Annotated in this window: 46 protein-coding genes (2 of these 46 running past the window's edge); 31 read left to right on the top strand and 15 right to left on the bottom strand. The window is 37.0% G+C overall.

Annotated elements, in window-relative coordinates; genetic code table 11:
- The 3 genes from ACFO3O_RS15990 to ACFO3O_RS15980 all read left to right on the top strand — a co-directional run.
- Positions 1-455: the 3' portion of a Crp/Fnr family transcriptional regulator gene (locus ACFO3O_RS15990; RefSeq protein ID WP_379980608.1), read on the top strand. The gene continues 139 nt to the left of window position 1, outside the view; only the last 455 of its 594 coding nucleotides appear in the window; its start codon lies beyond the left edge, outside the window; it ends in the stop codon at positions 453-455.
- Between the two features lie 70 nt (positions 456-525).
- Positions 526-1,818 carry an aminopeptidase P family protein gene (locus tag ACFO3O_RS15985; protein WP_379980606.1) on the top strand — a complete coding sequence of 431 codons (1,293 nt, stop codon included), beginning with the start codon at positions 526-528 and terminating at the stop codon, positions 1,816-1,818.
- A gap of 170 nt (positions 1,819-1,988) precedes the next feature.
- Complete coding sequence (locus ACFO3O_RS15980; protein WP_379980604.1) at positions 1,989-2,189, top strand: hypothetical protein; 201 nt, start codon at positions 1,989-1,991, stop codon at positions 2,187-2,189.
- 179 nt (positions 2,190-2,368) lie between these two features.
- Here the strand turns inward: ACFO3O_RS15980 and ACFO3O_RS15975 are convergent, their stop codons facing one another.
- Both ACFO3O_RS15975 and ACFO3O_RS15970 read right to left on the bottom strand, forming a co-directional pair.
- Positions 2,369-3,715: a cytochrome-c peroxidase gene (locus ACFO3O_RS15975; RefSeq protein WP_379980602.1), complete on the bottom strand. Its 1,347-nt coding sequence runs from the start codon at positions 3,713-3,715 to the stop codon at positions 2,369-2,371.
- Between the two features lie 417 nt (positions 3,716-4,132).
- Positions 4,133-5,455, bottom strand: a complete 1,323-nt coding sequence (locus ACFO3O_RS15970) for an aspartate kinase (RefSeq protein ID WP_379980600.1) — start codon at positions 5,453-5,455, stop codon at positions 4,133-4,135.
- Positions 5,456-5,558: 103 nt separating this feature from the next.
- On the opposite strand from ACFO3O_RS15970, the gene ACFO3O_RS15965 reads away from it, so the two are divergent.
- Positions 5,559-6,227, top strand: coding sequence for a hypothetical protein (locus tag ACFO3O_RS15965; protein ID WP_379980598.1), 669 nt, complete (start codon positions 5,559-5,561; stop codon positions 6,225-6,227).
- On the opposite strand, the gene brnQ is transcribed toward ACFO3O_RS15965, so the two are convergent.
- Positions 6,224-7,507: a branched-chain amino acid transport system II carrier protein gene (brnQ, locus tag ACFO3O_RS15960; RefSeq protein ID WP_379980596.1), complete on the bottom strand. Its 1,284-nt coding sequence runs from the start codon at positions 7,505-7,507 to the stop codon at positions 6,224-6,226. The two genes, ACFO3O_RS15965 and brnQ, sit on opposite strands and share 4 nt — an antisense overlap.
- Positions 7,508-7,543: 36 nt before the next feature.
- Here brnQ and ACFO3O_RS15955 point away from each other — a divergent pair, with 36 nt between their 5' ends.
- Both ACFO3O_RS15955 and ACFO3O_RS15950 read left to right on the top strand, forming a co-directional pair.
- The gene (locus tag ACFO3O_RS15955) at positions 7,544-8,317 is read left to right on the top strand and encodes an alpha/beta fold hydrolase (RefSeq protein WP_379980594.1); all 774 of its coding nucleotides are present in this window, start codon (positions 7,544-7,546) and stop codon (positions 8,315-8,317) included.
- A 190-nt stretch (positions 8,318-8,507) separates the two neighbouring features.
- On the top strand, positions 8,508-8,756 hold the full coding sequence (locus ACFO3O_RS15950) for a hypothetical protein (RefSeq protein ID WP_379980592.1): 249 nt from the start codon (positions 8,508-8,510) through the stop codon (positions 8,754-8,756).
- A 5-nt stretch (positions 8,757-8,761) separates the two neighbouring features.
- Here the strand turns inward: ACFO3O_RS15950 and thiL are convergent, their stop codons facing one another.
- Complete coding sequence (gene thiL, locus ACFO3O_RS15945; RefSeq protein ID WP_379980590.1) at positions 8,762-9,811, bottom strand: thiamine-phosphate kinase; 1,050 nt, start codon at positions 9,809-9,811, stop codon at positions 8,762-8,764.
- A 273-nt stretch (positions 9,812-10,084) separates the two neighbouring features.
- Between thiL and ACFO3O_RS15940 the strand changes: the two genes are divergently transcribed.
- Genes ACFO3O_RS15940 through ACFO3O_RS15920 form a run of 5 tightly spaced genes read left to right on the top strand, consistent with a single transcriptional unit; the run spans position 10,085 to position 16,056 of the window.
- On the top strand, positions 10,085-11,509 hold the full coding sequence (locus ACFO3O_RS15940; RefSeq protein WP_379980588.1) for a choice-of-anchor B family protein: 1,425 nt from the start codon (positions 10,085-10,087) through the stop codon (positions 11,507-11,509).
- A complete protein-coding gene (locus tag ACFO3O_RS15935; protein ID WP_379980586.1) occupies positions 11,506-12,765 on the top strand; it encodes a choice-of-anchor B family protein in 1,260 nt (419 codons plus the stop codon). The genes ACFO3O_RS15940 and ACFO3O_RS15935 overlap by 4 nt, the downstream gene beginning before the upstream one ends.
- Before the next feature lie 19 nt (positions 12,766-12,784).
- Positions 12,785-14,215, top strand: coding sequence for a hypothetical protein (locus ACFO3O_RS15930; protein WP_379980584.1), 1,431 nt, complete (start codon positions 12,785-12,787; stop codon positions 14,213-14,215).
- 9 nt (positions 14,216-14,224) lie between these two features.
- Positions 14,225-14,983 (top strand): MbnP family protein, encoded by a 759-nt coding sequence (locus ACFO3O_RS15925; RefSeq protein WP_379980579.1) that lies wholly within the window; start codon positions 14,225-14,227, stop codon positions 14,981-14,983.
- Positions 14,983-16,056 carry a cytochrome-c peroxidase gene (locus ACFO3O_RS15920; protein ID WP_379980577.1) on the top strand — a complete coding sequence of 358 codons (1,074 nt, stop codon included), beginning with the start codon at positions 14,983-14,985 and terminating at the stop codon, positions 16,054-16,056. Before ACFO3O_RS15925 ends, ACFO3O_RS15920 begins: the two co-directional genes overlap by 1 nt.
- Before the next feature lie 49 nt (positions 16,057-16,105).
- On the opposite strand, the gene ACFO3O_RS15915 is transcribed toward ACFO3O_RS15920, so the two are convergent.
- The 6 genes from ACFO3O_RS15915 to ACFO3O_RS15890 form a co-directional block, all read right to left on the bottom strand.
- Complete coding sequence (locus ACFO3O_RS15915; RefSeq protein WP_379980575.1) at positions 16,106-17,569, bottom strand: GldM family protein; 1,464 nt, start codon at positions 17,567-17,569, stop codon at positions 16,106-16,108.
- A gap of 220 nt (positions 17,570-17,789) precedes the next feature.
- A complete protein-coding gene (locus ACFO3O_RS15910; protein WP_379980573.1) occupies positions 17,790-18,467 on the bottom strand; it encodes a class I SAM-dependent methyltransferase in 678 nt (225 codons plus the stop codon).
- Between the two features lie 17 nt (positions 18,468-18,484).
- A complete protein-coding gene (locus ACFO3O_RS15905; protein ID WP_379980571.1) occupies positions 18,485-19,243 on the bottom strand; it encodes a sulfite exporter TauE/SafE family protein in 759 nt (252 codons plus the stop codon).
- A gap of 140 nt (positions 19,244-19,383) precedes the next feature.
- Positions 19,384-20,328 carry a hypothetical protein gene (locus tag ACFO3O_RS15900; RefSeq protein WP_379980569.1) on the bottom strand — a complete coding sequence of 315 codons (945 nt, stop codon included), beginning with the start codon at positions 20,326-20,328 and terminating at the stop codon, positions 19,384-19,386.
- 187 nt (positions 20,329-20,515) lie between these two features.
- Positions 20,516-22,288: a tetratricopeptide repeat protein gene (locus ACFO3O_RS15895; RefSeq protein WP_379980567.1), complete on the bottom strand. Its 1,773-nt coding sequence runs from the start codon at positions 22,286-22,288 to the stop codon at positions 20,516-20,518.
- Between the two features lie 33 nt (positions 22,289-22,321).
- Positions 22,322-24,379: a TonB-dependent receptor family protein gene (locus tag ACFO3O_RS15890; RefSeq protein WP_379980565.1), complete on the bottom strand. Its 2,058-nt coding sequence runs from the start codon at positions 24,377-24,379 to the stop codon at positions 22,322-22,324.
- A gap of 363 nt (positions 24,380-24,742) precedes the next feature.
- Between ACFO3O_RS15890 and ACFO3O_RS15885 the strand changes: the two genes are divergently transcribed.
- The 16 genes from ACFO3O_RS15885 to ACFO3O_RS15810 all read left to right on the top strand — a co-directional run bounded on the left by ACFO3O_RS15885 (position 24,743) and on the right by ACFO3O_RS15810 (position 39,941).
- Positions 24,743-27,103 (top strand): poly(ethylene terephthalate) hydrolase family protein, encoded by a 2,361-nt coding sequence (locus tag ACFO3O_RS15885; RefSeq protein WP_379980564.1) that lies wholly within the window; start codon positions 24,743-24,745, stop codon positions 27,101-27,103.
- Positions 27,104-27,343: 240 nt separating this feature from the next.
- Positions 27,344-27,673 (top strand): HesB/IscA family protein, encoded by a 330-nt coding sequence (locus ACFO3O_RS15880; RefSeq protein WP_379980562.1) that lies wholly within the window; start codon positions 27,344-27,346, stop codon positions 27,671-27,673.
- Positions 27,674-27,810: 137 nt separating this feature from the next.
- Positions 27,811-29,256 carry a Fe-S cluster assembly protein SufB gene (gene sufB / locus ACFO3O_RS15875; protein ID WP_379980560.1) on the top strand — a complete coding sequence of 482 codons (1,446 nt, stop codon included), beginning with the start codon at positions 27,811-27,813 and terminating at the stop codon, positions 29,254-29,256.
- Between the two features lie 26 nt (positions 29,257-29,282).
- Positions 29,283-30,158 carry an N-acyl homoserine lactonase family protein gene (locus ACFO3O_RS15870; protein ID WP_379980558.1) on the top strand — a complete coding sequence of 292 codons (876 nt, stop codon included), beginning with the start codon at positions 29,283-29,285 and terminating at the stop codon, positions 30,156-30,158.
- A gap of 7 nt (positions 30,159-30,165) precedes the next feature.
- Positions 30,166-30,573, top strand: a complete 408-nt coding sequence (locus tag ACFO3O_RS15865) for a hypothetical protein (RefSeq protein ID WP_379980556.1) — start codon at positions 30,166-30,168, stop codon at positions 30,571-30,573.
- A gap of 30 nt (positions 30,574-30,603) precedes the next feature.
- Positions 30,604-31,353: a Fe-S cluster assembly ATPase SufC gene (gene sufC, locus ACFO3O_RS15860; RefSeq protein WP_379980554.1), complete on the top strand. Its 750-nt coding sequence runs from the start codon at positions 30,604-30,606 to the stop codon at positions 31,351-31,353.
- Between the two features lie 99 nt (positions 31,354-31,452).
- A complete protein-coding gene (gene sufD / locus ACFO3O_RS15855; protein ID WP_379980795.1) occupies positions 31,453-32,766 on the top strand; it encodes a Fe-S cluster assembly protein SufD in 1,314 nt (437 codons plus the stop codon).
- Positions 32,767-32,837: 71 nt separating this feature from the next.
- Positions 32,838-34,076 (top strand): aminotransferase class V-fold PLP-dependent enzyme, encoded by a 1,239-nt coding sequence (locus tag ACFO3O_RS15850; protein WP_379980552.1) that lies wholly within the window; start codon positions 32,838-32,840, stop codon positions 34,074-34,076.
- A 5-nt stretch (positions 34,077-34,081) separates the two neighbouring features.
- The gene (locus ACFO3O_RS15845; protein ID WP_379980550.1) at positions 34,082-34,669 is read left to right on the top strand and encodes a GNAT family N-acetyltransferase; all 588 of its coding nucleotides are present in this window, start codon (positions 34,082-34,084) and stop codon (positions 34,667-34,669) included.
- Between the two features lie 63 nt (positions 34,670-34,732).
- Positions 34,733-35,155 (top strand): META domain-containing protein, encoded by a 423-nt coding sequence (locus ACFO3O_RS15840; RefSeq protein WP_379980548.1) that lies wholly within the window; start codon positions 34,733-34,735, stop codon positions 35,153-35,155.
- A 98-nt stretch (positions 35,156-35,253) separates the two neighbouring features.
- Positions 35,254-35,916 carry a DUF4377 domain-containing protein gene (locus ACFO3O_RS15835; protein WP_379980546.1) on the top strand — a complete coding sequence of 221 codons (663 nt, stop codon included), beginning with the start codon at positions 35,254-35,256 and terminating at the stop codon, positions 35,914-35,916.
- Positions 35,917-35,921: 5 nt separating this feature from the next.
- Entirely contained in the window at positions 35,922-36,347 is a 426-nt protein-coding gene (locus tag ACFO3O_RS15830) for a SufE family protein (RefSeq protein WP_379980544.1), read from the top strand.
- Positions 36,348-36,493: 146 nt separating this feature from the next.
- Entirely contained in the window at positions 36,494-36,826 is a 333-nt protein-coding gene (locus tag ACFO3O_RS15825) for an SUF system Fe-S cluster assembly protein (RefSeq protein ID WP_379980542.1), read from the top strand.
- Between the two features lie 457 nt (positions 36,827-37,283).
- Positions 37,284-37,790 carry a DUF2480 family protein gene (locus tag ACFO3O_RS15820; RefSeq protein WP_379980540.1) on the top strand — a complete coding sequence of 169 codons (507 nt, stop codon included), beginning with the start codon at positions 37,284-37,286 and terminating at the stop codon, positions 37,788-37,790.
- Between the two features lie 62 nt (positions 37,791-37,852).
- Positions 37,853-38,830: a DUF3078 domain-containing protein gene (locus tag ACFO3O_RS15815; protein ID WP_379980538.1), complete on the top strand. Its 978-nt coding sequence runs from the start codon at positions 37,853-37,855 to the stop codon at positions 38,828-38,830.
- A gap of 172 nt (positions 38,831-39,002) precedes the next feature.
- Entirely contained in the window at positions 39,003-39,941 is a 939-nt protein-coding gene (locus tag ACFO3O_RS15810) for a DUF3078 domain-containing protein (RefSeq protein WP_379980536.1), read from the top strand.
- A 95-nt stretch (positions 39,942-40,036) separates the two neighbouring features.
- Here ACFO3O_RS15810 and ACFO3O_RS15805 read toward each other — a convergent pair whose 3' ends face one another.
- Both ACFO3O_RS15805 and hflX read right to left on the bottom strand, forming a co-directional pair.
- Entirely contained in the window at positions 40,037-41,377 is a 1,341-nt protein-coding gene (locus ACFO3O_RS15805) for a hypothetical protein (RefSeq protein ID WP_379980534.1), read from the bottom strand.
- Between the two features lie 110 nt (positions 41,378-41,487).
- Positions 41,488-42,699 carry a GTPase HflX gene (gene hflX / locus ACFO3O_RS15800; protein ID WP_379980532.1) on the bottom strand — a complete coding sequence of 404 codons (1,212 nt, stop codon included), beginning with the start codon at positions 42,697-42,699 and terminating at the stop codon, positions 41,488-41,490.
- Positions 42,700-42,763: 64 nt separating this feature from the next.
- Here hflX and ACFO3O_RS15795 point away from each other — a divergent pair, with 64 nt between their 5' ends.
- The gene (locus tag ACFO3O_RS15795) at positions 42,764-43,744 is read left to right on the top strand and encodes an endonuclease/exonuclease/phosphatase family protein (RefSeq protein ID WP_379980530.1); all 981 of its coding nucleotides are present in this window, start codon (positions 42,764-42,766) and stop codon (positions 43,742-43,744) included.
- A 225-nt stretch (positions 43,745-43,969) separates the two neighbouring features.
- Here the strand turns inward: ACFO3O_RS15795 and ACFO3O_RS15790 are convergent, their stop codons facing one another.
- Positions 43,970-46,579 carry a T9SS type A sorting domain-containing protein gene (locus tag ACFO3O_RS15790; protein ID WP_379980528.1) on the bottom strand — a complete coding sequence of 870 codons (2,610 nt, stop codon included), beginning with the start codon at positions 46,577-46,579 and terminating at the stop codon, positions 43,970-43,972.
- A gap of 471 nt (positions 46,580-47,050) precedes the next feature.
- Between ACFO3O_RS15790 and ACFO3O_RS15785 the strand changes: the two genes are divergently transcribed.
- From ACFO3O_RS15785 to ACFO3O_RS15775, 3 genes are all read left to right on the top strand, one after another.
- Entirely contained in the window at positions 47,051-50,746 is a 3,696-nt protein-coding gene (locus ACFO3O_RS15785) for a choice-of-anchor L domain-containing protein (protein WP_379980526.1), read from the top strand.
- 71 nt (positions 50,747-50,817) lie between these two features.
- Positions 50,818-51,732 (top strand): PorP/SprF family type IX secretion system membrane protein, encoded by a 915-nt coding sequence (locus ACFO3O_RS15780; protein ID WP_379980525.1) that lies wholly within the window; start codon positions 50,818-50,820, stop codon positions 51,730-51,732.
- Positions 51,733-51,750: 18 nt separating this feature from the next.
- Complete coding sequence (locus ACFO3O_RS15775) at positions 51,751-53,631, top strand: OmpA family protein (protein ID WP_379980523.1); 1,881 nt, start codon at positions 51,751-51,753, stop codon at positions 53,629-53,631.
- Positions 53,632-53,863: 232 nt separating this feature from the next.
- On the opposite strand, the gene ACFO3O_RS15770 is transcribed toward ACFO3O_RS15775, so the two are convergent.
- Positions 53,864-55,207 carry a DUF5689 domain-containing protein gene (locus tag ACFO3O_RS15770; protein ID WP_379980521.1) on the bottom strand — a complete coding sequence of 448 codons (1,344 nt, stop codon included), beginning with the start codon at positions 55,205-55,207 and terminating at the stop codon, positions 53,864-53,866.
- 81 nt (positions 55,208-55,288) lie between these two features.
- A protein-coding gene (locus ACFO3O_RS15765) for a carboxypeptidase-like regulatory domain-containing protein (RefSeq protein ID WP_379980519.1) crosses the window boundary here: on the bottom strand, positions 55,289-57,671 show its 3' portion. 482 nt of this gene lie beyond the right edge of the window; the window shows 2,383 of its 2,865 coding nt (coding positions 483-2,865); its start codon lies beyond the right edge, outside the window; the stop codon is at positions 55,289-55,291.

Genomic DNA, 57,671 nt, shown 5'->3' with positions numbered 1-57,671 from the left:
CTATAGAAGGGGATATCTGCAAACATTTTTGTTATATAGAAACTGGAATCTTACAACATTCTTTGGAAATATCAGGAGAAGAAAAAACAACCTATTTAGCACTAAAAAACTCTTGTACAACTGCATTAAATAGTTTTAAAAATAAAATTCCTTCCCGAAAAAATATCAAAGCGATTACAGATTGCAGGTTACACGTTATCACAATTCAAGACTTTGAATATTTAATGCAAAAAAATAAAGCGTTTCATACTTTTTATTATAAGCTTATTGAAAATCAGATTTATAAAATTGATGATTATCGTATTGATTTATTGACCTTAACTCCCGAAGATCGCTATCAAAAATTGTTGCAAAATGAGCCTATCCTACTTCAAAAAGTACCATTACACTATTTATCTTCTTTTTTAGGTATTTCATTAAGACATATGAGCAGAATCAGAAAAAATATAAAATAATGCCATTTGGCGTATTTATTAAAAACTGCAATCCTTATTTTTGGATATATAATCTTGAAACGCTGCTATTATGAAATACCACCTTATAGACAACAAACTATTTATTAAAAATCGTAAAAACTTCATGGCGCAGATGAAGCCAAATAGCCTTGCTGTTTTTAATAGTAATGATATCTATCCCATCAGTGCAGATAGTACTATGCCTTTTGAGCAACACAGAGATCTTTTTTATTTAAGTGGCGTAGATCAGGAGGAGTCTATTTTGGTTTTATTTCCTGGGTGTCCTAAAGAAAAATACCGTGAGATATTATTTTTAAAAGAAACTAATGATCACATTGCCGTTTGGGAAGGGGAGAAACTCACCAAAGAGAAGGCATTAGAAACCTCAGGGGTCAAAACCGTATTTTGGCTTCAAGACCTAGAAAAAATCTTTGGAGAATTGATGACCTATGCAGATACGGTCTATGTCAACACCAATGAGCATTACCGTGCTGCTGTAGAAACGGAAACCCGTGAGGATCGTTTTACAAAATGGTGGAAAGCAAAATATCCTGCACACAGTGTAGCAAAGAGCAATCCTATCTTACAACGTCTACGATCTGTAAAAGATCCTATCGAAATTGATTTGATTCAAAAAGCCTGTGATATTACCAATAAAGGATTTCGTCGCGTACTAGGATTTGTAAAACCTGGAGTTTGGGAGTATGAAATCGAAGCAGAGTATATCCATGAGTTTATACGCAACCGCTCTAGAAAGTTTGCCTACACGCCCATCATAGCATCGGGCAATAATGCCAATGTATTGCATTATATCGAAAACAACCAACAATGTAAAGACGGCGATTTAATCTTGATGGATGTAGGTGCTGAATACGCCAATTATGCCAGTGACATGACCCGTACAATTCCTGTAAATGGTCGTTTTACAGAGCGTCAAAAAGCGGTGTATAACGCGGTACTAAATGTAAAAAATGAAGCCACCAAAATGTTAGTCCCTGGTGCTTATTGGGAATCGTATCATGTAGAAGTCGGAAAATTAATGACGTCTGAATTGTTAGGCTTAGGACTTATAGACAAGGCCGATGTACAGAACGAAAATCCTGACTGGCCTGCTTATAAAAAATACTTTATGCACGGAACCAGTCATCATATGGGACTAGACACCCATGATTACGGATTATTACATGAGCCTATGCAAGCGGGTAATGTCTTTACGGTAGAGCCTGGCATTTATATCCCTGAAGAAGGCTTTGGCGTCCGACTAGAGGATGATGTGGTGATCAATCAAAGTGGTGCTCCTTTTAATTTAATGCGTGATATCCCAATTACCGTTGAGGAGATTGAGGATTTGATGAATTCTTAATCTACTTTTTAAAGAATAAAATAATATCTCTTAGTGCGCTTTCGCGAAAGCGTACCAAGAGACATCACACACTAATCAAACACCAGATATGCTAAGAACATCCTTTGTAGACGTCTCTCCTGAAGCAGGAAAAGCATATTTTTTCCAATCCACCCAAAGGAGAAATCGTGATGCTTAATCTTTTAAAATTTAAAGACACCGCCGATTATTCTCAAACACCGTCTATGGCTCCAAAACAAGCGATTTCTGGAAAAGAAGCCTATCAATTATATATGGACCTTACACTTCCGTTTTTAAAAGAAGCGGGAAGTGATGTGTTATTTTCTGGAAAAAGCAATGCATTTCTTATCGGTCCTTTCCAAGAAGATTAGGATCTTGTTTTATTAGTAAAACATAAAGATGCTGCTGCATTTTTAGCATTTGCACAAAACAAAAAATACCTTGCTGTCACAGGACATCGTACGGCGGCTCTTGAAGATTCTAGATTGCTTCCTATGGAAGCGGCGACCACATTAGAATAAGCTAATTACTTATGTATAGAGGTTCTTTTTTAATCACACCCTAGATCTATTCTCGCCTGATCATCATTGGCTGGAAAGCAAAGTCCGCTATTTGTTGTTTCAGGAATGTATCTTGTTAAGTCTCGATCTCTAAGCGCATCTGACAAGAATGCGGTAAGATCATTTATTTGTGTTTCTGTGAGTCCAAGCCCTCCAAATTCATCTGCAAGTTGTTCTGAAGGCACTGTTGTGTTTTGAGGAATCCCTTCATTTTTATACACCACTACATCGCGTATGGATGTAAAGGTGCTTCCATGACCAAAAAATCCAGCATCTGTTAAATTATACAGTGTAGGGGTTTTGAATTTATAATCATCTTCAGTATTTCCCGTAAAGTTCCCTCTACCTCTAGCAACAGCATTGATATCCACTCCAGGTTTGATCACTGCGTCAGGATCGCCATTAAAATCTCCGAAGCCAAACGCATGAAATGCTTTGTCCTTTAAGGCAGGCCCTGTATGACATTGTATACACTTTCCTTGATCAAAAAAGACGACTGCGCCTCGTTTTTGCTGGTTAGTTAAAGCATTTAAATCCCCTTTTAGATATTCTTGCCAAGGGGCTTTATTAGAAAGTAAGGTTCTATTGAAGGCTGCAATCGCAAGTCCTGCAGTTCTTCTAGAGTATCGATCGGGTGAGGGGATGTCTGGAAAAGCAGCATCAAACAACTCTCTATATCCGTACGCATCTACAAAAGCTTCATTGACTAGCAGTCTATGTTCATCTTGCCCTTGCATTGCTTGCACTTCAATTCCTTGAAATCCTTCAAAGTTTTCAGGAATCAAATCCCATCCGGCTTCGGTGCCTGCATTGGTGCCTGTACCTCCAAATCGGCCATCCCATAAGGCGACATCTTGGTAGGCTAAATTTAATAAGGTAGGAACTCGTATCGGTTGTACATCGACAGAGTCAATAGGCATCAACGGATCAATAAAGCGTCCTTCGCCTTTAAAACCAAAACCAATACCACCTTCGCCAATCCCTTGTCTTCTTCCTGCATGAAAAGCAGATGCCACTGGATGGCACGTAGCACACGCATATTGGAATTCCCGATCCTCAATCTTGGGATCACCACCCATGGCAGTATCATGCAATAATAATTGTCCTAACGCAACTTTTGCAGAGGTAATAGGGTTTAAAGGATCCTGAGGAATCAATCCATAGTCATTACTATCAGGTAAAATAAAGAATGAATTCCCTTCGCCTTCTGAAGCTTCTAACAGTAATTCACTTAATGTATCGTCTATTAATGATTGATTTATCTCTTGGTAATCATCATCATTTTGACACGATACAACTATTGTCAATATTGCTGCGCAAAAAATAATGCCTTTCATACTATTCATTTTAATAAGTACCCCCGTTTTATGTGTTAGTATCTCAAGTAATACATACATATTCACTACTCAAACATAAACTTTATTTTTGAAAATATAGCATTATTTAAGGAGGATTGATCCATATAATGAGGAGTTGGGGACATCGACCCTTACTCTGTAAAAGTATTTTAGTAATTACTTAAACACTTTGAAGAATAAAAGCACTTTTCATTTAAGTCTTACAATAACTTTTTTGTTATAAATACCAATTTTACACTTTTAAACTGGATGTATGAGGAACTAATTATAATTTCATAATGAGTATTAAAGCATAAGAGTTCGCTTTCGCGAAAGCATAAAAAAGAGGCTACCCAATTGAGTAACCTCTAACAACAACTAACTAACGTAATTAATAAACTTCCTTTTTCAATTATTTTACACGGTGACGGTATCAAAAAGATACGTATGTAACCGTTGTAGGGTTGTTACTTTATGATCTGAATGGACCAATAAAGAGATATTATGGTGACTGCCCCCATAAGAAATCATCCGGATGGAAACGTCTTGTAGAATTTGAAATAACTTATGGGTTTGATTATGATATATAATGGCATTTCCTACCATACAAACAATTGCTTGTTGATGGTCTACTTCGACAAAAGAAAATCGCTCTAATTCTTCTACAATAGATGCTAGATACGTGGCGTCATCTATAGTTAATGACACAGCAATTTCTGAGGTGGTAATCATATCTATGGAGGTCTCATAGCGTTCAAAGATTTCAAAAACTTTCTTTAGAAAACCGTGAGCGAGCAACATTCTGCCTGATTTTATTTTGATGGCCGTAATACCATCTTTTGCCGCAATCGCCTTTATGCCTTCGCCATGTACCTTATTGGTGATTAACGTGCCATGGGCATGTGGTGCCATGGTATTTTTTAATCGTACGGGAATATCGAGTTCACGAACCGGCATCACCGTTTGCGGATGCAAAATTTTTGCCCCAAAATATGCGAGTTCTGCCGCTTCATCAAAAGACAGGTGAGAAATAGGGGTTGTCTTCTCTACATAACGAGGATCATTATTATGAAAACCATCAATATCTGTCCATATTTGAACTTCTTCGGCGCGAATAGCTGCACCTATAATCGTAGCAGTGTAATCACTCCCACCTCGTTGCAAATTGGACACATTTCCATCTACATCAAGACAAATAAATCCTTGTGTGATGTATATGTCGGCAGCAGGTAAGTCATCAAGACTACGATGTATATTTTGACGAATATAAAACGTATCAGGTTCGTTATTTCTATCGATTCTCATGAAATCCAACGCAGGCAATAATTGAACTTTTATTCCTTCCTGACGCAAATAAGTGCTAAAAATATAAGTAGATAACAACTCCCCATAGGAAACAATAGTGTTATATAGGTATTGCGTATGCGTCTTATCTATCGCAGTTCTTAACTCATAAAAGATATCTTGCACATACTCTTGAACTTGATACAGGATCTCTACATCAACAAATAATGATTGAATGGTTGCATTATAAGAAATTTCCAAAGCATCTATATCTTTAGAAGCCTTCCTTTTATTTCCATCTTTGATAGCATCAGAAATAGCAACCAATACATTGGTGGTGCCCGACATGGCAGACAAGACTACTATTTTTTTCTCTTGGTCGTTAATGATTTCTTTCACCTGAATCATGTTTTCTACAGACCCTACCGAAGTTCCTCCAAATTTAAGTACGCGCATTACACTCTGTTTTATGAGGTCAAAAATATTCTTATGAACGATCTAAACCTCATAAATGAAAAAATTACTCTATTTTTGCACAATATGTTATATAATTAACAAAATGAAAACAATTGCCTCTTGCGTTGAAGAAATTATTAAGAACCAACCTTTTATTGAAGAAGGGTTATCTAGGAATATTATCAACTATTCTGCGCTAGCAGAACACGTACAGCCGATGATAGAAAAACGGTTACACAAATCTGTAAAAACAGGCGCCATTATGATGGCGCTACGTAGATACAATCCGCCTATTCATGCAAGTGCAACGACAAAAATGCAACGAATTCTGAAAAATCTAGGCGATATTACTGTACGTTCTAATCTTACAGATTTTACCTTTCAAAACTCCCCGACCTTAATACGCAGTCACGCAAAGATTTTGGAACAGATCACTACAGATCGGCGTATTTTTTACGCGTTTACTCGTGGGATTTTAGAGAGTAACATTATTATCTCTTCTTCTGAAAAGGACAAAGTCATCACTAGTTTCACACAAGAAACGCAACTGGATCTACAAGAAAACCTATCGGCTATCAGTATTAATTTACCGCACGACAACTCCAAAGTACCGGGATTATACTACCAAATATTTAAACGCCTTGCTTGGGAGGGGATTGCCTTACATGAAGTCGTCTCTACGACTAATGAGTTTACTATTTTAGTAAAAGATGTCATGGTGGATCGTGCATTTTCTGTGATGAAGAATCTTAAGAATGAGACGTATTTTTAAGACTCCTTTCTCTTATACTGAATCAAGTTTACCAATACAAATGCAAAAAGCGCTGGCAATAACCAACCCAGCGTCACCGTGCCAAATGGCAAAAATTCTTGTATCGGTTGTACTGCGTCAGCAAATCCTATGGTAGAAAAGAAGTCTGGAATACTACATACAATAGTGACCACAACCACCGCTTTAAATACAAGGGCAGAGGCATATTTTTCTGGAATCGCATTGAGTAAGATAAGCGCAATCGTAATGGGATAAATGAGCATAAGTGCAGGAAAAGCAACGACGATAATAGCATTTACATCTAGTTGTCCCATCACAACGCCTAACACAGAACTAATTACCGCTGTAATGATATATGCTTTACGGGAATCATTAAATAATCCTTTAAAGAAATCTGCAGTTCCTGTCACAATTCCGACTGCCGTTGTAAAACAAGCAAGTGCCACCAAAACACCCAAAGCAGTTCTTCCAATACTCCCAAGGGTATTATAACTTAATAGATTTAAAAGCTCTGTTCGATTATTGATATCTAACGTACCACTGTTATAAGCTCCAAGAGCAATCATACCCACATACATGAATACAAATCCTAGACCAGCTAATAGTCCAGCTTTAGCAATCACACTTTTGCTTTCTTCTTTAGAAACCCCTTTTAAACTCAATGAGATCACAAGCACCCCTCCTACCAAGACTCCTCCTATGGCATCAAAGGTTTGGTACCCTTCTAGAATTCCACTTGTTAAATTACTTACATATATAGAAGCACGTAAAGGCTCATACTCTCCAAAAAAACCAATACATACAATAGAACCCAAAATAATCAAAATACCGGGCGTTAAAAATTTTCCTATAATATCCATGACTTTAGAACGATTGAGTGCAAATACCAATACCAGTAAAAAATAAACAGTACTAAATTGCCATGAAGACATTTCAAAAGTCGGCTTTAAGTAAGGTTCTATGGCCAACTCATAGGTTACTGAAGCGGTACGCGGACTCGGAAACGAAACCGAAATCACATACACCACAAGACTATAAATAAAAGCAAAAGTAGGGGATACTTTCTTCCCAAAGTCCATCATCGTCCCTTGCAGTTTTGCATGTCCATAAATGGCTAGAATAGGAATTACTACCGCCGATAGCACAAAACCAATCGACACCATCAACCATCCATCACCTGCATTATATCCCAAAAAAGCAGGGAAAATAAGATTCCCTGCGCCAAAAAATAGCGAAAACAATGCAAAAGCAGTCACAAAAGTTTGTTTGGAGAATCTCATAGGTTCATTGATATTTGCGCCTCAAGATAAGTCAAAATGGAGATTACACATAAAGGGAGTCGTATTTTTTATACAGACCAAGGAGAAGGAGAACCTATTGTCATGTTACATGGGTTTTTGGAGAATAGTACGATGTGGGATAGCGTACTGCCTTCACTGCTCAACAAAAACAGAGTAATTTGTATTGATTTATTAGGGCATGGCACATCAGAATGTCTTGGATACATTCATACGATGCAAGATTTTTCTGAGGCGGTGCATGCGGTTGTAAACTTCCTACAACTCAATACCATTATTATTATAGGCCACTCTATGGGAGGATATGTTGGGATCGCTTTCGCGAAAGCGTACCCAGAAAAAGTAAAAGCGGTATGCCTCCTTAATGCTACCCCAGAAGCAGATCCAGAAGAACGAAAACAACTCCGTCTACGCGCCAATAAAATGGCAAAAACACAATTTGAACAACTTATCCGCATGTCTTTTGTCAATCTTTTTGACCCTCCATCTAAAGAATTACATAAAGATGCTATCACAGAAGCCTTGGCACATGCATTACAAACCCCTGTACAAGGATACATAGCCGCCAATGATGGAATGCGATTAAGAGAAGACTCCTCCATTTTTTGGAAAAATGCCTCTTTTAAAAAAGGTATGATCTTAGGAGAAAATGACTGGATTGTAGATGCGCAAAAACACAAAGAAACTTTTGCTACTCATACTGACTACTTCTCTATTATTAATGGAGGACATATGAGTCATATCTCAAATAGTGATGTAATGGTGAAAGAGCTTTTACACTTTTTGGGATAAAAACCTCAGATCTCATGCTAGGTTCAAAAAACCTTTTCCTTAGTAAATTACAGTGAAACAGACGACTTCACATGTGAAAACATTGGCAAAATATTTTTATATGTTAAAATTTTGAGTATTTCATCGATATTTTTGTGTCGTTTGTGGAATTTATATATATTAGTACTCAAGTTAAAAACCCCAAACCCCCATGAATACAACTAAAACTAAAACCGAAACAACCTACAGCCCATTCTCAAACCTACAATGTAAAGTATTTGGTCATAAGTATCGTATTACCAAGAGATACGAATCAAATATCAAAGAATTTGAATGTGCAAATTGTAAAAAGCAATTTACATTAGACGGATACGGACATTATACACCACTTACTCCAAAATTACGTCGTATTAATGAAGTGTATGAAAATTTTTATACTAGAAAATTAGCCGCTCGTTAATAAAATTAATCAGAATTTAAAGCATTCCAACCTCTTGCTACCAAAGGAATTTTGGTATTTGCTCTTGTAATAAGATGAGCCCCTTCACCTTGGTCTGTAATATGACCTACAATGGTAAAATTTGGATTTGCTTTAATCTTGGGATAATCGGTTTGAGCTATGGTAAACAATAGCTCATAATCCTCTCCACCGCTTAAAGCAATTGTTGTACTGTCAAGACCAAACTCTTCGCACGTACTAATTACCTGAGGATCTAAGGGGATTTTCTCCTCATAGAGATTACACCCTACATTAGAATTCTTACAGATATGCAAAATCTCAGAAGACAACCCATCGCTGATATCTATCATGGCTGTTGGCAACACCTCTAAAGAGGCCAACAAGTTAACAACATCTTTTCGCGCCTCTGGTTTTAATTGACGCTCTACAATGTAAGCATACTGCTCTAAGTCTGGTTGATTATTTGGATTGACCTTAAATACAGCCTTCTCTCTCTCTAGAATTTGCAATCCCATATAAGCAGCACCAATATCACCCGTGACAACAACAAGATCACCTGATTTTGCAGTATCGCGGCCTACAATAGTATCGCCTGATGCTTGTCCTATCGCTGTAACACTAATGACAAGACCTGTTGTTGAAGACGTTGTATCCCCTCCTACCAAATCTACTTTATAATTGATGCATGCTGCCTGGATTCCCGCATATAAATCTTCTAGTGCTTCTAAAGGAAACCGATTAGACACCGCTATCGAAACAGTAATTTGACTTGCCGTCGCATTCATGGCATACACATCTGATAGGTTAACCATCACAGCCTTATACCCTAAATGCTTTAACGGCACATAACTCAAATCAAAATGAACCCCTTCAATAAGAAGATCTGTGGTCACGACCATATGAGTATCTGGAAAGGATAATACCGCCGCATCATCACCTATTCCTTTTACCGTGGTTTTTTGACTGATTTTAAAATGTTCCGTGAGGTGATCTATGAGGCCAAACTCTCCTAATTCTTCTAAAGAAGTACGTGATTGATCTTTATTTTCTAACATAAATGCAAAGGTAACAAACAAGCATTTAACCTGCATTATGCATTAGAAAATCTATTACAATGTTCACAAGATTCATCAGGAAGTTCTAATCATAGAATGCAGGTTTGAAAATATAATGATCTATATTATTTGAGAATATAACCTGCACTACTAGGAATTTAACGCGTTCACTTGTTATATATATGTTTATTGACAAGGAATACTTGATCGGAATTTTCACTTATGCGCTTTAAATTTTATAAGTTTACAAAAGCTCAAAATAAAACCAACCTTATGAAACCCTACCTTATTAAAATGTGTCTATTTTTTGGGCTCCTTCACATATCATTGGCGCTTATTGCCCAAACACCTTGCACAGGAAATATGGCAGGAGGGTTTCCTTGCGAAGGATTTGATTTACAAGACAGTGTTAGCAATAATACAATGGACACAAATTTTACAAATGATAGCTGGGGCTGGACCGATCCAGAAGATGGTAAAGAATATGCCATCGTTGGGCTGGCCAATGGAACGGCTTTTATTGATATCTCTAATCCTACAGATGTCGTTTATCTTGGTAAATTGCCTACACATACAGGCAATAGCATTTGGAGAGATATAAAAGTATATCAGAACCATGCCTTTGTGGTAAGCGAGGCCTCTGGACATGGGATGCAAGTATTTGACCTCACCCAATTACGTGATGTAACTAACCCACCTGTTACTTTTGCAGAAACTGCCCATTATGATGGATTTGGAAATGCACATAATATTGTGATTAATGTAGATACAGGATATGCATACGGTGTAGGAACACAAACGTTCTCTGGAGGACCCCACTTTGTCAATATTCAAGACCCTACCAATCCAATAGGTGAAGGTGGGTATGCAGACAATAACTACAGTCACGATGCACAGGTAGTTACCTACAATGGTCCTGATACAGATTATCTAGGAAGAGAAATTCTTATTGGAAGTAATGAAAATGAAGTGGCTATTGTTGATATTACAGATAAAAATAACCCTGTAGCGATTTCAACAGTTTCCTATCCAAATATAGGATATACACACCAAGGATGGTTTACAGAAGATCAACAGTATTTTCTGTTGGGTGATGAGATAGATGAAATAAATGTTGGATTTGATACCCGAACCATTGTTTTTGACTTTGAAGACTTAGACAACCCTCAACTTCATTTTGAATATGAAGGCACAAACCCCTCTACAGATCACAATGGATATGTAGTCGGCAACGTATATTATTTGGCAAGCTACAGAGCAGGGATGAGAGTCATTGATATCACAGATATTGCAAATCAAAATATGATAGAAATAGGATATTTTGATACTGTTCCGAGTACAGATAATGTAGGAACAGGGTCAGGCGCTTGGAACGTATATCCATTTTTTGAAAGCGGAAATATCATCATTAGTGATCAAGATGGGGGCTTTATTCTTGTAAAGAAAAATGAAACCCTCAGCACTCCTACGGTTGAAACCTCTAAAGAAATCTCTTTATTTCCAAATCCTTCTTCAGGCATAGTCACATTAGAAACTCAAAACCCACTGGGCGCTGTCTCTATATACAATACCCTAGGGCAAGAAGTCTACAAAACAGAAAGTAACGCCACAAGTGTACAATTGGATCTTGCCCATTTACAGACAGGTGTTTATTTTGTAAAAACCATTCATAACACACAGAAATTACTATTAAAATGAAAGTAAAGCACTTCTTTTTTCTGATTCTTTTAGGAATCATCATCAGCTGTAGTGATGATGACAGTAGCACAGCACCTATTGTGGTCACTCCAGACCCAGAACCAGAAATCGAAGAACCTGATCCTGTTGCTGACGGACGTCTTGTGTGCGAAAACGGATTTGCAGGTGCTTTCCCTTGTGATGACTTTGATCTTATGTCGCAAATCAACCTTTCACAATTTGGAAACTCTGCTGGAGGAAATGATATCTGGGGATGGACCGATCCTGTTACTGGAACCGAATACGCTTTATTTGGAAGACGTGAAGGAGTTTCGTTTATAGACGTTTCAGTCGCTACAGAACCAAGAATTATTGGCTTTCTCCCTACCGAAACAACCACTTCTAAATGGAGAGATGTAAAAATATATCAAGACTATGCATTTATTGTAAGTGAAGCCTCTGGACATGGCATGCAAGTTTTTGATCTTTCTCAATTAAGAGATGTCCCCCAAGACCAAACGATCACCTTTACACCAAGTGCCGTATATACAGAATTTGGAAATGCACATAATATTGTGATTAATGAACAGCACCCCTATGCCTATGCGGTCGGCACGCAATCTTTTAGTGGAGGCCCTCATATCATAGATATTAGCGACCCTTTAAATCCTACCTTTGCTGGAGGGTTTTCAGAGCAAGGATATACCCATGATGCACAAGTCATCACCTACAATGGTCCTGATGTTGATTACATAGGAAGAGAATTATATATAGGAAGCAATGAAGATAAAGTGGTGATTCTGGATGTTACTGACAAAGCCAATATTGTAGAAATCTCAGAGGTAGATTACCCAAATGTAAACTATACACATCAGGGTTGGATGACCGAAGACCATCATTATTTTATAGCAAATGACGAGTTGGACGAAACCAATGTAGGATTCAATACTCGTACCCTTTTATTCGATTTTACAGATTTGGACAACCCTACCTTTTCAGGAACTTTTACTGGAGATTCAGGAGCTACAGATCATAATTTATTTGTCAAAGGAAATGAAGTCTTTTTATCAAATTATACCCGAGGCATTCGCGTGGCAGACATCTCAAATATTACATCAGGCAACCTTGTTGATACGGGCTCTTTTGACACGTTTCCAGAAAACAATAATACTTCCTTTAATGGCGTTTGGAGTATATACCCCTATTTTAACAGCAACAATATTATCATCAGTGACATAAACGGCGGACTCTTTATCATTAGAAGAACGGGAACTTAATATGTTAAGAAAAATAAAAATGAAAAAGCTACTTTTTACGCTTTCGCGAAAGCGTATACTCACCCTATTCCTCCTGACGATGTATATGATCAGTTCCATTAGTTGTGGTGAAGACGACGTTTTACCACCAGAAAGCACAGATCCTGAGATAGAAGAACCTACCCCAGATCCTGAAACTGATCCTGTAAATATTACAATTGATTTTACAGCTGTATATGGCGGTAGCGAAGACGATACCTTTCATGATGTGACTACCACCAATGACGGGGGGTTTATTGCGTTAGGTTATTCTCAAAGTATCGATGGTGATATTACAGACAACACCACTCAGGTCAATAACTACTGGCTTGTCAAAACAGACAATGCGGGAAATATACAATGGTCAAAAACCTACGGAGGAACCGATGACGATCGCGGTGAAGAAGTAATCCAAACTTCAGATGGAGGCTATGCCTTGATAGGATACAGCAGGAGTAGCGATGGAGACGTAAGTACCAATGAAGGATTCCAAGATCATTGGATTGTAAAATTAGATGCACAAGGAGAAATTGAATGGCAAAAAAGCTACGGCTTTCCTGGTTCTGACCAAGCTTTTTCTATTATACAAACGGCAGATGGTGGTTATTTTACGGCTGGATTTCTAGACGTAACCGCTTCTAACGGAGAAGGAAACGACCTTATAGAGTCAGAAAATGAAGATACCACAAGAGCTACGTTGCATGGTGTAGGTGAGTTTTGGGGACATAAACTAGATGCCAATGGAAATATGGAATGGCGTCGTTATTTTGGAGGCACAAATAATGACCGAGCGTATGCAACCTTGCAAGCAGACGATGGCGGTATTTTGATGATCGGCGCTAGTGAAAGTGATGATTTTGACATTTCAAATTCTAAAGGAAGTTATGATTTCTGGGTTGTTCGCATGAATGCTTTGGGAATACTTTTATGGGAACGTTCTTTTGGAGGATCCGAAATAGACATTGCCTATGCGGCTACCAAAACACCCGATGGTAACTATGTAATTGCTGGAGATACTCGAAGTAATGACGGCGATATAACAGGGTTTAATGGAAATGCTGATGCATGGATTATAAAAATAAATGACCAAGGCGATTTGCTTTGGGAAAAAACGGTAGGAGGTACTAATTTTGACACCGCAAGAGCCATTACAGCCACAGCAAATGGTATCGCTATTACAGGATCATCTCGAAGTGACGATATAGACATCACCACCAATGCTGGACAAAATGATATCTGGATAGCATTACTAGACGCCGATGGCAATTTACAAGACCAACGATCTATAGGTGGCGACGGTATTGATTTTGGATTTGGAATTGCCTCAAATAACCAAGGGAATATTATAGTTGCCGGAGAAACCCAAAGTAACAACGGAGAACTTGTAAGTAGTAATGGTTCGTTGGATGCTGTATTAATAAAAATAAATTAAGAAATTGCTATGAAAAAGTACTTTACACTTCTAGCAGGTATTGCTATCCTGCTTATTGGATGTGATAATGATGAACCAACCACGATACCAGATCCTGGGAATCTTACGCTTTCATTTCAAAATACAGTAAATGAAGCTGCATTATCTATGCTAGCTGCTAATTACACAAATGCGAGCAATGAGACCTATACTGTGAACGAATTAAAATATATTATCTCCAATATCAGGCTTACCACATCTAACAATACCACATTTATCTATCCAGTAGAAGATAGCTACTTTCTTATCAATGAAGATGGGAATAAGACTATCAACCTTTCTAATATTCCAGCCGATACGTATACAGGAATCACTTTTGGCTTTGGGGTAGACCCCACAAAATACCCTATTGAATCTGGGACACTAAATTTTATCCCATTAGCAGAAGAAGCCGGCATGTTATGGACATGGTCTGCAGGCTATAAATTCCTAAAATTTGAAGGAACGTATGCAACAGCTACGGCACCTGATGATAACCTACCCTTTTTGTATCACGTAGGAAGCCATGGAGCCACACTTGACAACTATAAAGAAGTAACATTGGCAGTTGCCGATTTTCAAATAACTAGTGCAAATGCAACTTCAAAAACCATACAATTTGATGTGGCTAAAATCTTTGATAGTGTATATTCCTTATCTTTAGAAGAAAAGGATGATATTCAGGTAGATCCTGTAAATGCCCCAAAAATTGCAGAAAATATAAGCACTGCATTTAGTATTGTAGAATAATGAAGCTATTAAAACACCTCATAGTAGTCCTTTTTATTTGGAGTTGTACTTCAGAATCTAGTGATGGCGAAACCACCCTCCCCACTGATGATGATTCTATGATGGTTACAAATCCGTTGTTAGATTTTACAGTGCCATCTAATTTTCCAGATGCGACGTATAGTATTGCACAAAATCCACCAACCGAAAAAGGATTCGAACTCGGCAAAAAATTATTCTATGATGGGCAGTTAGCCTCCGATGGTGTCGTCTCGTGTGGCTTTTGTCATATTCAATCCTTTGCGTTTACTCACCACACTCATATTACCAGCCATGGTGTGGACGGTCAAATCGGAACACGTAACGCACAACCCCTACACAATCTCGCTTTTATGAATGAGTTTACATGGGATGGTGCAGCAACATTTTTAGACACTCAACCTATCATTCCCATCACTTCTGACGTTGAAATGAATGAAACGGTATCCAATGTCATTTCAAAACTCGCCGCCGATGATGAGTACCCTACACTTTTCGCGGAAGCATTTGGTTCTGAAGGGGTCAACGCCGATCGATTATTTAAAGCATTATCGCAATTTATGGTGATGATGGTGAGTGCCAATTCTAAATTTGACAAACTAGAACGCGGAGAAGCGGTCACCTTCACAGACCAAGAAAACGCGGGTCGTGCGGTATTTGACACCAAATGTGCTTCTTGTCATGCGGGTTCTTTACAAACCGATCAATCCTATCGTAACAATGGACTCCCTATGAATCCTACTTTTAATGATATCGGGCGTGAGCGTGTGACTGGGTTACCCAGTGATCATCGCAAATTTAAAGTGCCTAGTTTACGAAATATAGAAGCAACCTTTCCGTATATGCATGATGGTCGCCTAGCTACTCTAGAAGATGTACTCAACTTTTACACAGATGGTATGGTAGATAGCCCAACACTTGATGAGCAGTTTAGGCGTCCCGATGGAACATTTGGACTTGACATTACTCCTGAAGAAAAAATACAACTCATTGCTTTTTTAAAGACGCTTACGGATAATGATTTTATAGAAGATAGACGCTTTGCTGAGTTTTAATATTTATTAATGTAACACTTTTGTAATAAATTAATTTAAAGTGTGAAATTCAATCAATTAGTTCGACAGTAATTGGAGAAACCTTTCTAAGTGAATAACTTGATTTTCCAGTGATTGATGCCCTTATATCAAATATTTGAATAATTTCTCCTTTCTTAGCTTTAGAGAGAAGTTTCTTAGCTTCAGAATTGAATTTAAATCCATTTATATGTATCGCTGGCTGTCCTGGTATTTTTAATTTAAAAGATTTTACCTTAAGATTTAAATCAAATAGAAAATCTCCTAATTTGACACCTACTGGAGAGGTTTCCAAATTTGATCTTGTAATTCGAATAACCCCGCTTTCTCCTCTAATAGTTCCAGTGGGTCTAGGAACTTCTAGGATACGGAAATTCTTGGAATCAGAGACTCTACTTCCATCCGATAAGATGCCAGATATATTTATAGTCACATCTTTTCCAAGACCTGGAGAAAGCATATATGAATTTCCTGAAACCTTTTTTAAACCATTACCTATTGCTGTAACATTGTCATCTGACACACCTGTGTAATATATAGTTACTGGATTTTGTATCCCTCTGTACACAATGTTCATTTTATTCGCATAAGCCACAGCAACGTTATCCAAATTAGAAACATTATTACTTTCTAATTCAATTGTATTTAAAGATTCATCTATATATTCAGAATTTAACCTAGCGCTTATCTGTCCTAAGACCTTTGCGTATTGAATAACTATTGATACATTTTGGTTATCTAATTCAATAGCTTTTTCTATTTGCCTTTTAGAATTATCGTAATCATATTGAGCATAAAATATTAATGCTTTTTGATAATATAGTTTAGCCAAGTTTGAATCTTCTATATAAACTTCTTCCTGTAAAAAAATGTCTATCAAATTTTGTGCTTCTTCATACCTGTATTCAGAAACGAGTAATTCAATTTTACTTTGTAATGCTTTATTTAAATTCGCAATAGATAATTCCTTGATCTTCTTTTTTAGTTGTAAATTTTCAAGAACTAATTCTTCTATCTTTTTATTATTAAAAGCGACTTTTGATTCAATTCTTTTCTCAATTTCTTGAGGTAAATTTTTGATGAATATCTCAATTCCACCATGAAGGCTGTCTATCTCCGAAAGGATGTCATCCTGGTTTATTTTAACTACTCTGTTTGTTTTTTTAACTTCACTAAGAATCATATTTTGTCTAATTCTCGCGTCATTATTACTATCAGACACTAATAAATTATAAGAAAACGTCCCTAGCCAGCTTAAAATAATTGCCCCAAAAAGAGTATTCAATAACCACTTCTCAATTTTTTTCCATCTAAAACTTAAAAGAAACCTTAGCTGTTCAGTATAATATAAATAAGCTGTAGAAATAAAAAGCAGTAATATCGTAACAACAACTGCTGCAACAATTTCTCGAAAATTAACGTATACAAAAACACCAACAACAAAAATTAATATTACCGTAATAAAGAAAAATCTCTTGTAAAATTTATTTTCCACTTTTTAAAAAATTAAAATAGACTAATTACAAATTTAACTTATTTATTATGAGGATTATATTAGTCATTTTTTAGTTCCTTCGATGGGCAGTCTAAATACCCTAATGGAACACTTGGATTTGATATCACTCCTGAAGAAAAAGTGCAACTCATTGCTTTTTTAAAAACGCTTACCGATAATGATTTTATAGAAGATAGACGCTTTGCTGAGTTTTAAAAGGTTAAGAGATTTTATAAAGTGTCGTTTCAATAATCCCTTTCCCTTTTTCTAAAGTTATTCTATTTAGTAATTTTTCTTCTTTTACGTTAAAGTGAAAAGGTGGTAACAATACATTTAACCCACTTTTCTTTTTAAGTCGAGTCCCCTGCCCAGAAATAATGTCTTTATTGGGTATAAAATCTCCTTCAGGAAGATGCTCTGTAAGGATAACATATTTGAAGTAGGTTAGCTTTTTTAATATTTGTTGTACTTCATTATTAGATAAATGTTGTAATACCTGCCTCACCAGCGCACAATCTCCAGAAGGCAGCGCGTCTTTTGCAAGATTCAAACACTGGAATTCTAGATTTTTTTCTTTGAATATAGCCTTGTTGTACTCGATCAAATCGCCAACAATATCGACTGCAATATACTTTTTGGTGTGCTTCACCAGATGTTTTCCCACATTAAAATCCCCACAGCCTAAATCACATACCATAAGCGGAGTTTCAAAAGAGGTTAAGAAAGAAGTAACTGCCTCTAGATATGGATTTACAATATCTGGATGATATGACCCCTCTCCTGAATAGAAATCAGCTTTATCACCTCCCCAAAGATTCATTTCATACACCTGCTCCATAGCGGCTTTGGTAGGCCAAGGTTTTTTTATTTGTTTGGATTTATGTTGCTTTGTATTCATAAAAGCTACTCTAAAATCTAAGTCAAAAACAATTTCGCGACAGCAAGTACCAACACAATAATCAATACATAATAAGCAATTTGATCTGCCCACTTACTTTTACTTGCAAATCGAGCGGTTAAATAGCCTCCCACTGTTTGCCCAACAGCCAAAATACTTCCTATTTTCCAATCAACCAATCCCTGAAAATGGAACATTGCTAATACAATCAACGTGTAAGATCCAATAACAAGACCTTTAAAAGCATTACTTTCAATAATATTAACTTTCATTCCTAAAACCATAATAATAAGGAAAAATATCCCCATGCCCATTTGAATAAAACCGCCGTAAAACCCAATAACAAATAATGCTGGCATCCATATAAACATGTTAGGCTTATAATCAGAATCTGTATCTCGCAACCATCGTTTAGGTTTCACTAAAACAGCTATCAGCATAAAGACCATCATAAAACGAAATACCGATCTAAACTGTTCGTTGCTTACATTAAGTGCAAGAACACCTCCAGCTATTGCACCCACAAAAATGGGCCATAAATACTTTTTGACATGGATCGGATTCAGTTTCCCGTTTTTATAAAATACGCCTGCGGCAACACTCGTTTGAGTAAAAACCCCTATGCGATTGGTTCCATTTGCTAGATTAGGTGGCAACCCTAAAAGTTCGGTTAGAATCGTAAGCGTTATAGCACTTCCATTACCAGCTAGTGTGTTAATCCCTCCAGCGAGCATCGCTCCAACGCTGGCAATTGCGTATAGTTCTATATCTGTCATAAAACCCCAAAGATACTATACAATCTTATAATGCTTTCACGAAAGTGAAGTTTATACTGAGCATAGCCGAAGTACGAAAGCATAAAAAACAAAAAGGCAACTTTTTAAAAGCTGCCTTTTATGGTAGGATAGTTCTGGGATCAATCCCATTGTTTTTGAGAGGTGACCAATCCTTGTATCAAGATTTGAACATCATTTACACCATTAGTTAAATCGCTTCCATTCCCAAAACGATAGTACATCTCACTATTAAAATTTTCTTTCCATCCCATAGAATATGGTGAATATAACCCTAGATATGAATTACCAGCACTAGTTGCAACCACTTCTGCTATTACAAAATAACGAAATCCGGCTCCGTGAGGAGGCAAAGGACCTCTCCCTATATATCCAGAAGTAGGTAAACTCTCAGAAACTTTAGGACGCACCTGCCCATTTGCATTCCCATTAGTTCCATTTGCACTATAATACTTAAAGGCAAAAAGATAACTTCCAAACGGCATAGGGATATCAATATCATTTTTCACAACAAGATCCCCTGCCGTTTGTAAGATAGTAACTGGAGCATCAAAATCAGCATCAGAAACGCCTACTTTAGAGACTCCTGCTATACGAGCGGCTAATACATTATACTCTTCTTCGGTCACTTCAATCCATCCAGAATTATTCTCATAAGATGCTCGAGATGTAGTAAGTAATGTTTGTATATCATCTGCATCTGTAAGTGATATCGTTATATTAGAAAACGTTGTTGCATCACCATTTACGATAGAGATTGTACCTGTGACACTAGAACGTGCTTCAAAATCAAAAGCAGCAGAATCGTTCACTAGCACTTGCCCAAAATTATCTACGCTCAGGGCTCCTGCAGGTTCACTGGAGATAACTAAAAAAATGGTACCATCGCTTTCATTTACCGAGATAGCACCTAGAATATCGTTTTGTGCTGGGTTTTCAGCAATAGTCGTTGTAAGGTCAGAAGCTTCAAGAACAAGTGCCTGTGGGGTATCATCAGAACAACTTGTGGCAAGAAGTATAATGACACTACACACACCAATTCCTATATTTTTAAAATAAGTTTTCATGAGTTTTTGTTTTGTGGTTAACGTATTATCTGTTTTGTGTGCTGCTCTGGTATAGCGCTGCAGTCACTTCTGGAGCAGCATCCACAAAACGGATGTCAATCATTGACTTCACAAACGTATCTGGAATTCTAAAGAATACAAAAATATGAGGGGGTACAAAGGTAGGACAGTCTCTTATTACCTATGTTTAAAGGGATACGACTAAGGCCTCTAAAGATTCATTGGGTTGTATTTCCAATTTTTTACGTAGGCGCTGGCGTGCTTTTTTAACCCCATCAGTAGAAATATTAAGCATATTTGCGATCTCTTTTGAAGTAAGATTCATTTTCAAAAGTGCCATTAACCGAAGTTCATTGGGTGTTACAGTAGGATATTTCTGTTGTACTGTTTTGCTAAAATTGGTATGCACCTGCTCAAAATATTGAACAAACGTCCCCCAGTTTTCTTCATCCTTTAAATCAAAATTAATTTTATTGATAATCGCTCTAGTATCACACCCTCCTTCTAGCTGTCCTACTTTCTCTTTAAGTTCAGCAAGAATTTCATTTTTCTTAGCTAGGTGTAATGTATGCGTGGTGAGCTCTTTATTTTTATGATGTAATTCGGCATCAAGTTTTTGACGTTCGAGCGTTGTTCTTTTTGCGCTTTCGCGAAAGCGTACCCAGACCGCTCCTAGAATTCCTAATGCTGCCAGTAGACCCAGACCTAATAATCCTTTCTGCAATTTACTGTTCGTTTCTCTTTCCTCTAGCAAAGCAATTTGTGCTACTTTTTTTTCGGTTTCATAAAGCTCCTGAAATCTTTTTATCTCACGCTGTTTTGCAATTAGATTAAGAGAATCTACCATAAGCGGGACGTGCTGCATAATATCATAGGCACTGCTCTTTTGACCATTTTTTCCGAGTACTTGTGCATAAATTACGTGTGCCCCTAACACCTGTTCATCTAGGCTTTCTTTTTCTTTTTCAAAAAGATAGGCCGCTTTAGCATGTGGCAGTGCTTTTGCTGCATTATCAGTTTCTAAATATGCTTTGGCAAGTAACCTATTATTCAAACTGATGATCCCAGGGTCATAAATCTGTTCTGCGGCAGCAAGACATTGTTCCAAAAGGGGTATACTTTTATCGTATTGCTCTAATTTTGAATATGCATGTGCCAGATGTGTTTTTGCAGTCCATTCTAGATTACGCCCTTTAAAAAAATCAATCGCTTTTGGCAGCTTATCTATGACAGGCTGTACACGGTCCAGATGTACCATAGCTACACTCCAGTTAACAAGCGTAAGATGGTAAAGCTGACTATCATCCGACAATAATTCGAGTGTTTCACTAAATGTTTTTTGAGCCTCTTCAAAATCATAATTACTTAAATAGATATTTCCCATGGTAAAATCTATTCCTGCAATTTGTTCTTTTAAGCCTGATTTTAATACGTATGATTTTGCTTCTGTGAGCAGTTCCAGCGCTTCTTTTGAGTTACCCATACGATGTAGCAAATCTGCTTTTTGAATATACGCTTCAGAGATAGACTCATAATCACCTCCTACTTTCCCCCACGCTATCGCTTTATCAATCGTAGGTATGATACTATCTGTAGGTCCCATACGTGCAAAAGCATACGCCTTTTTTCTATATAAAGTAGCAGTCACTGTTGGGTGCTTATTTCCATTCGTTTGTGAGATGCCTTGATTTAAGTATCTCAAAAAATCTGGCAATTGACCGTATCTGGATAGACTTACTCCTACTTCGTGATACGTCATTGCTAGTGTTGAATCTGGCAATGTTGCTGCGAGTTCTAGTACTTGATCATAGATTTTTAGACAACCTTCGTCTTTTGACTTTAGGCATTTATCTCCTTGATCTATACGTGATTTCAGATCATCACTAAGAACTTTATAATAGTTCTGACTCCACAAAGAAGTAGTACTTAACAAGCAGATAAGTATAGAGAGGACTCGCATAAATGTGTAATTTTACCCTTTAAATATAGGTATTTAGATTTTTACGATAATACCACCAAATCCATTAAATCGGGGAGCAGGTTCAAAAAAGCGCCCTCCGAAAGCATTAATTCGTACGTTATCTGTATACGCCTGATTCAATAGATTATTGACTCCTATATATGGCTGTATAATTACATTTTTATAATTGAAGTCATAGCCACTTCTTATACTGATATTTTCATAGCCTTCCACTTCTGTTTCATTACTGTCATTGGCATATTGCAATCCTACGATGGATGCTTGAACACTTGCATAAAATCCTTTTTCAGAACGGTATTGGATTCCAAAATTGGCTAGGTGCTTTGGGATTCCAGGCAATGCCTTCCCGTCAAATGTTCCGTTTGGAGTTGTAAAATCACTATATGTAAAATCTGAAAAGGTGTAGGCGGCAGAGACTGTCCACGCTTTCGCGAAAGCGTATACACCTTCCACCTCAACCCCAGTACGATTGGTGCTACCTGCGTTTCTAAAAAACGTACGGTCTGGAAAAGCCTCCAATTCAAAAGGCACCAAATCGTCTTGAGTATCAATTCGGAAAAATGCGACTTGATACCTAAAAGTGCTGTCAAACTGTCCTTTAAAACCAACCTCATAACTTGTCGCTTTTTGTGCTTCTAAAGCATCATTAAATCCTTGTTCATCACTCGGGTTTGCTGATAGTTCTGACAGGGCTGGAGTCTCAAAACTTGTAGCAACATTGGTGTAAACACTGTGCGTGCTCGCACCTGCCTTTCCAGCAGGCAGAAAAGCATAACTCACCCCAATACTAGGGTTCACTGCATTTAAAGTGATGTTATCAGAATCGTCACCATTGTCTAAAAAAGCATCGACTGCCGCAAGTCGATTGTAATCAAACCGAACCCCTCCTGTGATATACCATTGGTCAATTTCCAAATGATCTGTGACATACACGCCAAGGTTGGTAAAGCGTTCTTTCTGATCAAATGTTTGATCGCCCTGCTCCCCCTCTAAATTCCTGAAACGCTGTCTGTCGTCATTTTGATAGCCAAAATCATAGCCCACTCTCAAGGTATTTTTCCCTTTTGAATACGTCAAACTAGCACCTTGCCCTATATAATCTCTCCCCAGATCAACGATCCCTCCAAACTCAAAAGGCAACTTCCCATCAAATTGTCTATTATTATAAAACAAATACCCGGCTACCGTCGTGTGTTTGTTTTTTTCCCAAGTGGTACTCAATCCTACTTTAAACTGACGAATGGTTTCGCCAGTATCAAAAAGTACGTTACGATCTCTAGCTTGTCTTCGGTTTTCTTGTACCTCTTCTAGTGTGAGACCTCCCGCATCTTCTGCCTCTGGAGAATCGCTATAATTAAGGAGTGCTCTGATGGTTAATTTATCACTGACTTCAAAGTTTGCTTTAAAATTGGTATTTACCTGTTTAAAGCCACTTTGATCTCGGTAGCCATCTGTAGCAGTGTAATTACCATGAAAAATATACGTGGCATTCTCTGCATTGATTCCTCCAGTCGCTTGAAAATTCTGAAATCCATAAGAACCTACACTTCCTTTCCAATGAGAAAAGGGTTGATCAACCTCATCAATTGTTTGAATATTAATAACTCCTCCCGAAGCATTTCCGTACAAACTGGAACTAGTACCTTTTACTATTTCAATGCGATCTATAATGCCTAAGGTAAGATTATCTAATTGCCCTTGCCCATCTGGAGTGGTTTCTGGAATACCATCTACAATCAATTTAATTCCGCGAATTCCAAAAGCAGAACGTGCACCAAAACCTCGTATAGAGATACGCAAATCCTGTGCAAAGTTATTGGTGTTTTGTGCAAAAAGCCCTGGTGTTTGTTGCGTATACTCCTGTAATGAAAGCTGCTGTCTCGTCGCATCCTCTGGCACTGCTTGATATACAGATACTGCCGCAGGTAATTTTTGAAGCATACTCTTGATACGGGAAGATTGTATAAAAACAGTATCTAACTTTTGTGATGGAATCGGGTCTGTTTGTCCATGTACTACTTGAATGATAAGGAGTAAGAAACCAAAAGATAAAATGAAACTCTTTTTCAAAGGATGTAATTTTTTTGAAAAGTACGTTCTTGTGTAGAGAACTCAAAATTAAAATTACAAATTAGTCGTTTCTAGATAAGACACAAGACGTAATACCTAATTGTTAACTAATTTGAGAATGTAACTGTAACTTTTTAAATATTGTTTTACTAATAAAGGTGTTAAACCTTAGGGCAAGCCCTCGACCCTAAAATAGACCCAAGGGTCGAGGTATTAAACCAAAAATCCCGCTGGAAAAAGCGGGATTCCCGCCTGCCGGACGGGCAGGAGTTCAATTAACTATTTTGAATGCTTTGCTTCGCAATTTTTCAAAATAGAGTTTCACTAATAAAAAACTACCTTTAACTACCTAACAACCGCGCCATGATTAAACTATTTAAAAGAATAAAAAAATGGGGGTATGCCCAATTAGCAAAAATAACACCTGGCCAAACAGCGATCAAAGGTGCTTCCATTACCGTACTGATTGCTTCCATCATCTTGTTTTTAATCACTTCGCTATCTAATACCTTAAATGGGGGTGATCCTTGGTTCTTTTTATTTTTTATAGCTCTTACGTTTGTAATTGTAATTTTCTCATACTTATCATTATGGGGCCTAAAAAAAATTAATAATGTTCCAAAAAAATACAAACACGCGCTATTAATTGGGATTCCTTTATTTCTTTTTTCACTGGCTTTTGAGGGAATCTACATGATCGCAGCGGTTGTGATCACCTCATTGCTCGGCGCAGCCATCGCCGTGATTTTGAAAGGAACCTTCAAAAAACTAACAACTCCTAAAAAAGTAATTACCGTGCTCGGCATGCTTATAGGTGTAGGCGGATTAACAGGTGCCATCATAGGATATCTCCCTGTGGGATTTGAGATGAAACCAACCCTAAATGCAGCTTACTTAAACAAAGATCAAATACAAAACATAATGGCAGCTTCTCCTGCTGAAAAAGGAGCATACACCGTAAAAACACTTACCTATGGTAGTGGAAAAGATCTTCATAGATCGGAATTTGCAGAGGGCATCACTATCCGAACAGATAGTGTAAATGGGGTTGCTTTCCTTGATAATTGGGAAGGTTTTAGCGGTTGGTACAGAGAAAACTACTGGGGATTTGATGCAAAGTCATTACCTGTAAATGGGTATGTATGGTATCCTGAAGGGGACGGTCCTTTCCCACTGGCTCTTATTGTTCATGGAAATCACTCAATGCAGGATTTTTCTGATGTGGGATATGCGTATCTAGGAGAATTACTCGCTTCACGCGGAATCATTTTTGCCTCGGTAGATGAGAATTTTCTGAATTTCTCTTGGTCTGATATTCCGAAGGGATTGGATGAAGAAAATGATGCCCGCGGATGGATGTTATTAGAACACTTACGCGCATGGCAATCATGGAATACCGATGAGAGCAATCTATTTTACAAAAAAATTGACACCTCAAAACTAGCGCTTCTCGGTCATTCTCGAGGAGGCGAAGCGGTAGCACACGCAGCATTACTTAACAAAATGCCTTATTACTATGATGATGCAACCATCCCGTTAGACTTTAATTATAATATTCAATCTATTGTGGCCATTGCTCCTGTAGATGGACAATATGAGCCTGGAGATGCGAGGACAGCCTTAAAAGATATTAATTACCTCGTACTACACGGAGCTCAAGATGCAGATGTGACATCTTTTGCCGGATCTAAACAGTATGAACGTATTACTTTTTCTGATAGCACCGATTATTTTAAGTCAGGAATTTATATCCAAGGTGCCAATCATGGACAGTTTAATACCAGCTGGGGAGACAATGATACGGGTGGATTTATGCCTACAAAGTTTTTAAATAATACGCCCTTACTTTCTAAAGAAGATCAAGAAAAAATTGCTCAGGTATATATAAGCGCTTTTTTAGAAACCACACTAAAAGATAACAAAGTATATCAACCCTTATTTACAGATGCCCGAAAGGGAAAAGATTGGTTGCCAGAAACCGTGTATTTGAATCAATATGAAGATGCTAGTTTCAACATATTAGCCAATTTTGATGAAGATTTTGATGTGAGTACCACCACAGGAAAAGGAGTTATTTCTTCAAAATACCTCTCTGTATGGAGAGAACAAGAAATCAAACTTAAATGGGGAGAAAAAGGAAGCCGTGCTGTTTATCTAGGATGGCATTATGATACTATAGAAGATGATGATGTGATTCCAGACTCCATACCAAAAGGCATTTATACGATTAAAATAGCAGACACTTTACGTACGACAGACAGCACCAGTGTCTTTACCTTCTCCATGGCTGAATCAACAGAGGATTCTAATCCTAAATCAAGTGGTAAATGGATAGATGAAGATGAAAACGAAGTTGAAGATGAAGATGAAGTTGAAGATGAGAATGAGAATGAGGATGAGGATGATAGTAAAAAAGACGCACCTAAAGACCCTATTGACTTTTCCATACGAATGACAGATGCTTCTGGGGAGACCGTGTATTTTCCACTGAGTAAATTTTCAGCCTTGCAACGCGAACTCAACGTACGGATTTGGAAATCTCAGTTTATCACAGACGAAGATGAATCTGAAAACGTATTTCAGACATTTTCGTATCCTTTGATTGATTTAACACAAAGTAATCCTTCCTTTGACCTGTCTACGCTCCAGAAGATCGATTTTATTTTTGACAAAACACCAAAAGGGGTTGTCATCATAGATAATATAGGGTTTATGAAATGGTAATCATGTACTCGTGTGATGAATAAGTACGCTTTCGCGAAAGCGTATAAAATTATTTATATATCGGTAAAGTCTGGGCTCCTCAAAGGATTAACAATATTACTAGCTATACATAGTATGTCGTCTGAGACATTTTTTCTTTTAGACATAAGAAATAGCTATGCTGATATATGTTAGAATAATGTTAGGTTCTGTGGAAAAAAGCTACATATCACGTATATTTGCATATTATTTAGAATCATTATGATTAAAGTAACCACAGAAGCTAAAACAAGAATCGCGGGTCTTATGCAAGACGACGGGTATAACATTGATACAGACTACGTTAGAGTAGGTGTAAAAAGTGGTGGATGCTCAGGCTTATCATACGATTTAAACTTTGATAAGGAAAAGACCGAAGACGATAAAGTTTTTGAAGATAACAACGTACGCTTAATCGTAGATAAGCGTAGTTTTTTATATCTCATTGGTACCACACTAGAATACAGTGGAGGTCTCAATGGAAAAGGATTTGTATTTAACAACCCAAATGCACAGCGCACCTGTGGATGTGGAGAGAGTTTTTCATTATAATATAACCTAATGGGCCAACGGGAGAATAAAACAGTTTAGAAATAAACGCACCACCTTTTTATTCTCCTAAAGCCCTATTACGTCTATTATTTTAAAACACACATAGATTGGTTTTAATCAATCATAGTAAAAAAAAAATGGCATATACTGAAGACGATTTAAGAGAAGAATTAAAAACCAAAGAGTATGAATATGGTTTTTTTACAGATATAGCATCTGAAACATTTCCTATTGGACTCAATGAAGATATTGTTCGGGCGATTTCTAAGAAAAAAGAAGAACCAGAATGGATGACGCAATGGAGACTAGAAGCATTCAAAGTTTGGAAGGAAATGGAAGAGCCAGAATGGGCAAATGTGCGTTATGAAAAACCAGATTTTCAAGCTATTGCTTACTATTCTGCTCCTGTAGCTGTAGATCCTAACAAAACACTAGACGATGTAGATCCAGATTTACTCGCTATGTATAAGAAATTAGGCATCTCTATAGACGAACAAAAAAAGATGAACAATGTCGCCATGGATATTGTTGTTGATTCTGTTTCTGTAGCAACGACTTTTAAGAAGACACTTTCTGAAAAAGGAATTATTTTTATGAGTATTTCTGAGGCTATCAAAGAGCATCCAGAACTTGTAAAAAAATACATAGGGACGATCGTTCCAACAAAAGATAATTTTTATGCTGCTTTAAATAGTGCGGTATTTAGTGATGGTTCTTTTTGTTACATCCCAAAAGGAGTGCGTTGCCCAATGGAATTATCAACGTATTTTAGAATTAACCAAGGAGGAACTGGACAGTTTGAAAGAACACTTCTTATTGCAGATGAAGGAAGTTATGTAAGCTATCTAGAAGGATGTACAGCTCCAAGCCGTGATGAAAATCAATTACACGCCGCTGTTGTAGAGTTGATTGCTTTGGATGATGCTGAGATCAAATACTCAACCGTTCAAAACTGGTATCCAGGAAATGCAGAAGGAAAAGGAGGTGTCTACAATTTTGTAACAAAACGTGGTCTTTGTGAGAAAAATGCAAAAATCTCATGGACACAAGTAGAAACTGGAAGTGCTGTTACTTGGAAATATCCTAGCTGTATTCTTAAAGGAGATAACTCTGTCGGAGAATTTTATTCTATAGCGGTAACCAATAATTACCAGCAAGCAGATACAGGAACTAAAATGATACACTTAGGAAAAAACACTAAGAGTACCATTATATCTAAAGGAATCTCTGCTGGAAAATCTCAGAACTCATACCGTGGTCTTGTACGCATTAGCGCAAACGCAGATAATGCCCGTAATTTCTCACAATGTGATAGTTTATTAATGGGGAATGCCTGCGGAGCACATACGTTCCCATATATAGAAGCAAAAAACAAATCGGCTCAAATTGAGCATGAGGCAACCACGAGTAAGATTGGAGAAGACCAAATCTTTTATTGTAACCAACGTGGTATAGATACAGAAAAAGCAATCGCACTTATTGTAAATGGGTTTAGTAAAGAAGTCCTCAACAAACTTCCTATGGAGTTTGCTGTTGAAGCTCAAAAATTACTAGAAATCAGTTTAGAGGGAAGTGTTGGGTAATCAAATAATCATATAGTCTAATTACTATGAAAAAAATAGTTACACTTGTTGCTTTAGCACTAGCCATTATTGCTTGTAAAGAAGCTACTGTAGATACTAAAGAAGTAAAAGAAGAAGTAAAGGCTCCAGCAAAACCAGCTGTGGCTCTTTACACGTTTGACGGAGGGTCTGTTGGCGCAAACAACTTAAACTTATTTGCACAAGGAGACACTTACAAAGGAGAATCAAAACAATTGGTAGATGCCTTTTATGTGATCAAACACCCTAAAGGTATTTTACTATGGGATACAGGGCTTCCTGAAGGACTTGTAGGGCAAGATCCATACACGACTCCAGACGGTGCTTTTACGATTTCGCGTAAAGATTCTATCATTAATCAACTGGCTTCTATTGGTGTTACTAAGGAAGATGTAGATTACATTGCGTTCTCTCACATTCACTTTGATCATACAGGTGCTGCCAATCATTTTGCTGCATCCAAATGGTTAATTCAAAAGCCTGAATATGCCTACGCTACAGGAGAAGATATTAAGGAAAATGGATTTTATGCCCCTGACTCTTTCAGCGCCCTTACCAATGTAGTAGGATTGGCTGGAGATCATGATGTTTTTGGAGATGGTAGCGTCATTATTAAATCAATGCCGGGTCATACACCAGGACATCAAGTGCTATTTATAGACTTGCCAGAGCATGGGCCTACCTTACTTTCTGGAGATATGTATCACTTTCAAGAAAATCGAGATGGAAAGATAATTCCTGTATTCAATCATGATCTAGAACAAAGTAAAACAGCGATTGCTGATTTTGAAGCTTTCGCGAAAGCAAAAAAAGCAACAGTATATATCCAACACGAGCCAGCTGACTTTGCAAAAATGCCTGTCGCTCCTAAAGCTCTTAACTAAAAATCCTATGAAAAAATTTGCCTTCCTATTTGTTCTTGCAGTGAGTATCATAAGCTGTAAAAATGAGACTAAAGCAGATGACGCTTCATCAGATAGCAAAACAACTGTGACTGATAAAGAAAGTACACTTAAAACAATTGAAGGAGAATTCCTCTTTGTGGATGGTGCTGGAGTCATTATGGGGAAAAATTTTATTTATGGTGTCTCTCTAAATGACGTAACAGAAGAGCTTATCAAACAAGCCGCATCAAAACAACGCGATAAGTTTGATATGGTCCCTGTAGTGATCAGAGGAGAAATCAATCCTAAACCACAAGGCACAGACAGTTGGGATGAGATTGTAACTATTAAAGAAATTATCAAAGTGCTTGAACCTAAAGGAGAAGCACCGATTAAAATTGAAACAGGAAAATAAAACCTGAAACAAAAAGTAATAAAAAATACTATGTTAACAGTAAAAAACCTACACGCAGGGATAGAAGAAAAAGATATTCTAAAAGGAATTAATCTTGAGATTAAAGCAGGGGAAGTACACGCAATTATGGGACCTAATGGTTCTGGAAAAAGTACACTAGCGTCTGTTATTGCAGGAAAAGAAGAATATGAAGTAACCGATGGTGACATCCTTCTTAATGACGCATCTATCTTAGAAATGGATCCTGAAGAGCGTGCTCATGAAGGTGTTTTCTTATCTTTTCAATACCCTGTAGAAATTCCAGGTGTATCTGTAACCAACTTTATTAAAACAGCAATTAATCAAACGCGTAAGGCAAAGGGTCTAGAAGATATGCCAGCTAGTGATATGCTTAAAATGATACGCGAGAAATCGGAGCTTCTTGAGATAGATCGTAAGTTCTTATCAAGATCGCTTAACGTTGGATTCTCTGGAGGAGAAAAAAAACGTAATGAGATATTTCAAATGGCCATGCTAGAGCCTAAACTCGCCATTCTTGATGAGACTGATTCTGGTTTAGATATCGATGCACTACGTATTGTAGCCAATGGTGTTAACAAACTTAAAAGTAAAGACAACGCCGTATTAGTGATCACACACTATCAGCGTCTTTTAGATTATATTGTTCCTGACGTAGTACACGTACTTATGAATGGTAAAATTGTAAAAACTGGAGGGAAAGAGCTAGCCCACGAACTGGAAGAAAAAGGATACGATTGGCTTAAAGAAGAACTTGTGTAAAAAGTTCAAGTCTAATGTTTAACGTTTAAAATGGCTACTGTAACGCGTTTTGAAGATTTAGATATATGGAAAGATGCGCATACATTAAACAAAAAAGAAATGAGTTTAAAAGATAGATTACTAAGTTCACATATTGTTTTTCAGGATAGTTTGAATCCAGACTCTCCGCTGTATGACATACGTGGCGAAGCAATGAAAACGTTTGAAGCAGAAGGTTTTCCGTCCAAAAAAGATGAAGCTTGGAAATACACTTCTCTGAATAGTATCTTAAAAGAGAACTATAGTATCTTCCCTAGTAAAGACACTTCGCTTGATTTTAAAGATGTAGAGCGTTTCTTCATTAATGATATAGACACTTATAATGTTGTTTTTGTAGACGGTATTTTTAACTCACACCTTTCTTCGACAACACATGACGGGATTGATGTGTGTACAATGAATTCTGCACTTACCAAACCTAAGTACCAACAAATAATTGATGTGTACTTTAATAAAATCGCAAAAGAAAAAAGCTTAACTTCTTTAAATACTGCTTTTGCAAAGGAAGGTGCCTACATCTATATCCCGAAAGGGAAAGTAGCTGATAAGCCTATCCAAATTATTCATTTTGCCACAGGAGCAAAAGAAGCTGCGCTACTTCAACCTCGTAATCTCATCATCGCAGAGGAAAACAGTGAAGTGCAAATTATAGAGCGTCATCAGAGTCTTTCTGACACCCCTGTTTTCACAAATAGTGTAACAGAGATTTATGCAGGTAAACGTGCAATGATTGACTACTATAAAATTCAGAATGATCATCTAAATGCTTCTCTGGTAGACACCACCGAAATAGAGCAACATAGAGAAAGTATTGTATCTGTACATACCTTTTCATTAGGTGGAAACATCACACGTAACAACCTTAATTATTACCAAAAGGGCGAATACATGGATTCTATCTTAAAAGGGATTACCCTGATAGGTGGAAAGCAACATGTAGATCACAACACCCTTGTACACCACATAGAACCTAATTGCGAATCACATCAAGACTATAAAGGGATTTTTGGAGACAAATCTACTGGTGTTTTTAACGGAAAGGTTGTCGTAGAAAAAGAAGCTCAAAAAACAAATGCATATCAATCTAATAACAACATTCTGATAGATGATAAAGCATCTATCAACTCAAAACCTCAACTAGAGATTTTTGCAGATGATGTTCGTTGTTCTCATGGGTGTACTATTGGACAGCTTGACGAAAGCGCTTTATTTTATTTGCGATCTAGAGGGATTGCAGAAAAGGAAGCGAGAGCCTTACTGATGTATGCTTTTGCAAATACGGTATTATCTAGTGTGAAAATCCCGCAATTAAAACAGCGTATTACCAAGCTTATTGCTAAAAAAATTGGCGTAAGTATTGGGTTTGAGATATAAGGAATACACTACAAATCACATATCAAAATACCCGCCTTATGCGGGTATTTTAGTAAAAAGAGGCATTGAAGATGACAGAAACTAAAACACATACCACATTTGACGTACAAGGCATCCGAAAAGATTTTCCGATTCTTTCCAGAGAAGTAAACGGTCAGCCTTTGATTTATTTTGATAACGCCGCGACTTCTCAAACACCTCAAATAGTTATTGATGCCATTGTAGATTATTATTCTAATTACAATGCAAATATTCATAGAGGCGTGCATGCACTTTCGCAAGAAGCTACCGATGCGTATGAGCAAGCACGTGGTAAAATTCAGAAGCATTTTAATGCTGCAAAACCGTATGAGATCATCCTTACGGCGGGTACAACACATGCTATCAATCTGATCGCAAATGGATATAGTCTTCTTCTACAAAAAGGGGATGAAGTATTGGTTTCAGCCTTGGAGCATCACAGTAATATCGTGCCTTGGCAAATGCTTTGCGAACGCACGGGAGCTACCTTAAAAGTGATCCCTATGACGCTAAGTGGGGAGTTGGATATGGACGCTTTCGCGAAAGCGCTCTCCACCAACCTCAAACTGGTATTTGTAAATCACGTATCCAACGCGTTAGGGACTGTAAACCCTATAGAACATATAATTGCTGAAGCTCATAAAGTAGGCGCTGCAGTGATTATAGACGGCGCACAAGCAACACCACATATCAAACCTGATGTGCAAGCCCTAGACGCCGATTTTTATGTAGCCAGCGCTCATAAAATTTGCGGACCAACAGGGGTCGGCATCTTATATGGGAAAGAAACTTTACTAGAAAAATTACCGCCCTATCAAGGAGGTGGTGAAATGATAGATCAAGTGACGTTTGAGAAGACCACCTACGCAGGTTTACCTCATAAATTTGAAGCTGGAACGCCTAATATTTGTGGAGTGATTGCCACGGGCGTAGCCTTAGATTATATGAATGCGATAGGTTTTGATGTAATTGCACGTTATGAAGAAGAATTACTTCAATATGCCACCCAAAAATTACTTCAAATAGAAGGACTAAAAATTTACGGAGAGTCTAAAAAGAAAACGGCTGTTATTTCATTTAATGTAGGAAGTATTCACCCGTATGATATCGGTACAATTTTAGACAAGTTAGGCATTGCCGTACGCACAGGACATCATTGTGCACAACCGATCATGGATTATTTTAAAATCCCTGGAACCGTCAGAGCTTCCTTTGCATTTTACAATACAAAAGAAGAAATAGATACATTTGTAAAGGGCGTAGAACGCGCCGTGATGATGCTTTCCTAACACAAATGGATGATGTGATTCAAATTTCTGATGCGCTTGTTTTAGAACCTATTTCCTTAGAGGATCAGTCAGTGCTTTTTGAATTAATGCAACGTGTGTATACACCAGCATACGCACATTTTTGGGAGGATCAGGGGAATTGGTATCTCAACAAGATGTATAGTCTAGAGAACCTCAAAAAAGACCTTCAAGAAAATGGATCGTATTATTACTTTGTACGCTCCTGCCTACCGGCGAGGCAGGTTTGCGAAAGCAACATGAATCCAGAATATAAAACCATAGGTATCTTTAAGATAATAGAAAATTGTGCCTATCCTGAGCAACCCAATAGACTTGGTTTTAAAATACATCGTATCTATTTAGATGCTGCCGTGCATGGAAAAGGAATTGGAAAGCAATTAATGCAATATGCTGAAGATCGCGCCAAGGAAACTAATCATACACTCCTTTGGCTAGATGCTATGGATCAACATCCACAAGCAATGTCTTTTTATAAAAACCTAGGATATTTAAAAGGAAGCGTGCAGCTTCTTGATTTTGAATTATTATATGACCTATACCGTCCTATATGGTATCTATACAAACATCTATAATTTCTATACTGGCAAGGTGACAGTTGGCTATTTGGGCACTATCTTTGTCTCAAAATATACTCTATGGTGATACGGTTTTATATGTTAGCAGTTTCTTTAGGGTTGATATATTCTTGCAAGACAACTCAAGAAGAAGGTGTACAAAATGACCCTGATATTTTTGCAGGAGCCTTTATTGTAAATACACTATATGACCAACTCATAGAAGGAACAGATCTTAATCTAAAGATTAATGATCGTACTTCAAAAATTTCGGGATTTTCAGGATGCAATACCTATACGGTGGGTTTTACAAAAGAGAACAATAGCGTTACGTTTTCTCCAGTAATGGGTACAAAGATTTATTGTGGTGAAGATGTAATGAAAAAAGAACATCAGTTTTTAACTATTTTTGCAAGTCCAAAAGAATTTCGCTTTGTAAAAGATACATTGATACTATCTGAAAATGGTAAAGACATCTTAAAAGCAATACGCTTTATATTTTAATTACTATATAGAGCACTAAAATACATTAAGGGTTTGTTAAGCCTTACAGATAAACACTATTTGAATAGTATCTTTGCATAACTTCTTAATATTAAGCTATGAAAAAGTATATATGTAGTCTAATTATTTCTTTTTTAAGTACCTTTTACATAAGTGCTCAGGAAGAAAACATCATTACACTAGAGGTAGCCCCATATTTGGTAACTTGTGAAAATACAGAAGAAGAAACCTGTCTACAACTTCTTGATATAAATGGTGGAGATTTAAACGTCATCTCTTTTGATGCTATAGAAGGATTTACTGCAGAAGTAGGATATGAATACACCTTACAAGTAACTGAACTTCCAAAAGAAAAAGAGGAGGATCTTACTAAATATCAGCTTAAAAAAATCGTGTCAAAACTCTGGGTACCTCAATATGCGATTGATGCTCCAGAAATAAAAGGAAATTTTAAAGTGACAGGTATTAATGGCCTACCATTAAATCCTAATCAGACGGAACTTATTATTAATGCCAATAAAAGTATTATAAGAGGCTCTACAGAGTGTAACAATTATCATATATTCTTTAAACAATTTGGTTATAGCCTTGTGTTTTCTAAGATATTAACCACTGATTTATTTTGTTCCTCTAGAAAACCATTACAAGAGGAATATTTTATCGTTTTTAATAGTGTTCATCATTTTGAATTTAAAGGTGATATCCTTAAGTTATATGATTTTAGTGACAAATTGCTTTTAGAAGCACAACTATTGAGATAAATACCATGCAAACAATACAAGAAATACAAGAAGAAATTATTGATGAGTTTTCTATGTTTGACGACTGGATGCAACGCTATGAGTATATGATTGACCTTGGGAAATCACTACCGCTTATTGAAGAGCAATATAAAACAGACGAATATATCATCAAGGGATGCCAGAGTAAAGTATGGGTTCATGCCGATATGGAAAATGAAAAAATCCATTTTACAGCCGATAGTGATGCGATTATTACCAAAGGAATTATCGCTATCCTAATCAGAGCGTTTTCTGGACAATCTCCGCAAGATATTATAGATGCAGATACGGCATTTATAGATGAAATTGGACTTAAAGAGCATTTATCTCCTACCAGAGCAAATGGTCTTGTCAGTATGATCAAACAGATAAAACTATACGCTGTAGCCTATCAAACACAATTAAATTAACCAAAGTTAATACTGGGATGAAATTCCCATTTTGAACTAATAAGTATACGATTCTATCTAGGAATAATAATCATAAGATTCCCGTCTTTTTGGGAATGAAAAAAAGTCGATTGTGGGTGAGATTCCCGCCTTCGCGAGAAATAAATATGAGCGAGACACCAGAGACTATCAACACAGAAGAGTTAGGCGAAAAAATTGTTCGCGTTCTCAAAACTATATTTGACCCTGAAATCCCTGTAGATATTTACGAACTGGGATTGATTTATGATGTGTTTGTCAATGAAGATTATGATACAAAAATCTTAATGACATTAACAACGCCTAACTGTCCTGTTGCAGAGACATTGCCTCTTGAGGTAGAAGAAAAAGTAAAGTCTATTAAGGGAGTAAATGACTGCGAAGTAGAAATCACCTTCGATCCTCCTTGGACTCAGGAATTAATGAGTGAAGAAGCGAAGTTAGAATTAGGGATGTTGTAAAAACATTCAAAAACAAATTATTACAACAAGGAGCTTGGTAGTTGTTTTTATTTTTTTGTAATTTTCTTACACAAAAAATAAAAACTTTCTGTCGCTAAAGTTCTAAAATGAGTGAAGAAGCGAAGTTAGAATTGGGGATGTTGTAAAACATTCAAAAACAAATTATTACAACAAGGAGCTTGGTAGTTGTTTTTATTTTTTTGTAATTTTTCTTACACAAAAAATAAAAACTTTCTGTCGCTAAAGTTCTAAAATGAGTGAAGAAGCGAAGTTAGAATTGGGGATGTTGTAAAAACATTCAAAAACAAATTATTACAACAAGGAGCTTGGTAGTTGTTTTTATTTTTTTGTAATTTTTCTTACACAAAAAAATGAAAACTTTCTGTCGCTAAAGTCCTAAAATGAGTGAAGAGGCGAAGATAGAGTCAGAATGTTAAAAGGATAAGAAATTAGACCTATGGAAGAAATCGTAAACAGAGTTGCCAATAGCAAACTTATCACCTTTGATCTTGAAGATTTATACGCTCTTGGAGCGCGTATGACCCTAGATATTTCTCAATGGCTAGAACAAGGTTTTATATTACGAGAGAAAAGCTTTCGCGAAAGCGTATCCAGCCATAACTGGACAACATATCAAGATGCCTATGTTGCTTTATACTGCAGCACTGATGCTATTGTTCCCGCTTGGGCATACATGCTCGTAGCAACTCATCTACAAGGAGTTGCAAAGAAAACGATTACAGGTTCTCTAGAAACATTAGAAACGATTTTATACACAGAGGCAATTTCAATAGTAGATGTCACTCCTTATCAAGATCGCCCAATTATTGTAAAGGGATGCTCAAACAAACCTGTTCCTGAAAATGCTTATCTATTACTGATAGAAAAACTACATCCAGTAGCAAAAAGTTTGCTTTTTGGAGAGGCCTGTTCTTCGGTTCCTTTATTCAAGAAAAAGAAGTAATCCTATTTGATTTATTTCGCATTTACACTAATTTTGCCCGCTTATTTAAACTCTCAGTGATAATGCGTGCCCTCATCCTACTTTTAACTATAACCATTCTGCCTCTATCCCTTTTTGGACAGGAAAAACCAAAAAAAGAAAAGAAAAAGAAAGATTCTATTGTCTTAGGATGGAAAAGTAAGGGGATGCTAGAAGCCTTATTTAATCAAAGTGCCTTTAACGATGAGTGGCAAGGTGGAGGAACTTCGAATGTAGCAGGGAGTTTTAATGTAAGTCAAGACCTAAACTATAAAAGCAAAAGGGTAAACTGGGACACAAAAGGAATTGCTAATCTAGGTTTTGCAATTGCAAAAGACCAAAAATTTGTACGTAAAACAACAGACCGTTTTGAGATAAATAGCATCTTCGGGAGTAAAATTCCAGAAACGAAATGGTACTATTCTGCCATCTTTAATTTCAGAACACAACTGGCGCCAGGGTATGAGTTTTTTAATAGAGACGTATTAGACGAAGAAGGAGAAATTATTGAAGTTGTCCAAGACCGAAGAAAAATAACAGGCTCTTTCTCTCCTGCGTATTTACAAATAGGTCCTGGAATCTTATGGAAAGAAAGTGATGACTTCAAAATAAACCTAGCACCAGCAACGGCTCGTTATATCTTTGTGAATAGCCGTTTTACAAACGTAGATGAAAATGATCCAGAAGCACTAGAAAATTATGTGCCCTTTTTTGGTGTAGAAGCAAACAAAACCGTTCGCTTTGAACTAGGAGCCTCTCTTAGTGCTTATTACAAAGAGGAACTACTAAAAAACATTATATTTGAGAATACACTAAATCTCTATTCTGACTATCTAGAAAATACTAAAAATGTAGATTTAGATTACACGCTTAATGTCGCTATGGCTGTAAACAAGTACATCACCACAAATGTAGCCCTTCAACTCATTTACGATGAAAATGCAATAAGTGGTCTTCAAGTACGGCAAGTTTTAGGTTTAGGACTTAAATATTCTTTCCTAGATTGGAAATCACAATCCTAATACATCAATAGCTATAAAAGCAGTTTTATCTCAAACCAAAGATTTCTTGCTCCACAAAACGGGTATTTTCATCGATAAGATGCAATAAAAGTCCCCCTCTCACGCAAATAAAAATATCATAACCACGATAAACTTTATATTTGCACTACAAAACTTAAACTAATTTGTACCTATGAAAAAAATAATTGCACTAGCAGCTACTGTATTTTTAACCTTCAATATATCAGCCCAAACAGCTGAGGAGTTAAAAGAACAACAAGCGCCCAAAAAAGCTGAAATCGCAAAACTTCAAGGAGAAGTAGATGCATTACAAGCGCAAATAGATGCATTACCTGGATGGAAAAAAGGAGCCTTTGGAACCATTGGTGGAAGTATTTCTCAATTTAGTGATTGGTTCTCTCAAGGAACCCCAAATGTATCTTCTGGAAACATAGCATTTACTGTAAACGGATTTGCAAACCTTACCGAAGAAAAATTCTTCTGGCGAAATGCTGCAAACATTAATTTAGGTTGGGTAAAATTTGATGATAAAGACAACCCAGACGATGATGATAGCTTTAGAGCCGGAACAGACGTTTTTAACATCACTTCATTATACGGTAGAAATGTGGCTAAGAATTTTGCCATCTCTGGACTTGCTGAGTACAGAACCACCATTTTAGATAATTTTAATGATCCAGGATACTTAGACCTTGGAGTTGGGGGAACATGGACACCTATACCTAATATGGTAGTAGTCGTACATCCATTAAACTACAACTTTGTTTTCAGTAGTGGAGATACCGTTTTTGAATCTTCTTTAGGAGCAAAAATATTAGTCGACTATACACGTAAGATAGGAGCCATCAACTTCAAAACCAATCTCTCTGCTTTTCAAAGCTATGAGACTAGCGACTTATCTAACTGGACGTGGACTAACTCTTTTGGCTACACATTATGGAAGAAGATTGGTGTTGGATTTGATTTTGGTTTAAGAAACAACAGACAAGAGACTGTAAATTTTGAAAATGGTTTGTTAGCAGAAGGCGTAACTCCTTTTAAATTAGGAGATGATGCTGTAGATGATCAACTTCAAAGTTTTTGGACCTTTGGTTTGAGCTATGCATTCTAAGCATTTTTAAAATATATGAAACAAAAAAGCAAGCCGTTGGCTTGCTTTTTTGTTTGCTTTACGTTTCAAAACTACACACAGAGTTATACCAGTTATTAATCCAGATAATACCAAAAAGGAATTCTAGCAACATCGATTGTACTAATAGAATCTCTCCTGATTCTTTTTCGAGTAATTTCTAATATATGAACGCCCCGAGATACATCTTTCAAATCCAGCACTGTCTCATACCCTCGCTGACCTTTACGATTGTGAGTCATTATATAGGTAGCAGGAACAACAGTACTATCCAATTTTATCGTGACTACATCCTTTAAGACCTCCAAGTATTTTTTTAATTTAGCATACGCTATATCTTTATTTTCTAAATCGAACTGAAAATTTATACTTCCTAATTCATATCCCCGATCATCATTTTTAGGAATAAGCGTACTATCTATTTTATAGATCACATCCTCTATCGCTATTCTATGTTTTATAAAAATAGGAAGTGATGATGACTTTATGATTTTAGAAGGAATGGTAGCGTTATTAACAAATATTCTTTCGTTATCTGCAATTTCATCATCATAATTTAACACTCTTGCATATTCAGCTTTATCATTCCAACGATCTATATGAAAATTAGATTCTTTTATATTAATAGAAAACGACATCAACCCTACAATAAAAACAGGAATTAATACGGCAAGAATACGTTTTCCAAGCTTATTGTCTAATAAGTTATAAAGCAAAGGTCTGTACAGAAATGAAAAGGTAACACGACTCATCACTCTATATATTGGGAAGTACACATAGGCTAACCATTTTTTCTTTTTTAAGAACCCTTGCGTAAAGAAATCAATAGCGGTCATCAAGAAGGCTATTGACATGAATATCCCAAATATGATACTGAAAATCTTTTCTGCAATACCACTAAACAGCATCCCAATAAGTGCAAGAATTCCAGAAAAAACAGCAATACTAATAAAGAAAGAAAGGAAGAAAAAAACGAGTAAAAAGGACAATGCAAATATTAAACTACAATAATCTTCCAATTTTGAAATATACTTATCAAAAGACCCTATACGCTTTTTTAAGTAGGCCTTAAACTTATCAGTATAATTAAGCACCTCGTAATCAATATCACCCGAAAAATACCGCAATCCTACCGCTCCAATCCAAAGCCCTCTCAAAATAACGTGGATAATTAAACAGATGGTAAGCGACAATAAGCACATCATTATAGCAGCAAACGCAATACTAGAAATAGCACTCAACGTAGTATTATCCATTGCTTTTGCTGAGACAGCATTTGCCAAAGTAACAATAGGGTCAAAGGTTTGAATCAACCCAAAAATAGCAACTCCAGAAATAATTAGTTCTAATTGCCAACTTTCCTGTTGTAAAATATCAAGCCATTTCTTGAACTTAGAATCTTCGTGCTTTGGTAACATATAATGATGGTTGGTTATACAATAATAAGTAAAAGATTTTGGAAATTTGTTACATAAAAAATGTGAGCTTGTAGGCTCACATTTTTTAGATCTATTTGTTCACGTTTATTTTAAAATCCATCTTCATATTCTGGATACAGAAAACTATTATAAGGAAAACGAGTCACATGAATCTCACGCACGCGCTCATATACCTTTTTTCTAAAGCTTTCAAAATTATCTTTATTTAAAGCAGATATAAAAATAGAATCTCCATTGGTTCTAGCCATCCATGTTTGTTTCCATTCCTCTAGAGAGTAATGAACAGGCGCCCGCTCCACCATCAAATCTTCTTCGTCGTAATCTTCTGGCTGATACGCGTCAATTTTATTAAACACCATTAACACTGGCTTATCTGCACTCTTAATCTCATCTAAAATTTGATTTACAGATGCAATATGATCTTCAAACTGTGGGTGGGAAATATCTACCACATGTAATAATAAATCGGCTTCTCGTACCTCATCCAGCGTGCTCTTAAAAGAATCTACGAGCTGTGTGGGAAGTTTACGTATAAATCCTACGGTATCTGACAGTAAAAAAGGTAAATTACCAATAACTACTTTACGTACCGTAGTGTCTAAGGTAGCAAACAGTTTATTTTCTGCAAACACTTCGCTTTTACTCAACGCATTCATCAGTGTAGACTTCCCTACATTGGTATATCCTACCAAGGCAACACGTACTAACGCACCGCGATTACCACGCTGAGTAGCCATTTGTTTGTCTATCGTAGCCATTTTCGCTTTAAGCAATGTAATACGATCCCTTACAATACGTCTATCCGTTTCAATTTCTGTTTCCCCAGGACCACGCATTCCAATCCCTCCTCGCTGCCGCTCCAAGTGGGTCCATAATCCTGTAAGTCTTGGTAATAAGTATTGGTATTGCGCAAGCTCTACCTGTGTACGTGCATAACTTGTTTGCGCACGCTGTGCAAAAATATCAAGAATCAAATACGTGCGATCTACAATCTTACACGCTAATAACTTCTCTATATTGCGCTGTTGTCCCGGAGAAAGTTCATCATCAAAAATCACCGTACCTATATCGTGTTGATCTACATACGCCTTGACATCTTCCATCTTTCCTGCTCCTAAAAACGTTTTAGGATTGGGCATATCTAGCTTTTGAGTAAATCTTTTTGTCACCTCACCCCCTGCCGTATACGCAAGAAATTCAAGCTCATCCAGATACTCATTCATTTTATCCTCACTTTGGTGACGCGTCGTCACTCCAACAAGGATACATTTTTCATATTCTATTTGTTCAGTTTCTAGCATACTGCAAAGGTAGGGAATCGGTTGTAATCCTTTTTAGTAAATTAGTCCCTCGATACCATAATATATGAAAGATACTTCCGCTTTCGCGAAAGCGCACTCAGAACCAAAAAAAATAAGCGTCGCGTTTTACAACTTAGAAAACCTATTTGACACCGAAGACGACCCCAATACACTGGATGATGACTTTACCTCCGATGGCTTTAAAAATTGGAACGGAAAACGGTATGCAAACAAACTAAACAAATTAAGCCGTGTCATCGCAAAGATCGGACATAAAGAAACCGATGAAGTTCCTGTTTTATTGGGTGTTGCAGAAGTTGAAAACAAAGATGTTTTACAAAGTCTCATCGCTACCAAAGCACTTAAAGACCTTGGATATGATGTCGTACATTATGATTCTCCTGACGAACGAGGAATTGACGTAGGGCTATTATACCGTAAAGAAAACTTTCAAGTATTGGAAAGCGAGACCATTTCTGTCTATTTGGAATCAGAGTTTGGACAGCAAGATTATACCCGCGATATATTACACGTAACAGGACATTTGATGGGGGTAAAAACCCATATCCTCGTAAATCATTGGCCTTCTCGCCGTAGTGGTGTTGAAGAATCTGAGCCTAAACGAATCATCGCTGCTCAAAAAAACCGAATGATTATTGACCGTATTCAAGAACAAAAGCCTGAAGCACGCATCATTGTGATGGGTGATTTTAATGATGGACCCCATAATGAGAGTATCAAGAATCATCTGGTGCAAAAGGATCTTTATAATCCTATGGTATTTTTAAATACGCGATACGAAGGAAGCCTTAACCACGATTTTGAATGGTATCTTTTTGATCAAATTATTCTTTCTGCCAATTTTATGCGTTTGCACGAAAACCCCCTCAGATACAATAAATCTGATATTTATAATGAACACCACCTAACAGAGTTTAGAGGGCGTTTTAAAAGAAATCCTTTTCGTACGTATGCTGGAAAAAGATACTTAGGTGGGTATAGTGATCACTTTCCTGTCTATTGCATCTTTGAGCACCACTCCTAACTCTCTCAACACTCCCTAATAATAAAAGCCTGTGAAGAAATCTTCACAGGCTTTTTAATGAATAAATTTAAGGTGCCCTTGACATTAATCTTAGACAGAGATAAAGAACTCATATTTATAACTAGTTGTCAAGCCATGAACAATGAAGTCTTACGTCTTATGTCTAAAAGCGAAGCGGTCTTATGCCTTAGTTGGACACGACTAAACTAGTATATATAAGATAGCTTACTGCTTAATAAATCTTTTGGTAACTGCTAGTCCCTCTTTAGAAACAAACCTCACAAAATACATACCTGATGATAGTTTTGACACATCAACAGTAAGTGTATCTTCTTTTGGATTGATCGTTTGTACAACCGTACCTGTAGAAGAGAATATGATGATTTCGTCATACTCTACGTCAAAAATATCAATAGTCAACTGCGATCTTGTTGGATTAGGATATAGTTTTATATTGTCTTTAGAAGCCTCTGTAAATGAACGTAATGCCGTAACAGTGGGTGCTTCTTGTGGTGCGGCAAAAGAACTTACATTATCTCCTGAGACAATCACTTGATCTATCCAAATTTGATCATTGTTTGCACTTGCATCACAACGAATACGGAATCTATTGGACGCATTAAAGTTAAACGTACTACTGTCTAGTGTAATGGTATCTGTAAAGAACGAACCATTAGAAAAATCTGTCCCACTCACATATTGTCCTATGACTTGATACGAAGATCCGTTAAAGAATTCTACAAAATAATCTTCCCCGTTTTCCATGCTATTTGCAAACGAATGAAATTCAATGGTCACTTGATTATTCCCAGAAAGATCTAAAGCTGGAGAAACCATATTGGAAGAGTTAGAATTATCTCTAAGTCTTACAGAAAAAGACCCTTCAAACGAATTTGCAGTCGCTTCTCTTGCACAATCATTTCCGCCATCAATCCATCCTTCTAATCCTGTTTCAAAGAAATAGCCTGCAATCACACCTGGAGTTCCTCCTCCACCCTCAAGGGTCGTAAATGAAGTAGTTGCATTACCCGAAACATTTCCAGCAGCATCTTGTGCACTCACAGACGCGCTATACAATGTTAACGCTGTAAGACCTGTTACATCAAAAGTTGTTGTCGTAGAATTTCCTACCACATTTCCATCGATAGAAATGGTATAGCTAGCCACCCCTACATTATCTGTAGAGCCATTCCAACTTAAGGTAGCACTATTGGATGTAATATTTGAAGCCACTAAGTTTGTAGGATCAGATGGTGCCTCTGTATCAGGGGTTCCTGCTTGTAATTGAAAAGAACCTACAACCCCTCCTCTTCCGTTATTCATATATTCATTGATAAACCAAAAGGTAGCATCATCAGACGGATCTACGTCCATCTTACTATAATCTCCATAACGTGTGCCAGGTATTTTTGCATCGCCATTGGCGATTAACCCTTCCATAGCGGTCATAGTACCTAATGGATCTGAACTTAATCTTCCTGTAAAATAAGAACTTACAAATACTGTAGATGGCGTAGAAGGTCCAGACATAGACGTATATCCCATACCGATGTTTCCTTGACCATCCATCGCCATACTGGCGTTCCAGGCATGTCTTCCATCTGGAGCCGTATAGGTTCCTTCTTGATATAAAGACCAAGGTTGGTTATCCCCACTTTGACGGAACTCATACCAACGTACTGCGGCAAGTTCTCCAGAAGTAGCATCAGCATCGACTACAAAATTAAAAATCGCTGAATTGTGGGTAGCAAACTTTCTGAATTGCGCTTGATTCATAATCGTGGCTTGTAGCGCATCGATATTGATAGGTCTTCCACTGCCTGGTTGTGTTAAATTAGAAAAACTTCCATTATCAAAAACACTTATAAAAGGTGTTGTATTAATTTGCGTTGGATTAGATATTGTGGAACTTGAAGGGTTTGACCAGTTTACATCAGCCGTCCAAACTTTTACATGATCTACGGAAACACCATTCCATGCATTATCTTGCAAATACACAATCGTAGCTCCCCCAGGAGCTGGCATATTATTGTCTGTAATATTTAATGCTTGAGGACTAAAAAATCCACTCGTCACTATCCCCGGAAGATTAAATCCTACAAGTTGTGCACTAGGGGAACCTACTAGCATAGCATCTCTTTCTAATGCCCATAGTTTATTTGTACCCCCTGTATTTTCAGTAATATAATACCCATCACTCCATACAGATAATTTTTGATAATCTTGTATTGCAGAAATTGTATAGACAAACCAATTTGCGGTCAGTGGATTTGGACCATCAGAAACGGCTATTTGTGCTCCCGCTCCTAAAAATGAAAGCACCCATCTGTCTGCTGCATTGTCATAAGAAGCAGTAAGATCACAACATCCGCCTGAAGGAAAAATTGCTGGATTCGGAGCCGTTTGTCCTAATAACTGATTACCAGATTTATCATAAATAGCAAATCCAGTATTAAATACAACCATCACGTGATTGGGTCCAACAGCGAGCGATGGGTCTGTGGGTTGTGATCCTGATGAATAGGCATCAAAAACAAGACTTGCAGGAGCCATACGGACACTTTGCTCCATTTCATGCTTATTTCTTACAAAATAATCGTTTTCTGTTTGCGGATCTTTTCCTTGCACTATTTGGGCAGCTAAAGATCTTTTATCCTTTGCTTCTTTTGTGGCATTATTAGAAGGAACAAGGTCATTAGGCCTTGAAGATAAAGAAGACACATATTCAACAGAAGAAATTTTTCCTTGATAAAAAGGTCTTGTCTTATCATCTACTTGTCCATAGGATGAAATAGAGAGAAAACACAGCACTAAAAGTAGTAATTTAATTTTCATAATATTCTGCTTAAGTTATTAATATACTGTAATGTACAAATAAAATATATTCAAAAAATTAATTGCACTTTTTTGTCTTTTTTTTATTGAAAATCCACAAGCTAATTATGGTTTTACCTTCAAATAAATTAAAAAAATAAAAATCGCTGCTAAAATCTTCGATTATAATGCTTGAATAATTTTAAAAAAGATGAAAACATCGTTTTTAACATTTTTACCCCTTTCAAAACGATCAATAAAGAAGGTGATATTTGTTAGTTGTCGATGATTTCGTGCTTTATATCTAAAAAAAAAGTTAACGTTTTGTAAGATTCTTTTTTTGTTTAACCTTAGTGGAATTAAAGAGACAAAATATCTTCTTTACATAGTTGCATTTATTTTTGAGAAAAGATAAAATCCTACTAAACCCAATAAAAGATATCCGTCGAACTATATTAATAGTATCGAATACAACAACTAATTTTCTATCAAATGAAAAAACAATTATTTTCGTTTTTATTCGCAAGCCTTCTATCATTTCTAGGATATGGACAAATCACCATAGATGAATCCTTGACTACACAAGAATTAGTAGAAGATGTTTTAATAAACTCATCTTGTGCTGAGGTTTCCAATTTTGTGTCTTCTACGGGAACGAATTTTGGAGATGTAAACGGTATTGCCGCTTTTTCTGCAAATGGATCAGATTTCCCTTTTGAAGAAGGAATCCTATTAATGTCTGGAGACGTGCAAGCAGCTCCGGGTCCAAATACAACAACTCAGAGTAATGGTGGTTGGCCTGGTGATGCTGACTTAGAAGCAAATACATCGGCTATAAACACTAATAACGCTTCTTTTATAGAGTTTGATTTTACCCCATTCATAGAACAGATTAGTTTTAACTTCATTATGGCGTCTGAAGAATATGATCAGAATTTCGAATGTACATTTTCTGATGCCTTTGCTTTCATACTAACAGACATTACAACAGGAGATGTACAAAACCTCGCTGTTCTACCAGGAACAACAATTCCTATAGAAGTAACTAATATTCGTCCAGAAGTACCTGGACAATGTGCTGCTGTCAATGAAGAGTTTTTTGATAGATATAATTTTCAACCATTTAATGATGAGAATGCCTCTGCCACCAACTTTAACGGGCAAACAGTACAACTTACCGCAATGGCAGATGTGATATCAGGAAATCCATATAGAATAAAATTAGTAGTAGCAGATCAATCTGACAGCGCTTTTGATATTGGAGTGTTTTTAGAAGCAGGTAGTTTTAATATAGGAACTACAGACTTAGGAGATGACATATTACTTTCTAATGGAAATGCTGCATGTGAGGGGGATACAATTACGCTTAACGCAGATGACCCAGATGCCGTATCATACACATGGTTTATGGACGGTACTGAGCTTGTTGGAGAGACAAACCCTACACTTGATGTAACAATGCCTGGGACGTATGCTGTAAGCGTAAGTCTTAACAATACAGATTGTACCATTGAAGATGAAATTGTCGTTGAGTTTATTACAGCTTCTGCTGTTAACCTTGGTGACGATATTGATGCGTGCGAAACCGATATGGTTGTTTTGGATGTTGACATCCTCGACTCTTCTGCATCTTTCTCTTGGTTTTTTAATAGTACCATTCTTATAGATGAAACAAGTTCTACACTTAATGTAACAGAGGCTGGAGAATATGCGGTTGTTGTTACCTTTAACTCTGGATGTACCTTCTCTGACGTAATCATGGTCGATTTTACAACAGCACCTATTATTGAATTAGGTGAGACTATAAATAGCTGTTTAGTTGACCCTGTTATCTTGGACGCAACACCATCAAATCTTGATCCTTCGACAGTCACGTATGCATGGTTCTTAGATGATGTAGTACTCATAGGTGAAACATCTCCAACCTTAAGCGTTACTCAAGAAGGAGTTTACACGGTAGTTGTTAGCGTAGGACCTTGTGACATAACAGATAGTGTTACTGTCGCTCCTCTTGCTATCCTCTTTGAATTAGGAGACGATTTTAATACATGCTTCGAATCAACGGTTACATTAGATGCTACACCAACAAACGTTGACCCTGATGGAGCTACTTACGAATGGTCCCTGGATGGTAACATAATAGCTGGACAAGAAGACGCAACACTTGACATAACAGAGGAAGGAACCTATGAAGTTACGGTATCATTTGGAATTTGCTCTAACACAGATAGTATTACTGTTACCTTGGCAAATGCTGACGGATCTTTTTGTGTTGAGCCTGAAGAATGTGAAACAATAGAAGTCGATGCAGGTTTAGACCAAATGGTAGATTGTGAAAACCCATGTGTAGATTTAGTAGCTACAGTAGTGGCACCTTTTACCACTACAGCCTCTTATAGAATTGATCAAACAGAATGTATAATTCCTATATCAGGAGGAACTCCTACAAATATAACAGTAGATGATACTTGGAGTAATGTAATCAACTTACCATTCACATTTACGTTTTACCAAAATGATTACACCTCACTTGTTGTAGGAGCTAATGGTCAAATTTCATTTGACACTTCGTTGGCAAACGGATTTAATGATTGGAATATTGATCCAGATCAAACAATTCCAAATGACGATCAGGCTACTTTCCCTTTTAACACAATTTACGGAGCTTTTCATGATATAAACCCAGGAGTAAATGGAGACCCTGACGCTATTAACTTTTTCATAAGCGGAGAGGCACCTTTTAGAGCCTTTGTTTTAAATTTTGATATGGTACCTCAATTTAGTTGTACTGATTTAATAACTTCTCAACAAATCATTTTATACGAAACTGTGAATATTGTTGACGTGAATATCACTAATAAACCCGTGTGTGATACATGGAATGACGGTCTAGCTACTTTAGGCATTTTAGGGAATGATAATACTGAATTTGCTGTTCCTCCAGGAAGAAATACAGGCGCTTGGGAAGCCACTGATGAAAATTGGAGATTTGTTCCAGACGGAGAATCAGACGAAGATGTTGTATTTACTTGGACTGATGAAGATGGAAACGTATTAAGTAACGACTTGATATTTAATGTATGCCCAACGGAAACCACTACCTATACAGCCTCAATAACATTTACAAATTCTAGCGACGGTTCTACGGTTACAATTTCTGATGATGTTACGGTTACTTCAACTGTAATTGATTTTATGGTTGATCTTGGAAACGATGAAGTATTTTGTGATGTAACTTCTTTCGAAATTGTACCAACAATAACTGGAGATACTCTTGATAATCCTTCATTTTTATGGAGTACAGGAGAAACGACCGAAACTATCACCGTAAGTACATCTGGGACGTATAGTGTAGAAATAGATGCAGGCGGTGGCTGTATAATGTCAGATGAAATCATGGTGACTTTCTCTACAGCCCCTACTTTAGACCTTGGTATGGATGCCATCATTTGTGATGATGAAGCATTTACCATATCTCCAGTTATTACAGGAGATAATATCAATGATATTACCTACTCATGGAGTACTGGTGAAACAACAGAAACAATAACTGTTAATTCTACTGAAACTATATCACTAACGATCACTAATGCCGAAGGGTGTACAACAACAGATAGCATTGTCATCACTATAGCCGATCCTGTAAATGTATCTCTCGGAGATGACTTTACTACCTGTAGAGAATTCCCTAATACACTTACTTCTGTAAGTGATAATGCAGATGTTACCTACCAATGGCTTCTTAATGGAGATATCATCACTGGAGAAACCGCTAGCACATTAGACTTCTCTATACCAGAAAGTGCTGTAGGAACTCAGATATACACTGTTATTGTGACAACAGCGGCTGGGTGTACTAGTGAAGATTCTGTAGATGTATCATTGTTTGATGTAGGAAACTGCGTGATTTCTCAAGGGATTTCTCCAGATGACACCCCTGGGTTTAATGATACACTAGATTTAGAGTTCTTAGCAGCAAGAACAGGAATTGATGTACTTCAAATCTATAATAGACTAGGTGCACTTGTTTACGAACAGAATAATTATGTAAACCAATGGAGAGGTCAAACAGATGATGGAAATGATCTTCCAACAGGTACTTATTTCTATGTAATCAATCTTGAAGGTGATGATCCCGTATATGGAACACAAGCTACGGGATGGGTTTACATTAACAGAGGAAACTAAACACAGGATTAACAGATAACATTTATTATCGCGCATAACGCATCATTTATGCAATAAATAAATTTTTAAAAATGAAAAAACTATTTTTATTAACCCTTATCACAAGCATTTTATGTGTTGATCTTGCAACAGCACAGCAAGATCCGCAATATACGCAGTATATGTATAACATGAATGTTGTCAACCCTGCGTATGCTGGTTTACAAGAAGGGCTTTCTTTGGGTTTATTATATAGAAACCAATGGTCTGCCCTTGATGGAGCTCCTGAAACGTATACCTTCAACGCACATGCGCCAGTAGGTGAAAGGACTGGTCTAGGAATTTCTTTGATTAGGGATGAATTAGGCCCTGTTAGAGAAACTAACGCATACATTGATTTTTCATATACCATTCCTGTAAACAATAAATATCAATTAGCATTTGGATTGAAAGCAGGAGCTACGTTTCATGATATTGGACTTGCAGACCTAGAATTACAAGACCCAGGTGACCCTTTCTTTTCACAAAACATAACTCAAACAACTCCCAACATAGGAGCTGGAGTCTTTTTATATAGTGATAATTTTTATGTTGGAGCTTCTGTACCTAACATCTTAAATTCTCTCCACTTGGACGAAAATGGATTACAGTTTGGATCAGAAACAAATCACTATTTTGTAACATCTGGTTATGTTTTTCAGACAACAGAAAATCTAAAATTAAAACCATCAGTACTTGTAAAATCAGCTTTTGATGCACCTACATCTTTTGATATAAATCTTAACGCACTATTCTTAGAAAAGTTTGAATTGGGAGTGTCATACAGACTAGATGACTCTTTTAGTGGTATTGTAGGTTTTCAAGCAACACCTGATTTAAGAATAGGATATGCATATGATGCTGTTGTTTCAGAAATTAATAATGTTGCCCCATCATCGCATGAAATAATACTAACCTATAATATCATCTTTAATAAGCGTGCATTACGCTCACCGAGATACTTCTAAAATAAAATATAGTACAAGATGAAGAAGTTTTACATATATATATTACTTGTTGCTACGAGTATTAATTTTGCTAATGCACAAAGCAAAGACACTAAAAAGGCAGATCAATTATTTAATAGATTAGCTTATACAGAAGCTATCGAAGAATATAATGGCCTTATTCAAAAAGGGAAAGCAGATGACTACGTATATGAGCAATTAGCTCGTAGTTATACGATTCTTAACGATACAAAAAAAGCAGAATCATTTTATAAACGTATCGTTAAAAATAAAAATGCAAATCCAGAAACACTATTTGCATATGCAGAAATATTAAAAGCAAATGGAAAATCAAGTGAGTATAAAAAATGGATGAAACGATTTGTAAAGGCAAATTCAACTGATCCAAGAGCTGCTATCTATCTGAAAAATCAAGATTACCTAGAAGAACTGGAAGAACGTGATCCATTGTATACTGTAACCAACGCAGATAAAATAAACACTAAGTATTCTGATTTTGGTTCTTTTACAAAAGATAATAAAATCTATTTTTCATCTTCTAGAAATACAGAACGCAAAAACCATAACTTAAATGGAGAGCCTTTCTTAGATATCTATTCTGCTACCACAGATGGGTCTTCCATGAGTAATGTTGCGCTATTAGAAGGAGATGTGAACTCCAAATATCACGAAGGCACTATTGCCATTACACCTGACGGAAAACGCATGTTTTTTGATCGTAACAATTACTTTGAAGGAGATCTAGAAAAGGATGAAGAAGGCGTGAATCAAATTAATATATATTCTGCCGAAAAAGTAGCTGGAGAGTGGACAAATATTGAACCTGTTTCTTTTAATGATGACAACTATTCAACAGGACATCCCGCGATTAGTCCTGACGGAAAAACCTTATACTTCTCTAGCGACAAGCCAGGAGGACAAGGAGGTTCTGATATCTATATGGTAGAAATCAAAGCAGACAATACTTATGGTGAACCTAAAAATTTAGGAAATCAAATCAACACGATTGCAACCGAAGCATTTCCTTTCATTGATGCTAATGGATCTCTCTATTTCGCAAGTAATGGACACTTAGGACTAGGAGGTCTTGATGTTTTCAAAGCTGAAAAACAAGGTAATTCTTTTGCGTATCCAGAAAATTTAGGCCCAGGCGTAAATAGTGGTAATGATGACTTTGGGGTAAATATAGACCCAGAAAAAGGAACAGGATATGTGTCTTCAAACAGAAAAGGTGGTAAAGGTAGTGATGATATTTATATTCTAGGAAAATTACCTCCGTGTGATGTAGATGTAACCATCACTGTAGAAGATACCGATGGTAACGGAATCTCTAAAGCATTCGTAGAAATTATGAATATCACAGAAGGATCTACAGATTCTGACACGGCAACAACCACAGGAAAATACTTATTTTCTTCAAAATGTAAGAGAGAATACAAAGTAATGGCGTCTGCAGATGGATTCATTCCTAATGAGCAAACCGTCACTGTAGCTAAAAATTCTGTCAATGTCACTGTTGTACTTCAAAAAGAAGCTATTATTACTCCAGACGAAGTGGTATTGAATCCAATTTACTTTGATTTTGATAAATGGAACATACGCCCAGATGCTGCGGCCGAATTAGACCGTCTTGTGGCTTCTATGAATAAATATCCTGATATGAAAATTTCTGCAGAAAGTCATACGGATGTAAGAGGGCCAGAATCATACAACCAAACGCTCTCTCAAAAAAGAGCTGAATCAATGCGTGATTACGTCATTAGTAAAGGAATAGATGCAAGTCGTATTACCGCAGATGGGAAAGGAGAAACAGACCCTGCTGTCTCTTGTGAAGAATCTGCTTGTTCTAAAGAAGATCACCAACTCAATAGACGTTGTGTATTTAAAATCGTAAAATAACAAATCATATCATAAACACTCACTCACAAAAAGGCTTCCTAAAAATATAGGAAGCCTTTTTATTTTATTCTAAGATTACAATTTTAATCCTCCAATCTTGTCTTCAAATAATTGACTCAAGAAATAAGAGACTACACCCTGAATTATACATATAGCATATAGGCATGTCGATTACGCTTTCGCGAAAGCGTAAAAAGAAACATCCCATATGAAAATTTAGCACTTCTAATTACTATTGTGCATTAATTTTAATATTGTCTAGCTCATACGTTCCGTCAAAATTGGCATCACCACTTCCTACATATTTAAAAGCAATATGAACAGTACCCTCTAGACAAGACAAATCAATGTTTCCAGAGGCTATCCAATCCTGAAAGAAAGTATCATCAGAAACAATAGTTCCTTCTAATATAGGTCTCCAATGAGCATCATCTATGTTTGCCGTATCACCATCCCAATTATCTGCGTAAAGTAAGGTAAGTGTGCTTGCATCAGCAAAACTATTGGAGGTTTCAAAGCTCAGTGTCTCCATTGCTTGCATGTTAAAATCAATTTCTGGTGTGATCAACCATGCAATCGTGCTAGTATCACCAGACGAAAAAGACCCTATTCGCACAGCAGTACCATAATCACCACCTGCATTAAAAGGTTCCCAAACTTCTGTTCCTTCTTGTGCAAAGTTAGTCCACGCATCATTCAATGATCCGTTTTCTAAATTATCTGTAAATACAACGCTTTCCCCTATCTCTTCTGCAAGACCACATAAATCACACCGATCTTCTTCTATAAATATGACATCATTCGGATCGTTGATAGCCATATTAAAAACCTCTCCAAAGAAGTCTTTTGTCAATACTCCTTGTAAAGTTCCTCTACCTGACGGAAGTGATAGTGCTTTAAAGTCTGAAAAGGTACTTGTACTCAGTATAATGCTCCCTCCTGTAGCACAATCTTCCAATACCCGCTCACCATCAAACTGATCTTGTGGTTCTGAAGCGTACGTTCTTTGGTGATTAATCACTTCGTCTACATTAAATTGAACATTTTCAAGTGAAACAAATAAGTTGGTTACATCATTAGAAAAATCAGAAAAAGAAATAGGCATCGGAATAATCTCTGCCACTTCATTACTCCGTACAATAACTTCATTTTGCATAGAAGGCGGGATCTTCCCTACGGAGTTTCCATCGGCAATTCCTGCCGAAAGAACACCATTAGAAATACCTACCGTAAGGCCATCTAACCTAACAAATACTTTTCTTCCCACTTCATACCTTGTGAATAAAGGATTTACATCTATGAGAACTCTAATTCCAGCTACTGGGTTTTCAGGAAGGTCTTGAATAATAAATTCTTCAAAAAAGTTACCCCCTTCGTCACTCGAGATCACATAGCCTTCTATATACGTATCTACACCTTCAAATGTAAATATCTCGTCTCCATTCTCCATAGCTTGAGCCACTTGTCCGGCAACACTACTAATACTTACAGCTTGCCCTTCTATTTCTAAAGAGCCTGTATCTAATTCTGGAACAGAAAAATCATCATCTTTTACACAAGATACGAGTGTTATCATAACAACTAGCATTGTGAGTAATCGTGGTAATCGTATAGTTTTCATAAGCGTTTATAATTCTATTATTTCTTGATATTTTGATTAAAAGCGAACATAAAAATTCAGAAAGTACGTAGTTCCGTTTCCAAAGAAATATCTGGGTCCAAATACAGGTCCATTCTCTCTTGCTTGGTCGTCACGTACATTTCTGAAAGTGGCATTACGAGATTGTTCAAACCCTCCTGTAACATATTGCTGATCTAATACATTATTGATCGTAGCAAAAAAGCCTAAAAAGTATTGACGGACTCTCCATGATTTCCCTCCGATAATATTGACTAAGAAATACGCATCAAACTCTTGCTGTTGTAATAAGCTTTTGCCAACGGCAGCATCAAAATCATTAATAGGCAATCCATCGCTGTCAGTTACAAAATTGGCAGAACGAGCAAGATTACTTACATCTATATATGCATTCGAAAGATAATTAGTTGTGACTCCAATGTTCCAAAAATCAGGATCTCTATATTCAAACCCTACTTGAAAAGCTCTTTCAGGGCCTCCAGCTACGTGGAGATTCTCTAAGTTTGTGGTGCCATCTCCAAAGCGTAGCGCTCCATCAAAATCATCACTTCTCAAGTATAAATTAGGGTTATTTGTAAACGTATATTGTCCCACACTAGCCGCCGCCTTTACCTTAAGTGTAGGTAATACTTGAGCTTCGATTCCAAGTTCTACCCCCATATGGCGTCTTCCTATGTTTGTAAGAATCTCTTGTACAAAGGCATTTCCATCATTTCCTAAACCTCCTAGGTCTTCTGTAAAGTAAAATCCGATATTGGTACCTTTTTCAAAAACCGTATAATATCCCGTCAACCTTGCTTTTACAAGTGGAGATCTATAAATATAGCTTACATCTACAGATTGAAGTTGCTCGGGTACCAACCCTTCTATTACTTCATTATTTTGACGTGCGTTTACAAAAGAATTGCGGATTGTAGGGGCATTTGTATAATAGCCGCCGTTCACATCAATAATATGCCGTCCTGTAATTTTATACGCCAATCCTGCTTTAACACCGCCTGTTGAAAAATTTAACGCTTCACTAGGTCCAAAAGATCCAACAGCTCCTTCTTGGTTTTGGAAATTTCCATTTTCAAACAATCCATTACGTTGGTAACTTGTTTGAGTGATGGTCGTTCCTATGTAAAAATCTACTTTGTTGTATTTGAATTGCGCTTGCGCGAAAGCAGCTACCACATTAGCATCTATTTGATAATTGTATTTGTAGCGATCTCCTTCTCCAACAATCCTATTAGGATTTCGCACATCACTTTGCGCATTGTCTGTAGAGATCAGTCCTGATGCATCTTCAGACGCTGCTTCTGTAAAGTTATCGATATCCAAATAGCCTGTACCCCCAAGTAAATCTTCAATTTCTGCATAATTTTCACTATGTAACCTACGATAACTCACATTTCCATGAAGCGTAATATGATCTGTAATGGCACTGTTTACAATACTCGTTGCGCTGAACTGTGTATCTTCTATCACATCATTTTGAAGCACATACAACGCATTTCTCCCTTGTGCCCTTAACGCAGCATTACCCTCGTATAAAACGTTCCAATCAAACTGTCCGTCGTTAACCAGTTGTTCTTGTGCTAAAAAAGCATTTTGGAAGTCGATTGCTGTTGGATTTTCATCTTGCAAAAAGAAACTTGGCAGTAATTGATAATAATCTGGCGACGGATTACGGGCACCTCCTGCAAAGAATTGCTGCCCGTTAGAGGCCACTAGTGTGGTTCCGTTAGCATCAATTCGACTATTTTTAATAGTCCCTGTTTGGTAGCCGAGGCTTGTTTCAATAGATGTTTTCTCTGATATATCCCAGGTGTGATTTAACATCAAAATAGGCTCTTCTATTTCTCGTATACGTGTATTGCGTATTTCACCATTCAGATAGCCCCAAAAAGGATTGTATTGTCTTCCTTTAAGGTCAAAAATCTCTTGTGTTAATGCGGTAGAACGACCTCTTCTATTAGGCGTATAGATCGCGGTAAGATTGAGGCTATGTTGCTCATTAAATTTCTTTTCTACAGAAGCAAAGATTGAATTTGCATCATACAATGTGCCTTCTACATAGCCTTCGTTTCCAAAACGCCTAGATGCAAGAAATGTAAATGCCCACCCACTTGTAAGAAGTCCTGAACTATAACTACCCATCACACGCCCTTCATACGATCGATTTGCACCAGCATAAGATACCCGTCCTCCTTTACGATACTGAGATGCTCGCATTGTAATATTTGTGACACCTCCTAGACCTCCAAAAGCATATTCATTGGCAGAAAGTCCTGCTGTAAACTCACGATTACGTTGTGCATCATTAAGCCCTCCCCAGTTGCCCCATTGGGGACGTCCATTAAATTGCTTATTCATTTCAATCCCATTGATGAGTAATTTCCCGTTAGCATTGTCAAGA

It is taken from the genome of Dokdonia ponticola, from assembly GCF_042653865.1.
In the GTDB taxonomy this organism is placed as follows: Bacteria; Bacteroidota; Bacteroidia; order Flavobacteriales; family Flavobacteriaceae; genus Dokdonia; species Dokdonia ponticola.
This window is presented reverse-complemented; position numbering and strand designations above follow the sequence as displayed.

What these genes read in the sequence shown, in the direction of transcription:
- ACFO3O_RS15985 (WP_379980606.1), top strand. Translation starts at nt 526, where the DNA reads ATGAAATACCACCTTATAGACAACAAACTATTTATTAAAAATCGTAAA.
- ACFO3O_RS15980 (WP_379980604.1), top strand. Translation starts at nt 1,989, where the DNA reads ATGCTTAATCTTTTAAAATTTAAAGACACCGCCGATTATTCTCAAACA.
- ACFO3O_RS15975 (WP_379980602.1), bottom strand. Translation starts at nt 3,715, where the DNA reads ATGAAAGGCATTATTTTTTGCGCAGCAATATTGACAATAGTTGTATCG.
- ACFO3O_RS15970 (WP_379980600.1), bottom strand. Translation starts at nt 5,455, where the DNA reads ATGCGCGTACTTAAATTTGGAGGAACTTCGGTAGGGTCTGTAGAAAAC.
- ACFO3O_RS15965 (WP_379980598.1), top strand. Translation starts at nt 5,559, where the DNA reads ATGAAAACAATTGCCTCTTGCGTTGAAGAAATTATTAAGAACCAACCT.
- brnQ (WP_379980596.1), bottom strand. Translation starts at nt 7,507, where the DNA reads ATGAGATTCTCCAAACAAACTTTTGTGACTGCTTTTGCATTGTTTTCG.
- ACFO3O_RS15955 (WP_379980594.1), top strand. Translation starts at nt 7,544, where the DNA reads ATGGAGATTACACATAAAGGGAGTCGTATTTTTTATACAGACCAAGGA.
- ACFO3O_RS15950 (WP_379980592.1), top strand. Translation starts at nt 8,508, where the DNA reads ATGAATACAACTAAAACTAAAACCGAAACAACCTACAGCCCATTCTCA.
- thiL (WP_379980590.1), bottom strand. Translation starts at nt 9,811, where the DNA reads ATGTTAGAAAATAAAGATCAATCACGTACTTCTTTAGAAGAATTAGGA.
- ACFO3O_RS15940 (WP_379980588.1), top strand. Translation starts at nt 10,085, where the DNA reads ATGAAACCCTACCTTATTAAAATGTGTCTATTTTTTGGGCTCCTTCAC.
- ACFO3O_RS15935 (WP_379980586.1), top strand. Translation starts at nt 11,506, where the DNA reads ATGAAAGTAAAGCACTTCTTTTTTCTGATTCTTTTAGGAATCATCATC.
- ACFO3O_RS15930 (WP_379980584.1), top strand. Translation starts at nt 12,785, where the DNA reads ATGAAAAAGCTACTTTTTACGCTTTCGCGAAAGCGTATACTCACCCTA.
- ACFO3O_RS15925 (WP_379980579.1), top strand. Translation starts at nt 14,225, where the DNA reads ATGAAAAAGTACTTTACACTTCTAGCAGGTATTGCTATCCTGCTTATT.
- ACFO3O_RS15920 (WP_379980577.1), top strand. Translation starts at nt 14,983, where the DNA reads ATGAAGCTATTAAAACACCTCATAGTAGTCCTTTTTATTTGGAGTTGT.
- ACFO3O_RS15910 (WP_379980573.1), bottom strand. Translation starts at nt 18,467, where the DNA reads ATGAATACAAAGCAACATAAATCCAAACAAATAAAAAAACCTTGGCCT.
- ACFO3O_RS15905 (WP_379980571.1), bottom strand. Translation starts at nt 19,243, where the DNA reads ATGACAGATATAGAACTATACGCAATTGCCAGCGTTGGAGCGATGCTC.
- ACFO3O_RS15900 (WP_379980569.1), bottom strand. Translation starts at nt 20,328, where the DNA reads ATGAAAACTTATTTTAAAAATATAGGAATTGGTGTGTGTAGTGTCATT.
- ACFO3O_RS15895 (WP_379980567.1), bottom strand. Translation starts at nt 22,288, where the DNA reads ATGCGAGTCCTCTCTATACTTATCTGCTTGTTAAGTACTACTTCTTTG.
- ACFO3O_RS15885 (WP_379980564.1), top strand. Translation starts at nt 24,743, where the DNA reads ATGATTAAACTATTTAAAAGAATAAAAAAATGGGGGTATGCCCAATTA.
- ACFO3O_RS15880 (WP_379980562.1), top strand. Translation starts at nt 27,344, where the DNA reads ATGATTAAAGTAACCACAGAAGCTAAAACAAGAATCGCGGGTCTTATG.
- sufB (WP_379980560.1), top strand. Translation starts at nt 27,811, where the DNA reads ATGGCATATACTGAAGACGATTTAAGAGAAGAATTAAAAACCAAAGAG.
- ACFO3O_RS15870 (WP_379980558.1), top strand. Translation starts at nt 29,283, where the DNA reads ATGAAAAAAATAGTTACACTTGTTGCTTTAGCACTAGCCATTATTGCT.
- ACFO3O_RS15865 (WP_379980556.1), top strand. Translation starts at nt 30,166, where the DNA reads ATGAAAAAATTTGCCTTCCTATTTGTTCTTGCAGTGAGTATCATAAGC.
- sufC (WP_379980554.1), top strand. Translation starts at nt 30,604, where the DNA reads ATGTTAACAGTAAAAAACCTACACGCAGGGATAGAAGAAAAAGATATT.
- sufD (WP_379980795.1), top strand. Translation starts at nt 31,453, where the DNA reads ATGAGTTTAAAAGATAGATTACTAAGTTCACATATTGTTTTTCAGGAT.
- ACFO3O_RS15850 (WP_379980552.1), top strand. Translation starts at nt 32,838, where the DNA reads ATGACAGAAACTAAAACACATACCACATTTGACGTACAAGGCATCCGA.
- ACFO3O_RS15845 (WP_379980550.1), top strand. Translation starts at nt 34,082, where the DNA reads ATGGATGATGTGATTCAAATTTCTGATGCGCTTGTTTTAGAACCTATT.
- ACFO3O_RS15840 (WP_379980548.1), top strand. Translation starts at nt 34,733, where the DNA reads ATGGTGATACGGTTTTATATGTTAGCAGTTTCTTTAGGGTTGATATAT.
- ACFO3O_RS15835 (WP_379980546.1), top strand. Translation starts at nt 35,254, where the DNA reads ATGAAAAAGTATATATGTAGTCTAATTATTTCTTTTTTAAGTACCTTT.
- ACFO3O_RS15830 (WP_379980544.1), top strand. Translation starts at nt 35,922, where the DNA reads ATGCAAACAATACAAGAAATACAAGAAGAAATTATTGATGAGTTTTCT.
- ACFO3O_RS15825 (WP_379980542.1), top strand. Translation starts at nt 36,494, where the DNA reads ATGAGCGAGACACCAGAGACTATCAACACAGAAGAGTTAGGCGAAAAA.
- ACFO3O_RS15820 (WP_379980540.1), top strand. Translation starts at nt 37,284, where the DNA reads ATGGAAGAAATCGTAAACAGAGTTGCCAATAGCAAACTTATCACCTTT.
- ACFO3O_RS15815 (WP_379980538.1), top strand. Translation starts at nt 37,853, where the DNA reads ATGCGTGCCCTCATCCTACTTTTAACTATAACCATTCTGCCTCTATCC.
- ACFO3O_RS15810 (WP_379980536.1), top strand. Translation starts at nt 39,003, where the DNA reads ATGAAAAAAATAATTGCACTAGCAGCTACTGTATTTTTAACCTTCAAT.
- ACFO3O_RS15805 (WP_379980534.1), bottom strand. Translation starts at nt 41,377, where the DNA reads ATGTTACCAAAGCACGAAGATTCTAAGTTCAAGAAATGGCTTGATATT.
- hflX (WP_379980532.1), bottom strand. Translation starts at nt 42,699, where the DNA reads ATGCTAGAAACTGAACAAATAGAATATGAAAAATGTATCCTTGTTGGA.
- ACFO3O_RS15795 (WP_379980530.1), top strand. Translation starts at nt 42,764, where the DNA reads ATGAAAGATACTTCCGCTTTCGCGAAAGCGCACTCAGAACCAAAAAAA.
- ACFO3O_RS15790 (WP_379980528.1), bottom strand. Translation starts at nt 46,579, where the DNA reads ATGAAAATTAAATTACTACTTTTAGTGCTGTGTTTTCTCTCTATTTCA.
- ACFO3O_RS15785 (WP_379980526.1), top strand. Translation starts at nt 47,051, where the DNA reads ATGAAAAAACAATTATTTTCGTTTTTATTCGCAAGCCTTCTATCATTT.
- ACFO3O_RS15780 (WP_379980525.1), top strand. Translation starts at nt 50,818, where the DNA reads ATGAAAAAACTATTTTTATTAACCCTTATCACAAGCATTTTATGTGTT.
- ACFO3O_RS15775 (WP_379980523.1), top strand. Translation starts at nt 51,751, where the DNA reads ATGAAGAAGTTTTACATATATATATTACTTGTTGCTACGAGTATTAAT.
- ACFO3O_RS15770 (WP_379980521.1), bottom strand. Translation starts at nt 55,207, where the DNA reads ATGATAACACTCGTATCTTGTGTAAAAGATGATGATTTTTCTGTTCCA.